We start from the raw sequence: 55,655 nt of genomic DNA on the forward strand, positions 1-55,655 counted from the left end.
CGCCGCGTCCTCGCATGTCATCGAATTCCGCGATCGGCACGGCAATTTGATGGCCGGGTGCCTGGTCGACCGGATGGCGAGCGGATTCTCGGCCGTCTACTCGTTCTACGAGCCCGAGACGCCCAAGCGCTCGCTGGGGTCGCATGTCGTGCTGTCGTTGATCGACACCGCGCGCGCCGACGGTCTTCCCCATGTCTATCTGGGCTATTGGATCGGCGAGAGCGATAAAATGGCCTACAAGGTGCGGTTTCAGCCGCTTGAGGCGCTGACCCGCGAAGGCTGGCGTGCGCTCGATACGCAAGGCCGGATCGTCCAAAAGCCGGCCGAACCCGTCTGAAAACGGGCGTTCCGACGTCCGGAATTACCCATCTTCGCTTGATATTCGGCGTATCCAAGGCCATAACGGGGTATCGGCCGTCGGCGAAAAGCGGCGGCCTACGCGATCGGAAAAACAACGCCGGCGCGGAAAACGAAACAGGGAACCCCAAGGAGACTCCTGCAATGCAGCGTCGTAAATTTTTGACCGGGGCCGGTGTCGGCCTCGCCGTAGCGCCGTTGGCCGCCCCCGCGATCGCGCAAGGCGTCGTTCGCTGGCGCATGGCGTCGAGCTTCCCGAAGTCGCTCGACACGATCTACGGTGCGGCGGAAATTCTCGCCAACCGCGTCAAGGAAAGCTCGGGCGGCCGGTTCGAAATCCGCGTTTTCGCGGCGGGCGAAATCGTTCCGGGCCTTCAGGTGCTCGACGCCGTTCAGGCCGGCACGGTCGAATGCGGTCACACCGCGAACTACTATTATATCGGCAAGGATCCGACCTTCGCGTTCGACACCGCTATTCCGTTCGGCCTCAACTCGCGCCAGCAGACCGCGTGGATGTACGCGGGCGGCGGTGCGGCCGCGGTGGCCGAGCTGTTCAAGAACTACAGCTGCGTCGCCTTCCCGACCGGCAACACGGGCGCCCAGATGGGCGGCTGGTTCCGCAAGGAAATCAAGACGCCGGACGACCTCAAGGGCGTCAAGATGCGTATCGGCGGTTTCGCCGGTCAGGTGATGACCAAGCTCGGCCTCGTACCCCAGCAGCTCGCCGCGGGCGATATCTACCCGGCGCTGGAAAAGGGCACGATCGACGCGGCCGAATGGGTCGGTCCGTATGACGACGAGAAGCTCGGCTTCAACAAGGTCGCCCGCTACTACTACTATCCGGGCTGGTGGGAAGGCGGGCCGCAGCTCTCCTCGCTCGTCAACGACAAGGCTTGGGAAAGCCTGTCGGCCGAGAACAAGTCGATCTTCCAAGCGGCCGCCTGGGAAGCGCACGTGGCCATGCAGGCGAAGTACGACGCCCAGAACCCGGCGGCGCTGCGCCGCTTGATCGCGGGCGGCACGCAGCTGCGCGCCTTCAGCCGCGACACGATGCTCGCCTGCTTGAAGGCGGCGAACGAGCTGTACGACGAAACGTCGGAAAAGAACCCGCTGTTCAAGAAGATCTACGAAGGCTGGCGCCGTTTCCGCACGGACCAGTTCCAGTGGTTCCGCGTGAACGAAGCGGCCTACGACCAGTTCGTCTATCAGAACCTGTCGTCGAACCAGCAGCGCCGCGGCTAATCCCCGCGCCTCTCGCTGAACGCTACGAAACCCGCCGGCGCGAGCCGGCGGGTTTTTCGTTGCCGGGTTAAAAGACCATCCGCGTGAGCCAAAGCCCGGCGAACAACGCCAGCACCGAGCCCGCGACCGAGATCCCGCCATAGAGCGCCGCGTTCGCGATATCGCCGCGCTCGATGAGCGTTGCGACGTCGAGCGAGAACGCGGAGAACGTCGTGAACCCGCCGAGGATTCCGGTCGTCAGAAACAGCCGCGCGTCTTGTCCGCCATCGCCCTTGAACGCGAAGTAACCGACGATCAGCCCCATCGTCAGCGATCCGGCCAGATTCACGAACATGGTGCCGTAGGGAAAATCCGCGCCGAACTGGCGCGCCGCCAGGACGTTGACGCCGTGGCGCAGCGCCCCGCCGATGCCCGCCCCCAAAAATACGATCAGATAACCCACGGCGCGCTCCTTTCGTTTGCGCGCAGCTTACACGTCGCGGCGCGCGCACCGCGACGGCGTGCATGGCAGACATCAGCGTTCTGCACACCAGCATACCCCATTTCTCTTGAGGATTGGTCCTGCCCAGCCCATAAGGAACCGATTGGCCTTGGTTTAAGTCTCGCCAATGGCCAACGTGTCCGGGCAGCAATTCCGGCGCGATCAATCGCTACGCAGGGAAACCCCAAGGAGAATGACGGTACATGCAACGTCGTAAGTTTTTGACCGGGGCCGGTGTCGGCCTCGCGGCCGCCCCGCTCGCGGCACCCGCGATCGCGCAAGGCGTGGTGCGCTGGCGTCTGGCGTCGAGCTTCCCGAAGTCGCTCGACACGATCTACGGTTCGGCCGAAATCATCGCCAACCGCGTGAAGGACATCACCGGCGGCAAGTTCGAAATCCGCGTCTTCGCGGCGGGCGAAATCGTCCCGGGTCTGCAAGTGCTCGACGCCGTCCAGGCCGGCACGATCGAAGCGGGCCACACGGTCAACTACTACTATGTCGGCAAGGATCCGACATTCGCGTTCGACGCGGCCGTGCCGTTCGGCCTCAACTCGCGCCAGCAGACCGCGTGGATGTATTCGGGCGGCGGCGCGGAAGCGATGGCGGAACTGTTCCGCCAGTACAACATGATCGCCTTCCCGGCCGGCAACACCGGCACGCAGATGGGCGGCTGGTTCCGCAAGGAAATCAAGACGACGGAAGACCTGAAGGGTCTGAAGTTCCGCATCGGCGGCTTCGCGGGCCAGGTGCTGACCAAGCTCGGCACCGTGCCCCAGCAGCTCGCCGGCGGCGACATCTATCCCGCGCTGGAAAAGGGCACGATCGACGCGGCCGAATGGGTCGGCCCCTATGACGACGAGAAGCTCGGCTTCAACAAGGTCGCCCGCTACTACTACTACCCGGGCTGGTGGGAAGGCGGGCCGCAGGTTTCCGCGATCGTCAACGACAAGGCGTGGGAAGGCCTGTCGTCGGAAAACAAGGCGGCGTTCCAGGCGGCTTCGTGGGAAGCGCATGTGGCCATGCAAGCCAAGTACGACGCCCAGAACCCGGCGGCTTTGCGCCGCTTGATCGCGGGCGGCACGCAATTGCGCCGCTTCACGAACGAGACGATGCTCGCCTGCTTGAAGGCGTCCAACGAGCTCTACGACGAAACGGCCGACAAGAACCCGCTGTTCAAGAAGATCTACGAAAGCTGGCGCCGTTTCCGCACGGACCAGTTCCAGTGGTTCCGCATCAACGAGGCCGCGTACGACACGTTCGTCAACGCGAACCTCGCCTCGACGCAACAGCGCCGCGGCTAAGCCTCGAGGCTTCGGCCCAAAACGAAACCCGCCGGTGCTTTCGCGCCGGCGGGTTTTTCTTTGGCCGCGAAGGAAACGGTTACTTCGCTTCTTCTTCGGGCTCGGGCTCCATGTCGATCTCCGGCGTCTCGTCCTGCGCCGGGTCGGCGGGATTGTTCGCCGCCGGATCCGAATTGGGCCCGCCCTCCTCGACCGTCGGCGGCGGAATTTCGATCGAATCGATGTCGCCGTCGAACGGCGCATCGAGCGACCAGGTCACCATCTCCGGGATCGCGATGACGAGACCGACCATGATGATCTGGATGCAGACGAACGGAACCGCGCCCCAATAGATCTGCATCGTCGTGATCGGCTGCATCAGCTTCTTGGTGACGACGTCGATATACTCCTTCGCCGGCGCCACGCTGCGTAAGTAGAACAGCGCGAAGCCGAACGGCGGATGCATGAAGCTGGTCTGCATGTTCACGCCGAGCAGCACGCCGAACCAGATCAGGTTGATGCCTAGCTTTTCCGCGACCGGCCCGAGCAGCGGCACGACGATGAACGCCAACTCGAAGAAGTCGAGGAAGAAGGCGAGCAGGAAGACCATGATGTTGACGACGATCAGGAAGCCGAGTTGGCCGCCGGGCAGCGACAGCAGCAGATGCTCGACCCACAAATCGCCGTTGACCGCCCGGAAGACGAGGCCGAACACGGTCGATCCGATCAGGATGAACACCACGAAGCACGAAAGCTTGGCGGTCGTGTCCATCGCCTGACGCATCAAGCCCCAGGACAGCTGGCGTTTCATCAGCGCCAGAACCAGCGCGCCGACGGCGCCCATCGCGCCGCCTTCGGTCGGCGTGGCGATGCCCAGGAAGATCGTGCCGAGCACCAGGAAGATCAGCACCAGCGGCGGCACCAAGCTGACGATGCAGCGCACGACCAGCTTCCAGCCGTGCAGCGTACGCGCTTCCAGCGGCAGGGCGGGTGCGGCTTCCGGACGGAAGATCGTCAACAGCGCCACATAGCCCGCATACATCGCCGCGAGGACGATACCCGGGATGAACGCGCCCGCATACATGTCGCCCACCGAGCGGCCGAGCTGGTCGGCCATGATGATGAGAACGAGCGAGGGCGGAATGATCTGCGCGAGCGTGCCCGACGCGGCGATGACGCCCGATGCCAGCCGGCGGTCGTAGCCGTAGCGCAGCATGATCGGCAGCGAGATCAGGCCCATCGCGATCACCGACGCGGCGACCACGCCGGTCGTGGCGGCGAGCAGCGCGCCAACGAAAATAACCGCATAGGCGAGACCGCCGCGCATCGGCCCGAACAACTGCCCGATCGTGTCGAGCAAATCCTCGGCCATGCCCGATCGTTCCAGGATCAAGCCCATGAACGTGAAGAACGGAATCGCCAGCAGCGTGTCGTTGCGCATGATGCCGAACACGCGTTCAGGCAATGCTTGAAGCAAGATCGGCTGCAGCAACCCGAGTTCGATGCCCACAAGGCCGAAGACGAGACCGTTGGCGGCGAGCGCGAAGGCGACCGGATAGCCGAGCAACAGGAAGAACACGAGCGCCGCGAACATCAACGGCGCCATGTTTTCGATCAGAAACGCGACCATCAGGCTTGTCCCTCTTGACCGTGCGCGGATTTACGGTCGGCCGGATCGGGACCGTGCCCGGTCAAGAAGGCGACACGTTTGATGAGTTCGGAGATCGCCTGGATCGTCAGCAGAAAGAATCCGATCGGCACCAGAAAGCGCGCGGGCCAGCGGATCAAGCCGCCTGCGTCGGAGGATTGCTCGCCCGACATCAGGCTCATCGTCGCCGGATGCCAGGACAGGATCAGGATGATCAGCGAGAACGGCAGCAGGAAGGTCAGCGTGCAGAAGATATCGATCCACACTTGCGTGCGTCGCGACAGGTTCGAAGCCAGCACGTCGATGCGGATATGCTCGTTGTTCAGCAGCGTGTAGCCCGACGCGAGCAGGAACACCGCCGAGAACAGATACCATTGCAATTCGAGCCACGCGTTCGAGCTTGTGTGGAGCGCGTAACGCACTGTGGCGTTGACAGAACTGACGAGAACCGCCAGGAGAACAAGCCAATACACCGCCCGCCCGATCGTGAGATTCAGCCAATCGATCGCGCGGCTCAACGCCAACAAACCCGCCATAGCGGTTAACCTCCTAAACGCGCCTCCCTATCGTCCCGGGCCCTCTGCGGAGCCTCAAAGACAACGGTAATGCGGTCTATAGATAGACCTTCGTATTAATTCAAGCGCGCAATGCCCGGGTTTCACGGGCACTGCGCGGAATTTGGGTTACGCTTCAGGCCTTCTTCGCGAGTTGACGGTTCGCCGCCAGAAGCACCGCGACGCCCAAGGCGCCCTTCACGACGATTCCCGCCGCGAAAGGCATCAAGCCCAGCGCGATCGCCTTGTCGAAACCCACGAACGTCGCGAGCCACAAGATGCCCGGCACGAACAGGATGAGACTGCCCAGCGCCATGGCGCCGGCGAGCGAGGGAAGGCTCGAACCCCAGCCGCGCTCGGCCAGCCAGCCGCACAACCCGGCCGACAAAACGAAGCCGACAAGATAGCCGCCGGTCGTGCCCATCATATAGGCAAGGCCGATACCCTTCTCCGGCGTGCCCGCGAACACGGGGAAACCCATCGCACCCTGCGCCAGATAGAACAGCACCGTCGCCATGCCCAAGCGCGCGCCATAGGCGAAGCCGATCACCAGCACGACGAAGGACTGCATCGTCATCGGCACAGGCCACATCGGCACCTGCGCTTTGGCCGACGCCCAAAGCAGCGCCGAGCCGAGCGCCACGAGGGCGGCCTTGCGCAGGAAATCGCGCTCGCGCGCGGGCCAGATCAGATCGACGAGCGGAGCGGTGGTCGCTTCGAGACGCATGGAATGATTCTCCGGTGTGGAACTTCGGGGAATGGCTTAGCGCGGCGTTATTCCGGGTGCAAGGATCAGCCCCAGACGCGCACCGGGCCGGTATCGATATGGATGAAATCGGAGCGCGGATACTGCCCCACCCCGCCCGCCTGCAGCTGGACCGCGACCTGGCGCAGCGCGCGGGTCGAGCGGCTGGCGAGGTCGATATCGACCGCGCGCGCATGCAGATGGAAGGAATTGCGGGCGACGCCGCCATGCTTGCGCGCGGCCGCGTTGGTTTTCGGCGAACGATAGGCGGAGATCACGCGCCACGGCTCCGACACATCCAGGCGCTGCTGCATCTCCCACATGATGTCATAGAGCTTGGGGTCCATATGCGCGACGACGCCCGCGCGATGGTCGCGCAGCACCCGATCCAGGCGCTGCAACGCCTCGGGCACGTAATTGCCGTCGCGCCAATAGACGGCGTCGAAACGCTCGCCCGTATTGACCACCTGAAGGCTCAGCGACCGCTGCCCGGCCGGACGCATCGGCACGGGGCCGGAGGGCGGCCCCAGATTGCGCGCGGGTTTGGGCTTGGCGGCGGTCTTCTTCTTGTTGGTGGCGGCTTCGGCGAGGCCGGGAACGGCACTGACCAGACCGGCCGCCAAACCGCCGATCAACAGGCGGCGGCGAAACGAATTATCGGGTTGGTCGAAATCCACAGGCCCAGCGTCCCCGTACGACAAGATATGCGCAGAATGCACATCTGACTTTACCGAGGCAAGCTCGAAGAAATATGTTGAAACAGCGCGACAAGTCGCTGTTGTAAAACGATTTTATTTGGTTCTGGAATACGCTGTAACGATTACGGCGCCAGGGTCGGCGGGGGAATCGCGCCCTCGCGCGGCAGCGCCAGCGAGGCGACCGGGCGTTTCTCCACGCCCGCGATGAACAGCGCGTCCAGTCCGTAAACGTCGTCGCGCCAGTTCAGCACGCCGTCCTTTACGAAGGCGGTCTTGTAGACCAAATGGACGGGGATCGCCCCGCCCCGCACCGGCACGCTGCGGGTGACTTCTTCGGTATCGGCGGCGTCGATCGCGGCGCGGTCCCAACCCGGCGTGCGGCTCAACACCCATTCGACCAGATCGATCGGCCGTTCCAGGCGCACGCAACCCGACGACAACGCGCGGTCGGCGCGGCCGAAATAATGCCGGTCGGGCGTGTCGTGCAGATAGACGTCGTAGGTGTTGGGCATGGTGAAACGCACCTGCCCCAGCGCGTTCTTGGGTCCCGGATCCTGGCGCATCCAATAACCCATCGCGCGCGGCGTCACTTTGCGCCAATCGACTTTGCGCGGATCGACTTCCTCGCGGTTGTCGCCCCAGCCGCGATAGACGCGGAAGCCCTGATCGATCAGCGCCTGCGGATTGGCGCGCAAGCGCGGCAGCATATCTTCGCGCACCAGCTTCAGCGGCACGGTCCAGGTCGGATTGAAGATGATATCGGTGATGCGGGTGGAGAAGATCGGCGTCGCGCGCTTCTCGCGGCCCACGACAACGCCCATCTCGAGCTTGATCTCACCGTTCTCGACCGCGCGCAAATCGAAGCCGGGCACGTTGACTTCGACGTAAGCGCCCTTCGCTGGGCGCGGCGCCGTCGCGCGCAGGCGATCGAGATTGGCGGCAAGCTGCGCGATACGCTGATCGACGGTTTTGTTGAGCGCGGCGAAAGTGCGCGGACCGACGCGCCCGTCGGCGGCGAGACCGTGGCGGCGCTGGAAGGCGACGACCGCGTCGACGAGTTCGAAGCCGTAATATTCGAGCTCGAATTGATCGTCGGGCTCGGGCGCGATCCCTTCGGTCACCGCCAGACGCTTGCGCAAGGCGGGAACGCGCGTATCGACGGCACCCGGCTCCAGCGTGCCGCCGCGCGGGTCGACATTGCGCCAGCCGCCCTTCGCTTTCAGCGCACGCAGATCGGCGAGCGCTTGCAGCAACGCCGCATATTCCGCGTCCTGCGGCGACAAGGCGGCGAACACCGCTTCGGGCGCATCGTTGCGCGCGAGTTCGCGCAACACCGAAGCCGCGTCGATCGCGCGGGGTGCAATGCGCACATCGGCGGGCAACGCGACCGAAGCGACGCGCCCGCCCGCGAGGTCGCCCGCGAAGCGCGCGGCCGACCGGCTGAGCGTGAGTTCGAATTCGGCGAGGCCTTGCGGATCGTTCGTCCGGCGCAAGCGTTCGAGATCGGCGACTTTATAGTCCGCCGCGATCAGCCCGTAATCGCCCGCCCGCCCCAGCATTTCGGTCAAGCGCAACGCGCGCGACGTGGGGCCTTCGGGGCCGAACCATAGCGGCTCGAAATTGCGGGTCTCGTAGAGGCCTTGCAGCGCGTCGCCCGACGGTTCGGCCGGCAGCGAAATACGCGTCAGCCCATCGCGCAAATAGGGCCGCAGATCGGCGGTTGCCGCCTGAGCGGCAACGGGGGCGGCGGCCGGTGCGACGGCTAGCGCTGCGGCCAGGAATACGAGGGGTGCGAACATTTCACCGTGCAGATTAGCACGGGCGGCGCATGTCGAATCAGGATGGCGCCGAACTGTGGCGCGCGCGACACGATTTATTTCGGATTATTGCCCCCGGCGGACCGGGCGACGCGGAACTTACATGCCCGCGAGCAGGTCGCCCGTCGCCACGGCTTCCGTGCCGCGCAAGTAACGGTCGAAGAACGCGACCGAGCGCGCGATCGACTCGCGGCTGGCGTCGCCGCGGAAGAAATGGCCCTGGTTCTGGAACAGCGCGAATTCGTGCGGCACCGACAGGCGCTTCAGCACTTCGCGGGTCATATGCGCGCGGGCGACCGGCACGGTGCGGTCCTGGCGGCCATGGACGATCAGCGTGGGCGCCAGACGCGTGGTGTGCGGCGTGACGTTGCCCGGCATGCCGCCGCCCATATTGACCACGGCGGCGATACGCGGATCGCGGCTCGACAAGCCCATCGCCTGGAACCCGCCCAGCGAGAAGCCGAACACGCCCATACGCTTGGCGTCGATCGCGCGGTCGCGCGACATCTGATCCAGTGCGGTGCGCACGATATCGTGCTGCTGTTCGAATTCGGAAATCAGCGCCTTGCCGCGCGGGCGGTTGCGGTTCCGCTCGCCCAAATAATGCGGCAGGTAGACCACGTAACCCTGGCTCGCGAACATTTCGGCCGCACCGCGATAGAACGAGCCGTCGCCGATGCCCGACGCCCCGTGCAGCAGCAGCACGGCCGGACGCGGCCCGTCCATCTCCGGACGGTAGATCTCCAGGCGCACCTGGCGGTTCGCGGCGCGATAGCGCGTGTCGCTGCGCTTCACCACCGCTTGCAGCGTGCGCAGATCCGCACCCTCGCCGAAGCTTTGGCTGGCGCGCGGGCCCGACATCCACTCCGGTGCGGCCTGGCGGCCTTCGTCGCGGAAATCGCCAAGCGTCGCCTTGTTGAAGGCTTCGTCGGATTCAGGACCAGTCGCGCCGGCGATGGCGCGGCCGAGCGTGACGGCGCCGGCCGGACGGCGCGGTTCTTCCTTCGCCGCTTCGGGCGCCAGGAACGTGACGGGCAGGCTGGGATCGAGGAGATAGGCCGGATCGAGAGCGGCGTTCGGCGTGGCGGCTTCCGGATCGCGTTCGGCGCCGGCGGGCGAAGCCTCGCGCGCGGCGGCGATCTGCGTCGGGGCCGGGATCGCGGGGGCCGCGTTATCGGTCGCGACCTGCGATGCCACCGCCAAAGCGACGATCAATTCGATCATTACGATGCCGCCCCTGTTTGTTGCGGTTTATTGCAAGTGCGGTGGGGATAACACAGGGTTTGGCCAGATGGGAGTCAGAAATTCGGTAAAATCGTTAAATTAACCAATGGGTTGGTTTTTCCCTTTAGAATCAAAGAGGGCGGAAGCAACGGCCCCCGCCCTCTCTGCTTGGTTTCGCGCCAGAAAGACCGGCTGGCGGTTTTTTCGGCGAAGTGAGGACTCGCGGTATCAGTGCGATTCCTGGGCGTCGAAATGGCGCTTGATTAGCCAGAACTCGAACAAGACGATCAGCGCGAACACGACCAGCGCCACCGGATACATCTCGCTGCCATGGCTGGCCGAGGCGAAAAACAGCGCCACGATCCCCACCAGCGCGGCGATGATCCCAATAATCCACGACTGCAAACCGGACATCGACGACTCCCCTTTTCGATTGGTCGGCGCGGCGAAAAATAGCCGCCCTGCGGTCAGCACGCCAGCAGGTCGTCGGCCTTCCCGGCCAATAGCGACGGAATGGCACGGGTGATCCGGTCGATCGGCCAATCCCACCAGGCCAGCGCCAGCAGCCTTTCGACCGTCGCCTCGTCGAAGCGGCGCTTGGCCACGCGCGCGGGATTGCCCACGACCACCGAATAGGGCGGCACGTCCTTGGCGACGACGGCGCGTGCCCCCACGATCGCCCCCGTCCCGACTTTGACGCCGGGCAGGATCATCGCCTCGTAGCCGATCCACACATCGTGCTCGAGCACGATGTCGCGCTTTGACGGCACGGGCATCTGTTCGACGGACATCGCGTCCGCCCAGCCATTGCCGAATACGGGGAACGGAAAGGTCGATGGGCCGACGCTTGGGTGGTTGGCGTCGGCCATCACGAAGGTGGCGCCATGCGCGATCGCGCAGAACTTGCCGATGACGAGCTCGGCGCCGCAGATGCCGAAATTGTAGCGGACGTTGCGGTCGAAGAAGCGCGTGGGATCGTCGAAATCGGAATAGTAGGAATACGCGCCCACCCGCACATTCGGCGTCGGCTTCGATTCCAAAAGCGGCTTCAGAAACGCCGTGTGCTTGGCGTTCTTGCCGAAGGGAAAGACCAGAGCCGGATCCGGACCGTTCATAAGCGCTTTCCTCCCGTTGGATTTTTTTAGATTTCGACTTGGGTGCCCAACTCCACGACGCGATTCGACGGAATGCGGAAGAAATGCGTGGCCGCGTAGGCGTTGCGCGACAACGCGATGAACAGCTTCTCGCGCCAGCGCGGCATGAGCGGCTTGTTCTTCGGCACGAGATTCTCGCGCCCGAGGAAGAACGACGTGTCCATCAAATCGAATTTGAGGCCGTAAGGCATCGCCAAGCGCAAGGCGCGCGGAATATTCGGGCCTTCCATGAACCCGTAATGCAGCACGACGCGCCAGAAATTCTTGTCCAGCGCCTCGACCTCGATCCGATCCTTGTCGGCGACGGCGGGGATCTGCTCGGTCACGATCGTCAGCAGCACCACGCGCTCGTGCAGCACTTTATTGTGCTTCATGTTGTGGAGCAGCGCGTAAGGCACGCCGTCGGTCGTGCCGGTCAGGAACACCGCCGTGCCCGAAACGCGCGGCGGATTGCCGTCCTTGATGCGCGCGATGAACGGATCGAGCGGCACCGTACCTTCGTGCAGGCGTTCGTTCAGGATGCGCCGGCCGAGCTTCCAGGTCGTGAAAATCATGTAAAGGCCGGTGCCGATCACCAACGGCACCCAGCCGCCATCGACGATCTTGGCGAGATTGGCGAAGAAGAAGGTCAGGTCGATCGTCAGCAGTGCGATCGTGATGCCGCCCGCGAGCCAGCGCGGCCAGTTCCACACATGGCGCGCGACGACATAGGCGATCAGCGTGGCGACGCACATTTCGCCCGAGACCGACACGCCATACGCGGCGGCGAGCGAGCTCGAATCCTGGAAACCGATCACGAGGGCGAGCACGCAGGCGCACAGGATCCAATTCACGCGCGGCACGTAGATCTGGCCGATTTCGGTTTCCGACGTGTGGCGCACCTCCAAACGCGGCAGGAAGCCGAGTTGCACCGCCTGGCGCGCGAGGCTGAACGCCCCGGTGATGACGGCTTGCGAGGCGATCACCGTCGCCGCGACGGCGAGCGCGATGGTCGGATAGAGCAGGATATCCGGCACCATCAGATAGAACGGATTGGACGCCGCCTGGGGCTCGCGGATCAGCAAGGCGCCTTGGCCGAAATAATTCAACACGAGGCACGGCTGTACGAAGCAGATCCAAGCGAGGCGGATCGGACGCTTTCCGAAATGGCCGATATCGGCATAGAGCGCTTCCGCCCCCGTCAGCGCCAGGAACACGGCCCCCATCACCAGGAAGCCGCGCAAACCGTCGGCATAGAGGAAATGGATTCCCCAATAGGGATTCAGCGCGTGCAGCACTTCGGGCGTCTTGACCAGCGAGATGACGCCCAGCACGCCCAGCACCGCGAACCACAGCGTCGTGATCGGGCTGAAAAACGCGCCGACTTTGGCGGTTCCCTTGCGCTGAAAAACGAACAACGCCACCAGCACGACGCAGGCGACCGGCACGACGAAATTCGCGAATTCGGGGGCAGCGACCTTGATGCCCTCGGCCGCCGACAACACGGAAATCGCCGGCGTGATGACCGCGTCGCCGAAGAACAACGCAGCACCGAACAAGCCCGCCGCCAGAATCGGCACGCCGCGATGCGTGCCCTCGGGCGCCTTGCGCATGGCCAGCGCCATCAGCGCGAACATGCCGCCTTCGCCGCGATTGTCGGCGCGCAGGATGTAGGTCACGTATTTGAGCGTGACGACGATCACCTGCGTCCACACGATCAGCGACAGCACGCCGAGGACGTGATCGACCGTCGGGTCCATCGGGTGCGGGCCGGTGAAGGCCTCGCGCATCGTGTAGAGCGGCGAGGTACCGATATCGCCGAACACGACGCCGATCGCGCCGAGTGCGAGCGCGAATAGGCGTTTGTCGCCTTCCGGCGCATCTGAACTGCTGGATGCCATGTGTTTGTACGCGGAGTATCCGTTCGCGGGATGCGCGTTTGCCTGTCGCGAATTGCGCGGACTCTGCCTCAAGCGCCGATTCAAAACCAGCGCCAGATTGTCGCCGCGTGCCGACTCCTTATATAAGGTCGCGAATATGGCACGCCGTTCCGAACCCGCAATCAATCTTCCGCCCGCGACGCTCGCCCTGATCGTCCTGGTTTTCGTCGCCCATGTCGCGCTGTTGCTGATGGGCGACGACGCGCGCTGGATCGCCTACGAACAATTCGGCTTCGTGCCGTTGCGTTATTCCGGCCCCGCCAAACTGGATTGGCCGGCTTTCGTCGCGCCGTTCACCTATCTGTTCATCCACGGCGACTGGATGCATCTGGGTATCAATCTCGTCACCCTGACGGCGTTCGGTGCGGGCGTGGAGCGGCGCATCGGCGCCTTCAATACCGTGTCGCTGTTCTTCATGAGCGGTGCGATCGCGGCGGGCGCGCATTACGCCGTCTACACAAACTCGGCCGAGCCGGTGATCGGCGCTTCGGGCGCCATCTCGGGGCTGATGTCGGCGGCGTTGCTGGCGTTGCGCGAAAGCGGACGCATGGGCCGCAGCCCGATCTTTATCATGGCGGCGCTGTGGATCGCCGCCTTCACCCTGCCCGATCTCTTCTCCAACCAGCTCGTGCAGGGCGCTTCGGTCGCTTGGGTCGCGCATATCGGCGGCTTCGTCGCGGGCCTCGTGCTCTATCGTTTCTTCGCAGGCAGGCCCGTATGACGATCCCCTACGAGATTCTCCGCAAGGCGATGCTGCCGCTCGACGGCACGATCGCCGATGACGTGCCGTCGATCCTGAAGGCCTATGCCGCCATCGTGCCGATGGAACGCTGGTCGAAGCTCGAAATGATCGACTTCACCTCCGGCTCCTGCCTGATGCCGATGGCGTTCGCCGCCGCCGGTGCGCGCAAGCTAACGGTCAACGACGCCGCCCCGCGTTCGCATCTCGCCGCGCGCTTCCTGTTCGGCGCGCGCAAAATCGACGCGAAGCGCGTCGCGTCGCTGCTATCGGCCAAACGGCCGAGGCTGCTGGCGCATGTGCCGACCTTCCATTTCGCCTGCGATTATCTGACCGAGCCAGTCTGCGACGTGTTCGACAGGCTTTATCACGCCGACGCGCCGGCGGCCGAACGCGACGGCTTGCGCTATCTCGCCGTGCGCTGGGCGCTGGGCTTCGCGCCGTCGATGGTCGACGGGTTCGAGATTCTCTACACCCACGACCCCAAGCAATTGCGCGCGATCAAGGACGTCGATTGGAAACCCTATCTCGCGCGCGAAGCGAAACCCGCCAGCGTGTTGGCGGCGCATGTGCGCGAGCTCAACGCCGCGATCGATGTGCTGGGGCCCAAGCGGACCGCGCTGCATATCGGCGACATGAAAGACCTCGCGCGTCGCTTGAAGCCGCGCGTGCCGTGCTTCGCCGCCGTCAATCCGCCCACGCGCGGCTTGGACGAATACACGATCGACGATCAGCTCGTGCACTCGCTGATGGAAAATCGCTGGCTGCCGCTGTCGCGCACCTCGGAATCGCATCGCGATTTCTGGGTGAAGCGCGTCGACGCGGCGTTGCGCGAATTGCCCGCCGGCACGCATTACATGGTGTGGGGCGGCGACGGCTCGATGGCGTTCGAGGAATGCCTGAAAATCTGGGAAATCTATGGCCGCCCGCTGCATCTGAAGCGGCTGGGATCGCGCCCGAATTCGGCCGGCTGGGGTATTTTTGAAATACACTAATTCAGAGTGAAAATTGCTGATATTCCAGCGATTTTCCGATTTACCCCCTTGCCAGACGGCAAATTTAATCCATATCTATCATCATGCTCGCGCACTCCCCCTGCACGAGCGCATGTGATCCGATCACCCCCCCTCGATCGGATTGCCACCAGACCCCGGCGCCCCCGCGCCGGGGTCTTTCAGTTTCGGGGACGGCGCATCGCTGGTTTTAAATGCCGCGAGGGCCTATATGTCCCGCCCCATGACCGCCGCACCCCGCACCAAAGCCGCGCCCGCCAAGGCCGCCCCGAAAATCGGAATCGTCAGCCTCGGCTGCCCGAAGGCGCTGGTGGATTCCGAACGGATCCTTACCAAGCTGCGCAGCCAAGGCTACGAGATCGCGCCCGATTACGCGGGCGCCGACGCGGTGATCGTAAACACCTGCGGCTTCCTCGACAGCGCGCGCCAGGAATCGCTCGATGCGATCGGCGAGGCGATGCGCGAAAACGGCAAGGTCATCGTTACCGGCTGCCTGGGTGCGGATAGCGGCCTGATCAAGGAAACGCACCCGAAGGTGCTGTCGGTTTCCGGGCCCCATCAATACGAGCGCGTGGTCGAAGCCGTGCACGCGGCCGTCCCCCCGGTCCACGATCCCTATCTCGATCTGGTGCCGCCGCAGGGCTTGCGCCTGACGCCGCGCCATTACGCGTATTTGAAAATCTCCGAAGGCTGCAATCATTCCTGCAGCTTCTGCATCATCCCGTCGATGCGCGGCAAACTCGTCTCGCGACCCGCCGGCGAAGTGATGATCGAAGCCGAACGCCTGGCGCTCGCCGGCGTGCGCGAACTCCTCGTCATCAGCCAGGACACGTCGGCCTATGGCGTGGATATCCGCCACGCCGAAAGCCCGTGGCGCCGCCGCCAGGTGCGCGCGCATATGACCGATCTCGCCGCCGCATTGGGCGAACTCGGCGTGTGGGTGCGGCTCCACTACGTCTATCCCTATCCGCATGTCGACGACGTGATCCCGCTGATGGCGGAAGGCAAAATCCTTCCCTATCTCGATATCCCGTTCCAGCACGCGAGCCCCTCGGTGCTGAAGGCGATGAAGCGCCCCGCGCATGGCGAGAAGACCTTGGGCCGCATCGCCCAATGGCGCCGCGACGTACCCGATATGACCGTGCGCTCCACCTTCATCGTCGGCTTCCCTGGCGAAACCGAAGCCGATTTCCAAATGATGCTCGATTGGCTCGACGAAGCGCAACTCGACCGCGTGGGCTGCTTCAAATTCGAGCCGGTCGAGGGTGCAAAAGCGAACGATCTTCCCGGCGCCGTGCCCGAGGAAGTCAAAGAGGAGCGCTGGCATCGCCTGATGGCCGCCCAGCAGAAAATCTCGGCCGCGCGCTTGAAGCGCTTCGTCGGCCGCGAGATGGACGTGCTGGTCGACCATGTCGACGTCAAGAAGGGCGTGGCGGTCGCACGCTCCAAAGCCGACGCGCCCGAGATCGACGGCGTGGTGAAGGTGAAGAACGCCAAGGCGGCGCGCGCGGGCGAGTTCCTGAAGGTCCGCGTCGACAAAGCCGACGCCTACGATCTGCACGCGACGGCGATCTAACGCTTCGCCATCAATTCCGCGAGCAGACGCTGGAACGCGGCGGCGTCGATCGTCGCCTCGCCTGCTTCGCTGCGCAGTTCCAAAAAGCGCGAAGCGCCCGTCGCCGCGAACAAGGCCGCCTGCTCGGGCTCCAGCGTCGTCCAGTGGAAGGCCTCGTCGACCGACGGCCGGAACGGGGCGCGACCGCCCTTGTTGGCTTGGTGGAAGACTTCGAGCCCGTGGATGCCCTTGTCGGTCAGCGTCACCTCGACCTCCAGCCGCCCCCACGGCGTGTCCGCGCCATAGGTGACGATCGCCGCGTCGGGCGCGCGGAAGATGTAGGACATCTCGCTGAGAATCGGCACGAAAGGCATCGCGCCCTTTTATGCCATCGGCCCCCGAGTCCATCCGAGGCGCATGCTCAAACACGCGCTATTTCGGATTCGCCGTGGTGCCCGCTGCCGGACTCGAACCGGCACGCCCGGAAGGGCTCAAGATTTTAAGTCTTGTATGTCTACCAATTCCATCAAGCGGGCACGATTTGGCGGCGCGACTATAACGGCGGTTCGTCCGTGGGCGTACCGCCATGTTTGCGGATCAGCGCCGCCGCTGCTTCGGCCACTGCCTTCAGCCGCGCGCGATCGGCGCCGCGAATGACGATGGCGTTGCGGAACGTGCCGTCCGGGCGCTGACCGGGATAGGAGCCGATATCGACGTCGGCGTTCGCCTTCTGCAAGGCGGCGAGATCGTCGCCGATCTTCCCTTCCGCCACGTCCGACACGACCGAATGCGACAGCAGGATCGGCCCGCCCTTCAGCGACGACGCGATCCCTTCGAACATCGCCTGCAAGATGCGCGGCACGCCCGCCATCACATGCACGTTGCCGATCTTGAAGCCCGGCGCCTTGCTGATCGGATTCGGGATCAATTCGCTGCCGCGCGGCAGCGTCGCCATGCGCAAACGTGCCGGCGTCAATTCCGCGTCGGACGTGTAGTTGCTGCGCAAAATGGCGCGCGCGCGTTCGTCGACCTCCCACGGCACGCCGAACGCCTTGGAAACGCATTCGGCGGTGATGTCGTCATGCGTCGGCCCGATGCCGCCCGAGGTGAAGACGTAGGTGTATTTGGGCCGCACCTCGTTGAGCACCGAAACGATGATCGCTTCGTCGTCGGGGATCACCCGCGTCTCGCGCAGGCGAATGCCCATGGCGGTCAAGCGCTCGGCGATCCAGCCGGAATTGGTGTCCTTGGTGCGGCCCGAGAGGATCTCGTTGCCGATCACCAGAATGCAGGCGGTAGGGGCTTGGTCTGTCATGATCGAATCCTATTAGTATATTTATCCGATGACCGACACTGTTCTCGCCGCCAGATATGCTGCCGCCGATCAAATGTCGAGCGGTCACGGGATTTTGGCCGTCGCGGAAGCCGCCCTCGCCGCCCATCGGGTGTTCGACCGGGTTTGGGCGCGCGCCTTCCCCCAGGTCGATGCGGTCGGCGCCATCGCCTGCAAGGCCGGCTGCGGCTGGTGCTGCCACCAGCATGTCGCGATCTTGCCGGCCGAGGCGGTCGCCATCGCCCGCGCGATCGACGGCACGAAACTCGCCGAGCGCTTCGACGGGCTCGCCCCCGCGATTTTGGGCAAGTCGAACGCGCAGCGCAAAGCCGAGAAGCGCGCCTGCGCTTTCCTGATCGACGGCGCTTGCGCGATCTACGAGGTGCGGCCCAATCGCTGCCGCGCCACGCATTCGCGCGATCTCGATTTCTGCAAGGCGCGCTACGAGCTCGGCCGCTCGCCCGCGACCAAGCCCGCGAAATCCATTCCGCTGGAGCCCGCCTTGATCGGCGATCAGGTGTTGAAGGGCCTGGGCCAGGCGCTGGCGGCGGCGGGGCTGGACGTCACCCCCCTCGAACTCACCCACGCCGTGGCGGCGTTACGCCGCGATCCCCATTTGGCCGAGGATTACGCCAAGGGCCGCAATTTTCCCGCCCACGCCCAGGCCCCGGACGACCCGCAAAAGGATACCGCAGCCCTGGCGTAAATCGGCCGGAGCGCTTATATAGCCCGCAGAATGACCGACGTTATCGCCCCCACGCCGCTCCTCGATTCCGACGGGCGGCCCGTCAAATTCCACGGCCCCGAAGGTTTCGCGGGCATGCGCGCGGCGGGCAAACTCGCCGCCGAAACGCTCGACTATATCGGCCCGCTGGTGAAGATCGGCGTGACGACGGGCGAGATCGACCGCCTGTGCCACGAATTCATCGTGAAGCACGGCGCCCGCGCCGCGCCGCTCGGCTACAAGGGCTATCCCAAATCGGTCTGCACGTCGGTCAATCATGTCGTGTGCCACGGCATTCCCGGCGACAAGCAGCTGGAAGACGGCGACATCATCAATATCGACGTGACCGTCATTCTCGACGGCTGGTACGGCGACACGAGCCGCATGTTCCTGCTGGGCGATGTGGGCGTGCGCGCCAAGAAGCTGGTCGATACGACCTACGAAGCGATGATGGCGGGGATCGAGGTCGTGCGGCCCGGCGCCACGCTGGGCGATATCGGGGCGGCCATCCAGCGCGTGGCCGAAGGCCAGCGCTTCTCGGTCGTGCGCGATTTCTGCGGCCACGGTTTGGGCCGCGTGTTCCACGATTCGCCGTCGGTCCTGCATTACGGCAAGGCGGGCACGGGCATGCGCCTGCAGCCGGGTATGTTCTTCACCATCGAACCGATGATCAACGCGGGCGATTGGCGCGTGAAGGTGCTGTCGGACGGCTGGACGGCCGTGACCAAGGATCGGTCGCTGTCGGCGCAGTTCGAGCATTCGATCGCCGTGACCGAAACGGGCTACGAGATTTTCACGTTGAGCCCGGCCGGCCTGCACCGCCCGCCTTATTCGTTCGCGGGTTAAGCCTTCTTCCGACGGTTGTACGGCGCGAATACGCGTGTATCATTCCACGCGTGATGTCCGATGACTCCCCTTCCGACGAAACCGGCGGCGTGGCCGAAGGCCCCGCCCCGCATTATCACGGCCATCGCCAGCGTCTGCGCGAACGCTTCCGCAAGGCGGGCGGCGGCGCGCTCCAAGATTACGAACTGATCGAGCTGCTGCTGTTCGCCGCGATCCCGCGCCGCGACGTGAAGCCGCTCGCCAAGACGTTGATTCAGCGTTTCGGCTCCTATGCCGAGTTGCTGTCCGCGAGCCGCGAGGAACTCGCCGCGGTCGACGGCTTGGGCGACGTGGCGATCGACACGCTGCTCGCCGTGCGCGAAGCGGCCGTCCGCTTGGCGCGCGCCGACGCGACGGACAAGCCGGTGCTCAGTGGCTGGGAAAAGCTGATGGATTATCTGATGGCGGATATGGGCCGCGCCAAGCAGGAGCATTTCCGCCTGCTGTTCCTCGACAAGAAGAACCGCCTGATCCACGACGAGATCCACCAGAAAGGCACGGTCGACCATGCCCCGGTCTATCCGCGCGAGGTCGCCAAACGCTGCCTGGAAATCGGCGCCTCGGCCGTTATCCTGGTCCATAACCACCCCTCGGGCGACAGCAAGCCGAGTCGCGCGGATATCGACATCACGCGCGAAATCGACAAGGCGTTGAAAATCATCGGCGTGACCGTCCACGACCATGTCGTGATCGGCCGGCGCGGCCATACCAGCTTCAAGTCGATGGGGTTGTTCTGATAGTCTGCGGGCTATGAGATCCCATCACGACATGGGCGGCATCGAGCCGTTCGCCTCGCAACCGATCGACCGCGCGGAACACGAATTGTCGGAATTCGACAAACGCGTGGACGCGCTGGTCAATCTTCTGTCGCACCCGTCGCGCGCGTTGATGCGCGTCGACGAAATGCGCAATTCGATCGAGGCGATGCCGCCCGAGGAATACGACCGCGCACTCTATTACGAAAAATGGATCCACGCGGTCGCCGAAATCATGGTCGCCAAGGACGTGATCGGCGAGGAGGAACTCGTCCTCAAACTCGCGGACCTCAAGGAAGAGGACGGTGAGGAAGCATGAGTTTCGCCCCCGGAACGCGCGTGACCGTGCGCAACGACTGGCCCGAGGCGAAGGGCGTGAAGGTCCATATCCGCACGCCGCATTTCGTGCGCGGCAAAACGGGGCGGATCGAAACGCTGATCGGCGAATTCGGCGATCCCGAATTCCTGGCCGTCGGCCGCAAGGACGCGCCGAAGCGCGCGCTCTATATGGTCGTGTTCGACCGCGCCGATCTGTTTCCCGGCACGGACGCGCGTAACGAAACCCTGACCGCCGATCTTTACGAGAATTGGCTGGAGCCTGCGCCATGAGCGGCGATCATCACGACCATCTTCACACGCATGACGATCACGCGCCCGTCGGCGCGACCGAGCCACGGCCGGAATACGCGCGGCTCGAACGCGCCGTGCGCGAATTGCTGATCGCCAAGGGCGTCATCACCGCCGAAGACGTGCGCAAGCAGATCGAGCTGATGGATAGCCGCACGCCGGCGATGGGGGCGAAGATCGTCGCGCGCGCCTGGGTCGATCCGGCGTTCAAGGCGCGGCTGATGAAGGATGCGAAAGCCGCCGCCGACGAGATGGGCGTGGATACGTCCAACTCCGCGACCGTCGTGGCGCTGGAAAACACGCCCGCGCGCCATCACGTGGTCGTGTGCACGTTGTGCTCCTGCTATCCCAAGGCGATTCTCGGTGTACCCCCCGCTTGGTACAAGTCGAGCGCCTACCGTGCGCGCACCGTCAAGGAACCGCGCAAGGTCTTGGCGGAATTCGGGACTTTCCTGCCCGAAAGCGTCGAAATCCGCGTCGTCGATTCCACGGCCGATATGCGCTATCTGGTCGTGCCGATGCGACCCGCCGGGACCGAGGGGTGGAGCGAAGACCGCCTCGCCGCCCTGGTCGGCCGCGACAGCATGATCGGCACCGCACTCGCCGACACACCGAAGAATTAACGAAGGACGATCGATGATCCCGCGCTATAGCCGCCCCCAGATGACCGCGATCTGGGAGCCCGAGAGCAAATTCCGCATCTGGTTCGAAATCGAAGCCCATGCCTGCGACGCGCAGGCCGCCCTTGGCGTGATCCCCAAGAAGGCCGCCCAGACGATCTGGAAGAAGGGCAAGTGGGAGATCGCGCGCATCGACGCGATCGAGCGCGAGACCAAGCACGACGTCATCGCCTTCCTGACCAACCTCGCCGAATATGTCGGCCCCGACGCGCGCTTCGTGCACCAGGGCATGACCAGCTCCGACGTGCTCGACACGACCTTGTCGGTGCAGCTGGCGCGCGCAAGCGATCTGCTGCTCGACGGCGTCGATCGCGTTCTCGCGGCCCTCAAGAAGCGCGCGAACGAAACGAAGTATCTGCCGACGATCGGCCGCAGCCACGGCATCCATGCCGAGCCGACGACCTTCGGCTTGAAGCTCGCGGGCTTCTACGCCGAGTTCGCGCGCAACCGCAAACGCCTGGAAGCCGCGCGCGCGGAAATCGCGACCTGCGCGATTTCGGGGGCCGTGGGCACCTTCGCCAATATCGATCCGCGCGTCGAAGCGCATGTCGCCAAGAAAATGGGCTTGGTTCCGGAAACGATCTCGACGCAGGTCATTCCGCGCGACCGGCACGCGATGTATTTCGCCACGCTGGGCGTCATCGCCTCGTCGATCGAGCGTTTCGCGATCGAAGTCCGGCATCTCCAGCGCACCGAAATGCGCGAGGCGGAGGAATTCTTCAGCCCGGGCCAAAAGGGCTCGTCGGCGATGCCGCATAAGCGCAACCCGGTGCTGTCGGAGAATTTGACCGGCCTCGCGCGCATCGTGCGCGCCGCCGTGACGCCGGCGCTGGAGAATGTGGCGCTGTGGCACGAGCGCGATATCTCGCACTCCGCCGTCGAGCGCGTGTTCGGGCCCGACGCGACGATCACGCTGGATTTCGCGCTCCATCGCCTTGCCGGCATGATCGAGAAGATGGTGATCTACAAGGATCGCGTGAAAGCCAACTTGGACGCGCTGGGCGGCCTCGTCCATTCGCAGCGCGTGCTGCTGGCGTTGACGCAAGCCGGCGTCAGCCGCGAAGACGCCTATCGCATCGTGCAGTCGAACGCGATGGCGGCGTGGTCGTCCGGCGGCTCGTTCCAGGACCGGCTGAAAGCCGATCCGATCGTCGCCAAGAAGGTGAGCCCCAAGCAAATCGACGCGATGTTCGATATGGGCTACCACACCAAACATGTCGACACGCTGTTCGCGCGTGTGTTCGGCAAGCCGAAGGCGAAGAAGCGGCGCTAACTAACCCCGCGCCATATGCTGGCGACCGGCGGCGGCGAGCGAATCCAAAAACGCGCGCGCCGCCGGGGCGAGGCCCGCTTTGCGCGCGACCGCGCACAGCTTGCGCCGCGCGGGCGGCTCCAGCGGGATCGCGGCCAGGCGCCGCTCGCCCGACGGCACGACGAGTTCGGGCACGATCGACACCCCCACCCCTTCGCGCACCATCGCCAGCAACGCGGCGGGATCGCGCACCGAGAACGCGATCTTCGGCGTGATTCCGTCGGTCTGGAAAATGCCGCGCACGTCGTCTTCGCAGCCGGCGTTCGACATCACGAAGGGTTCGTCCGCGATATCGGCCGGGCGGATCGAACGGCGCGCGGCCAAGCGATGCTTGCGCGGCATGATGGCGAGGAAATCGTCCTCCGCCACCGGCACCGAATCGTAATCCTTGGGCACTTCGGCGGTCAGGCCGATATCGATGGCCCCGCCGGTCACCCAATCGCGGACTTCGTTGTCGGTCCCTTCGATCAGCACGACTTCGATGCCGGGATAGCGCGCACCGAAATTCTTGACGATCGGCGGCAGCAGCCGCGCGGCGGCCGACGCGACCGAGCCCACGCGCACGCGGCCCGATTGCAGGCCGATCAGCACCTGGGCGCGATGGCGCACGCGTTCGATCGCTTCCAGCGCTTGGCGCGCATCCGATTGGATGGCGGCCCCCGCCGCCGTCGGCGCCACGCGGCCGCGATTGCGCAGCAGCAGCACCACGCCCAAGGATTCCTCGAGTGCGGCGACCGCCTGGCTGACGCCCGACTGGGTTAGCCCGAGTTTATGCGCTGCGGCGGTGAACCCGCCTTCTTCCAGCACGGCAAGAAACGCGCGCAGCTGGCCGACATTGATGCTCGACGAACTCATGCGTAACTTCCCTGAAGGCACGGCGTTGCTGGTGCGGCCCGTCTTGTGGCGGGTGTATCGATCCAATAAAGCGCTATTAGCTTACGTCATGGCCGTCATGATTTCAATTTGATTTACTAATGGGCATCCGGCGCTCTAGCGTTCGCCCCCTATGATCGACCAAGCCAAGCCCGCCTCCGCCCTGACCGGCTATGCCTGGGGACTGTTCGCCATATCGATCTGGGTCGCCTGGATGGTGGCGACGCGCGCGGGCGCCAAAAGCGAACTCGACGCCTACGACCTGACGGCGCTGCGCTTCGCGCCCGCCGCCCTGATCATGCTGCCGGTCGCGTGGCGCCACGGCATCAACCCCGCCCGGATCGGCTGGGGTGTATGGGCGATTCTGGTGTGCGGCGCGGGCGTCATCTATTCGGTCGCGTCGGCGACCGGCTTCCGCTATGCGCCGATCAGCCACGGCTCGGTCCTGCTGCCGGGCACGATGCCGCTGTTCACGGCGATTCTATCGGTCTTGATCCTGGGCGAGCGGATCGCGGGGCCGCGCAAGCTCGGCTTCGCGCTGGTTCCGGTCGGCGTCGTCACGCTGGTTTTCGCGGGCGCGCATGACGGCGCCACGGGGCAGGAATGGATCGGCCAATCGATCTTCGTCGCCGTGGCGACGTTGTGGGCGGCCTATACGGTCACGATCCGCAAAACCGGCATCGCCCCGCATATCGCCATCGCCTATGTCTGCGTCTGGTCGGCGATTCTGTTCCTGCCGCCTTACGCCGTCCACGTGCTGACCGCGCAATCGCCCGGCTTGCTGCGCGCAAGTTGGGGCGAATGGGCGGTACAGGCGCTGTTCCAGGGCGTGTTGTCGAGCGTCGTTTCGCTCTACGCCTATAACCGCGCGATCGCGATCCTGGGATCGTCGCGCGCGGCGGCCCTCGCCTCGCTGGTGCCCGTCCTCGCCTCGCTCAGCGCCATTCCGATACTCGGCGAGTGGCCGACAAGCACCGATTGGCTGGGCTTGGCGGCCATCACGGCGGGCGTCTATCTGGCGACCGGCGCGCCGTTGCCGGCGTTCCTTACGCGGCGCGGATCCGGCTGAGGAACGCGTTCACTTCCTGGCTCAAGCGTTCGGCGTTGCGGCCCAGCTCGTCGGCCACTTCGACGACCTGATTGGACATGCGTCCGGTCGCGGCGGCCGAATCCGACACGGTCTTGATCGTGTCGGTCACGCCCGTCGTACCGGAAGCGGCCTGCTGCACCGAGCGTGCGATTTCCTGCGTCGCCGAACGCTGCTGCTCGACCGCGGCGGCCACACCTTGCGCCACCTTGTCGAGATCGGCGATCACGCGATCGACGTCGCGGATCGCGCCGACCGAGGCTTGCGTCGCTTCCTGCACGCCGGTGATCGACTTGCCGATTTCCTCGGTCGCCTTCGCGGTTTGCCCTGCGAGGCTTTTGACCTCGCCCGCCACGACCGTGAAGCCCTTGCCCGCATCGCCCGCACGCGCGGCTTCGATCGTGGCGTTGAGCGCCAGCAGATTGGTCTGGCCCGCGATCTGACGGATCAAATCGACGACGCTGCCGATATGATCGGTCGATTGCGCGAGGCCGGAGATGAGCTGGTCCGAGCGCTGCGATTGCTGGGCCGCGCGCGCGACGATGCGCGCCGTTTCCTCCATCCGCGCGCCGATCTCGCGGATCGAAGCGGAAAGCTCCTCCGCCGCCGACGCCACCGTCTGCACGTTATCCGACGCGGATTGCGCGGAGTTGGCGACCGCCTCGGCCTGGGTCGATGTATGCGACGCGGCTTGCGACAATTGCCCGGCCGTGGCGCGCATCGATTCGGCCGCGTGCGCGACGCCATCGACGACCTTCTTCACGCTGGCGTCGAACTCGGCCGCCAGAGCTTCGAGCTTCTTGTCCGCGGCCTTCTTGTTCTCTTCGAGATAAATCGAGATCGCGTAATCCATGTCGAGCATGGTCGCTTTCAGCAACGCCGATTGCACCGCCGCGATCTTCGCGTTCGCTTGGGCGGGATTCCAGCGGCTGTTATAGGCGCGCACCACCGCATCCATCAGCCGCGCGGCGATGAAGGCGTAACCGCCGATATACCAGCGCGGATCGAGGCCGATGCGGCTGTGGCGCTGGCCGATACGCCGGACCGCCGCGATGTAATCGGCCGAGAACTCGCCCGAGACGATATTGCGCCAATGCTCGATCTGCGCCGCGCGGCCGCGCGCCATCGCAACGTCGCCGCCTTGGAACATCGCCGACATTTCCGGGAATTTGCGCAGATGCTCGTAGAACGCGTCCATCACGCCGGGCACGACCGCGTCGACCATCGGCTTGGCTTCCCGCAACACGGCGCGCGACGCGGGATCGAGCGCGATGAATTCCAGACGGCGTGAAAGTTCGTTATCGGTACCGGACATGTTTTCTCCCCCGAAAATGTAAAATCCGTTCGCCAACCCTTCCGGGCGCGCACGGGAAATTCGGGGCCCGGCCGTTTAATCCGACATAAAATACCGATGCGGCAGAAGCGCGCAGTTGAGGGATTTACAATTCAATCGGACCGGAACGCGGCAAATTCGGTTCCAGATCCGGGAAATCCAGACGCGAAACGAGCGTGATATCGGCCCGGCCGTGAAAAGCGACGCGATCAACCCTTCTCGGGATTGAACTCCAGGCCCCATTCCCGGAAGAAATCGCGCTTCTCGTCCCATTTGGGATCGACCTTCACGTGCAGGAACAGATGCACTTGGCGGTCGAGCAACTTGGCGAGTTCGAAGCGGGCACCCTGCCCGATCGTTTTGAGCATCGCGCCCTTGGCGCCGATCACGATCTTGCGCTGGCCTTCGCGCGCGACATGGATCGTCTGTTCGATGCGCGCGGAGCCGTCCTCGCGCTCCTCGAATTTGGTCGTCTCGACCGCCGACGAATAGGGCAGTTCCTTATGCAGCTTGCGGAACACCTGTTCGCGCGTCACCTCCGCCGCCAGCAAGCGCGCCGGAAGATCGGAGATTTCGTCTTCGGGGTAATGGAACGGGCCTTCGGGCAGCTTCGCGAGCAGCTTCGATTTCAGCACGTCGCAGCCATTGCCGGTTTGCGCCGAGACCATGAACACGTCGCGGATATGGCCCGTCTCGGAATAGCGCTTGGCCAATGCGAGCAATTCGTGCGGCGCGATCAGATCGATCTTGTTGATCGCGAGATCCGCCTTCAGGCCGCGCTTGGCGAGACCGTCGAGAACGATCTTCTCCTCCTCGTCGCCGTCGCCGCGCTTCAACGCGCGCGGCGCATCGACCACCAGCAGCACGGCGTCGGCTTCCTCGACGCCGCGCCACGCGGCATCGACCATCGCGCGGTCCAAGCGGCGCTTGGGCGCGAACACGCCGGGCAGATCGACGAAGATCGCCTGCGTTTCGTTCTCGACCAGAATGCCGGTCACGCGCGTGCGCGTCGTCTGCACCTTGGGTGAGACGATCGCGACCTTGGCGCCGACCAGGCGATTGACCAGCGTGGACTTGCCCGCATTGGGCACGCCCAGCAACGCGACGAAACCGCAGCGGCTCATATCTTCGATCCTTCCAGGCGCGCCAGCAGCTTCGCGGCGGCGTCGCGTTCGGCTTCGCGTTTGTTGGGCCCCGAACCCGTTTCGGGCGCGTGGCTTTCGACCGTGACGCGCACGGTGAAATGCGGCGCGTGCGCCACACCGGTCTGCGTCAGCACTTCGTAGATCGGCAGCTTCAAGCCGCGCCCTTGCGACCATTCCTGCAACGCGGTCTTGGGTTCGCGCGGCGGGGCACCCGCTTTCGCAAGCAAGGGCGCAAACAGTTTCGCGACCAATGCTTGCGCGGGCGCCATGCCGCCATCGCGATAGACGGCCCCCACGCAGGCCTCGAACGCGTCGGCCAGCACGCCGGCCGCTTCGCGCCCGCCGCCCTGCTCCTCCGAGTTCGACAATTCGAGGGCGGCGCCGATATCCAATTCCTTGGCAAGGGCGGCCAGCGTTTCGCGGCGCACGAGCTGCGCATGGCGCTTGGCGAGATCGCCTTCGTTTTCGTCGCCGTAGCGCTTTTCCAAAAGATCAGCGACGACGAGGCCCACAACGCGATCGCCGAGGAACTCGAGCCGTTCGAAACCCACGCCGCTGCGCTTCTTGTCGCCGCGCCTTCCGAGCGAGGAATGCGCCAAGGCGGCGGTCAGCAAATCGGGATCGGCGAAGCGATGGCCCAAAGATTCTTCGAGGGCCTTGCGTGCCGTCAACGGATCGCGCCCAGCAGACGGGAATAGCGGATCGCCGTCAGCGCTTCCCACGGACGCGCCAGCGACCAATTGCCGTCGGTCGAGAAGAACAGGAATTGCGCGCGGCCGACGATATTCTCGAACGGCACGAAGCCGACGGCCTCGGGATCGCGGCTGTCCTGCGAATTGTCGCGATGATCGCCCATCGCGAAGAAATGATCGGGCGGCACGGTGAACACGGGCGTGTTGTTGTACGGCCCCTCGTTCGTCATCTTCAAAATGCGATGCTCGCGCCCGCCGGGCAGCGTTTCCATGAACTGGGCGTAGCGCACGGCGAAGCCGCGCTCGTCGTCGACGAAATCCGGCAGGCGGCGCAAATTCGCGGCTTCGTCGTTGATGTAGAGCACGCCGCCGGTCACGCGCACTTTGTCGCCCGGCAGGCCGATCACGCGCTTGATGTAGTCGGTCTTGCCGTCGCGCGGCAGTTTGAACACGACCACGTCGCCGCGATCGGGCGCCGAGCCCGCGATACGACCGTCGAACAGCCGGATGCCGTAGGGCAACGAGGCGAAGGAATAGCCGTAGGTGAATTTCGAGACGAACAGGTAATCGCCGATCAACAGCGTGGGCACCATCGACGCCGACGGGATGTTGAACGGCTCGTACAACACGGTGCGGATACCAAGCGCGATCAGCACCGCGTAGACGATCGTTTTCACGAACTCGACGAGGCCGGAGGCGGTTTGGCCGCGGGGGACGGGCGGTGTCTGCATGATGCCGGAAAACCGTGTTTTGACGGGCGGGATAAGGCCGCCGCGCGGTGTTGAAGTCAAGTGGCCGGAACGGCCGAGATTATCACGATGGCGCTGGCGATCGGCGGATCGTCGGTCAAACTCACGTCGATCTGGGCTTTCATGCCCTTGGGCACCATTTCGGCGAGACGGATCGCCGCCCCGCCGGTCAGGCGCATCGTGGGCTTGCCGCCGGGCAGATTCACCACTTCCATGTCGCGCCAATAGACCGCTTTGCGGAAGCCGGTGCCCAGCGCCTTCGAGCACGCTTCCTTCGCCGCGAAACGCCGCGCGTAGGATTCCGCGCGCGCCGCGCGCCGGTCGGATTTGGCGCGCTCGCCCACCGTGAAGATGCGATGGGTGAAGCGCTCGCCGAAACGTTCCAGCGTCGCCGCGACGCGGCGGATATCGACGAGATCGGACCCGAGCCCCAAGATCATCCGCGCGCGCGCTCGGCCGAGTTGATAACCGGGGTCGCGCGCAGCGCCGCGATGACGTTGGTGAGATGCTTCACGTCGCGCACTTCGACGTCGATGATCATCTCCCAGAACTCGGTCGTCCGGTTGGTGATCTTCAAATTGGTGATGTTGCCGCCGTTTTTGGCGATCACGGTCGACAGCGTGCCGAGACTGCCCTGCTCGTTGCGCACGACCATCGCGATGCGGCCGACGAAGGCCCCGCCCGGCGTCTCGCCGTCGATTTCCCAGCCGACATCGAGCCAGCGCGCGGGCTGATCGGCGAATTGCTCCAGCGTGTCGCAATCGATCGTGTGGATCGTCACGCCGCGCCCGGTGGTGACGATGCCCACGATGCGATCGCCCGGTAGCGGATGGCAGCAACCCGCGTAGTGGATCGCCATGCCGGGGATCAAGCCCCGGATCGGCACGCGATTGCGCGGCACGTCCGACGTCGCGGCCTTGCCCTTGCGGATCGGCACGACATTCGCGGGCTTGGGCTGGGGCCGCGTTTCGGGGAACAGGATATTCAGAACTTCGCGATCGGAGATCTGCCCCGCGCCGACTTCCGCGATCAGATCCTCGACGTCGTCGGCCTTCAGCGGCTTGACGGCACCTTCCAGCGACTTGTCGGCGTAGTCGTAGCCTTCGGCCTTGAACGCCTTCTGCAACATCGAGCGGCCGAGTTCGACGAATTGCTGGCGCTGCTGGGAACGGATGAAACGGCGGATGCGCGCGCGCGCTTTTCCCGTAACGACAAAACGTTCCCAGGTCGGCGACGGCACCTGCGCCTTCGAGGTGACGATCTCCACCTGATCGCCGTTCGACAGCGCCGTGCGCAGCGGCATCATGCGGCCGTTGATCTTGGCGCCCACGCAATGATCGCCGACGGCCGAGTGCACGGCATAGGCGAAGTCGACCGGTGTCGCCCCGCGCGGCAATGCGATCAGATCGCCCTTGGGCGTGAAGCAGAAGACCTGGTCCTGGTACATCTCGAGCTTCGTATGCTCGAGGAATTCCTCGGGATTGGTCGTGTGTTCGAGAATGTCGAGAAGTTCGCGCAGCCAGCGATACTGACCGCCATCCTTGGCCGCGGCACCGGTTTCGGCGATCGGGCGGCCGTCCTTGTAGGACCAATGCGCCGCGACGCCGAATTCGGCGACGTCGTGCATGTCGCGCGTGCGGATCTGGATTTCGACGCGCTGACCTTCGGGCCCGAAAATGCCGGTATGCAGCGAGCGATAGCCGTTGGGCTTGGCGACGGAGATGTAATCCTTGAAGCGCCCGGGCACGACGCGCCAATGCGAATGCACGACGCCAAGTGCGCGGTAGCAATCGGTCACGTCGTCGACCAGCACGCGGAAGGCCATGATGTCCGACAATTGCTCGAACGCCACGTTCTTGCGCTGGGTCTTGCGCCAGATCGAATACGGCGTCTTCTCGCGGCCGGAGACTTGGGCGTTCAACCCTTCGAATTTCAGCACGCCGGCGATGTGCTCGGCCACGCGGCTGACCACGTCGCCGCCGCGCGCGCGCAAATGTTGAAGCCGCGTGACGATCGACTCGCGCGCGTCGGGATTGATCTGCGAGAAGGCGAGGTCTTCCAGCTCCTCCTGCACGCGGCGCATGCCGATGCGCTCGGCGAGCGGCGCGTAGATATCCATCGTCTCGCGCGCGATACGCTGGCGCTTCTCGGGCTTCGGAATGAAGCCGATCGTGCGCATGTTGTGCAGACGATCGGCGAGCTTCACCAGCAGCACGCGGATATCGGCCGACATCGCCAGCAGCAGCTTGCGGAAATTCTCCGCCTGCTTGGCGCGATCGGATTGCGCCTGTTGCTCCAGCCGCGAAAGCTTGGTGACACCGTCGACGAGGCGCGCGATCTCCGGCCCGAACACGCGCTCGATCTCGTCGATCGAGGTCAGCGTATCTTCGACCGTGTCGTGCAGCAGCGCCGTCACGATCGACGCGGTGTCGAGCTTGAATTGCGTGAGGATGCCCGCGACTTCCAGCGGGTGCGAGAAATACGGATCGCCCGAGGCGCGCATCTGCGCGCCGTGCACCTTCATCGAGAAGACATAGGCGCGGTTGATCAGGTCTTCGTCGGCGTCGGGATCGTAGGCTTTGACGCGCTCGACCAATTCGAAAGCGCGCATCATCGGCGGACGCGCTTTGCGCGGCGCCTCCACCGACGGCGCGGCGGCTACGGCGTCGTCCGCCGTACCCCGCGCGTCGGTACCGCCTTCGATCGGCGGTGCTTGGGTCTCTGTGGTGCCGTCGGGGCCCAAATCCCCGCCCGCCGGTTACTCTTCGACCGCCGCGTCATCCGCCGCGGCAACGTCGGTCTTCACCGTGTCGGCGTCTTCGATATCCATCTCGTCTTCGATGCCGTCCATCGCCGCGTCTTCCGGCACGCCGGCGACATCGCGATCGGCCGCGAGCAGCTCCATCGCGTCGTCTTCCGGCTCTTCGCTTTCGACCTGGCGCTGCAGGCCCTGGATCAGCGACTGGCGCAGATTGTCGAGGGCGAGCGAGTCATCGGCGATCTCGCGCAAGGCGACGACCGGGTTCTTGTCGTTGTCCTTCTCGACCGTCAGCGGCGAGCCCGCCGAAATTTCGCGCGCGCGCTGGGCCGCGAGCATGACGAGCTCGAAGCGGTTGGGAACTTTGACGACGCAATCTTCAACGGTTACGCGGGCCATTCGGCACTCCGGCTCAACGGATAGAAATCCTTGGAAAGGGCTAGGGAATATAGAGGCTTCCGCGCCGCAGCACAATCCCTGAGAAGCCGGAAATTTGCCGCCGGTTCAAGCCCTTGGCGGAATGGGCCGGCAGACCGTGTCGGCCGGCAGCCTGGCAATCAGGCTGGAAATCGGACGGTCCAGGACCGGATGGCGCCAATCCGGGGTGATTTCCGCCAGCGGATAAAGGACGAAAGCGCGGTCCGCCATGCGCGGATGGGGCAGGATCGGCGGCCCATCTTGGACCTTGCCGTCGTAATCGATCAGATCGAGATCGAGGGTGCGCGCGGCGTTGAGCACGCCCCGCACCCGGCCGAATTCCCGCTCCACCCCATGCAGATGCGCCAGCAGCGCTTCCGGCCCGAGTTCCGTTTCGAGCCGCACGACCGCGTTGGCATACCAAGGCTGCGTCGAAGGCTGCGGCCAAGGCGGGCTTTCGTAGATGCGCGAACGCGCCGCGACGCGCAACGGCGCGCGATCGAGTTCGCCGAACGCCGCCGCGATCGCATCGGCGGGCGATGCGAATTTGCCGGGCAAATTGGCGCCGATGGCCACGAGAATCATTCGCGATCCTGCAGCTTGTCCGCGACGTGGCGCCGGGCTAGATAGACCCCATTCCGGCTTCGAACATTTTCGCGTCGGCACATTTGAAGGAGACTCGTTATGGCGTTTTATCCGCAAGAGCGTTTGGCGTTGTTCATCGACGGGCCGAATCTCTACAACGCGGCGAAAGCGCTGGGCTTCGATATCGACTACAAGCGGCTCCTGCAATTGTTCCAGGGCAAGGGCCGTCTGATCCGCGCTTTCTACTACACCGCCCTGGCCGAAGATCAGGATTATTCGCCGATCCGCCCGCTGGTCGATTGGCTGGACTACAACGGCTTCACCATGGTGACGAAGCCGATGAAGGAATTCACCGACAATATGGGCCGCCGGCGCTTCCGGGGTTCCATGGATATCGAGCTGGCGGTCGATATGATGGACCTCGCGCCCAGCCTCGACCATGTCGTGCTGTTCTCGGGCGACGGCGATTTCCGCCGCCTGGTCGAATCGGTCCAGCGCCGGGGCGTGCGCGTCTCGGTCGTCTCGACGATCCGCTCCCAGCCGCCGATGATCTCCGACGAATTGCGCCGTCAGGCCGACACGTTCATCGAGTTGCAAGAGCTCGGCGCCCATATCGCGCGCCAGGGCGGCAGCGGCGGCCAGGGCGGCCGCGAAGGCGGCGGCAACCACCAGCCGCAGACCGGGGCGGGCTATGGCGGCGGCGCGCCGGTGCAGCAACAGCAGCCCATCGCCACGCCGGCCGATCCCAACCGCGAGTGAGCTTCGCCGAACCTTCGCGCGACTGCCCGTTCTGCCCGCGCCTTGTCGGCTTGCGGAACGAACTTCGCGCGAAGTTTCCGACATGGTCGAACGCGCCGGTCCCCAGCTTCGGGCCGATCGACGCCAAGCTGTTGATCGTCGGTCTCGCCCCCGGCTTGAAGGGAGCGAACCGCACGGGCCGCCCCTTCACCGGCGATTACGCGGGCGATCTGCTTTACGCGACGCTGAAGAAATTCGGCCTCGCGAAGGGCGAATTCGTCGCCGATCGCGAAGACCGCGCCTGGGTCCCCGATACGCTGGCGCTGACGGGCGTGCGCATCGCCAACGCGGTGCGCTGCCTGCCGCCGGAAAACAAACCGACACCGAAGGAAGCCGCGACGTGCCGCCCCTTCCTCGTCGCCGAACTCGCCGACATGAAGAATTTGCGCGCCATCGTGGCGCTGGGTCGCGTTGCCCATGATGCCGCCCTTGCGGCGCTGGGCCGCAAAGCGTCGGCCGCCAAATTCGCGCATGGCGCGCAGCACGATCTGGGCGGCGGCCGCGTGCTGGCCGACAGCTATCATTGCTCGCGCTACAACACCAATACCGGCCGCCTGACGCCCGCGATGTTCGAAGCGGTCTTCGCCGCGTTGCTACCGAAACTGGGCTGATCCGATGACGGCGCGCGGGCGTAGACAAATCATGCCCCGCCTCGTCCTCGCCCTCGCCCTCGCGCAATTCCTCGCGCCGTTCTTCCCGCGTCTGACCGGGATCGGCGGCGAAATCGGTGCGCGCGCCACCGAAGCCGGTCTGCCCGCGCCCGAAACGCCCGCGGGCTACGCCTTCGGAATTTGGTTCCCGATTTTCGTGCTCGGCCTCGTCTACGCCGTACGCTTTTGGCGCGATCCGGCGAACGAGAGCTATCGGCATGTGGCGCCATATGCGAGTGCGATGTTCGCGTTCGGCACGGCGTGGATGTTGTGGACGCAGATCATGGGCGCGGGGCTCATGCAATTGCCGCTGATCTTCGGCATGTTCGCGAGCACGCTGCTGGGCTGGCGTCATGTCGATGCGCACGGCGACAAGGCGTTGCCCGTACTGTTCGGCCTGCAAGCGGGCTGGCTGAGTGCGGCCGTGTGCCTCAACACCACAAGCTGGCTGCGCAATTTCGTCGGCGCCACGCCCTTCGGCCTGTCGCCGGAGATCTACGCGCTGGCGACGCTGCTGCCCGCCGCCGCGATCGCGCTTGTCGCGATCTTCGGCGGCCGCGCGAATATCTGGTACGTCGTCGCGATGGTCTGGGCGCTGGCCGGAATCGCCGTTTCGAATATCAACGGCGAACGCTTCGTACTGATCGCGGCGCTGGCGCTGATCGCGCCGGTGCTGCTCGCGTTCAGCGTCCGGACAACGCGCGTTCCGGCTGCACGTTGACCGCGGCGCGGACCTTACCGCCCCAGCGGTTCCACGCGAGTTCGTGAAAATAATAGGCCACGGTGTTCACCATCGGCTCGACCAGCGCGACGGCCGAGGCCAGCACGAAGCTGCCGGTGATCAGGTAACCCACCGTGAAGGCGACGGTGAAGTGGACGACGGCGAAGGTGACGGTCTTCAACATGGGCTTTCTCCTTGGAAAGAAGAATGCCGGTCGAGCCTCCAGCGATCCAACCGATTGTTTCGGTCGTTACGATCGACCTAAACGATCTCGAGGATATGCAAGTTTAGCGTCCGGGCGCCGCCGCGCAAAGGATAGAAACGGTCGACGGGCCCCGCGTCCCTGAAGCCCAGCTTGCGCAAGACCTTGTAGGACGCTTCGTTGCCCGGAAACGTCTCCGCGACCATCCTTCGCACGCCCAGGCTGCGCGCATGCGCCACGCACAGCTTGCCCGCGCGCGTCGCAATACCCTGGTTACGGAACGCCTTGCCGATCCAATAGCCGAAGCCGGGCACGCCGTCCTTCGGACCGCCGAAGCCCATCGAGCCCAAGAACCGGCCTTGCGCATCGAGCACGGCGAAGACATGCCCGCCGGGACCGGTGCGCAACACGATCCATTCGCGCGCCTGCTGCGCCGACAAGGGATAGGGCAGATGCGAGGTCATCGCGATCCCCGCCTCGTCGCCCGCCAGCAGCGCTTCGAAATGGCGGCCGTCTTCGGGGACCAGCGGGCGCAGCGTCAAATCGCCGTCCTGCAACACGGCCGTGTTGGGCGCGTAGAGTCCGGCGGGCATATACGCGCGCATCGCGGATGGCTCCTACCGATTGCGCCGCGACAGCAGGCGGGCCTGATCGCGTTTCCAATCGCGCGTGGCGATCGCCTCGCGCTTGTCGGCTTTCTTGCGGCCCTTGGCGAGGCCCAATTCGACCTTCGCGATGCCGCGCCCGTTGAAATAGAGCTGCAAGGGGACGAGCGTCATGCCGTCGCGCGAGATCGCCCCGGCGAGCTTTTGCATTTCCTTTTTCGCGACGAGCAGTTTACGCGCGCGCTTGGGCTCGTGATTGAATTGGTTCCCGGATTTGTATTCCGGGATATGCGCTTCGAGCAGCCACAGCTCGCCGTCGCGCGTCGCGGCGTGCGCATCCATCAGCGACGCCCCGCCCACGCGCAACGATTTCACTTCCGTGCCCACGAGCACGAGGCCCGCCTCGAGCGTCGACTCGATCGTGTAATCGTGGCGCGCGCGCCGATTGGTGGCCGCGACCTTGCGGGTTTGCTCGGGCGCGGGCATGCCGAATTAAAGGAGGCCGGCGCCTTTCAGCGCGGCGCGGACCTTTTCCTTCGTCGAATCCATGATGGGGCCGAGCGGCAGGCGCACCTCGTCGGTGCAAATGCCCAGCAGCGAGCCCGCATATTTCACCGGGCCCGGCGAGGTTTCGGCGAACAGCGCCTTGTGGAGCGGCATCAACTTGTCCTGCAGCTTCAGCGCGGTCTTGGTGTCGCCCTTCAGCGAGGCGACCTGCATCTTCGACACGAGCTTGGGCGCGATATTGCCGGTGACGGAGATACAGCCCACACCGCCGGTCGCGTTGAAGGCCAACGCGGTGCCGTCGTCGCCGTCGAGCTGGACGAAATCCGGGCCGCAGGCCAAACGCTGCAAGCCGGGGCGCGTGAGGTCGCCCGTCGCGTCCTTGACGCCGACGATGTTCTTGATGCGCGCGAGGCGGCCCATCGTTTCGACCGACATGTCGACCGCGCAGCGGCCGGGGATGTTGTAGATGAAGATCGGAATCTTCACCGACTTGGCGATCGCCGCGTAGTGGCGGTAAAGGCCTTCCTGCGACGGCTTGTTGTAGTAAGGCGTCACGACGAGCGCCGCGTCGCAGCCGACTTGCTCGGCATGCTTGGTTAGGCTGATCGCCTCGTCGGTCGAGTTCGAGCCCGTCCCCGCCATCACGGGCACGCGGCCCTTGGCGGCGGCGACGCACATCTCGATCACCGCTTGATGCTCTTCATGGCTCAGCGTGGGCGATTCGCCCGTCGTGCCGCAGGGTACGAGGCCATGCGTGCCTTGCCGGATCTGCCACTCCACCAGTTTTTTAAAGGCGCGCTCGTCCACCTGTCCGTTACGAAACGGCGTGATGAGGGCGACGAACGAACCCTTGAACATGGGGGCATTTCTCCTGCAGGCCGGAATTTTTGGCGGGTCGAAGGACCCGCGACGGCCGGGCAAGTTAGCCCCGCCCCCGTCCGCGTGCAACAACGGCCTCGGCTTGCTTGGGAAACCGCCCGGCGCTTTACTCAAGCCATGGCTATTTCGTCCCGATTCGCGGTGTCCACCGCCGCTATCGCCTTAATCCTGACCGCCGGCTGCGTGACCACGGGCGTCACCCCCGGTGGCGCCTCGCAAGCCGCCGAAACGCCGGCCCCAAATTCGGAAAGTGTCGCGATACAAAGCGCCGTCCCGGCCGACACCGCCAGCGCGTCGGGCGACGATACGCTGGTGCAAGTCGCCGCCGTTCCGGCCGCGAAGGACGCGCCGGCCGATCTCCCCGGCGCCCTCGCCCCCGGTGCGGCCAGCGTGCGCACGATCCCCAATCTCGCGGCACCGGTGCTGAACGCGCAGGAACGCGAACTCTACACCCAGATTTTCGCCGCCGTCGAAGCCGGCCGCTGGGAAGCGGCGCGCACGCTGCTGGCGCGCGGCAACAACCCGGTCGCGCAGAAGCTGTTCCGGTGGCTTGAACTGCAATCGCCGCGTTCGGGCGCCACGTTCGAAGACATCGTGCAATTCGCCGAGCGCAATCCCGATTGGCCGAACCAGGAAACCCTGGCGCGTCGGGCGGAGGAAGCGCTGCTCGACCGGCGCGTCGACGACAGCGTCGTGCTCGCCTGGTACGGCACGCGCAATCCGCTGACGCCCGACGGCGCGCAACGTTTCGCCGAAGCGCTGCTCAACCAAGGCCAGCGCGAACGCGGCGTGAAAGCGTTCCGCGACTATTGGACCACGGGCGTCTTCACCGACCAGCAGCAGCAGCGCTGGCTGCAGCGCTTCGGCCAGCATCTCAACGCCGACGCGCATTGGGCCCGTCTCGACCGTCTGGTGTGGGAAGGCCGCACCGACGAGGCGCGCCGCATGCTGCGGTTGGTCGACGCCAATCGGCGCTTGATCGCCGAAACGCGCATGCGCTTGCGCGCGGGCGGCAACACCAATCGCATCCTGGACCGCGTGCCCGTCCAGCTGCGCAACGATCCGGGCTTGATGTACGAAACGATGCGCAACCGCCGCCGCAACAACGACGAGGCGGGGGCGCGCGCCGTTCTGACCGCGCTGCCCGCCGATCTGGGAAGGCCGGAGATCTGGTTCCCCGAGCGCGCGGTACTGGCGCGACGGTCGATCGTGGCGGGGCGCGCGCGCGAGGCGTTCGACGCGGTGCGCGATCACAAGCTGCGCGTCGAGCACGGCGCGAATTACGTCGAGGCCGAGTTCATGGCCGGCTGGATCGCACTTCGCCAACTGAACGAACCGGCGACCGCGAAACCCTATTTCGAGCGCTTGGCGAACGCCGCGCGCACACCGGTGTCGCGCTCGCGCGGCGCCTATTGGATGGGCCGCACGCTGGAAGCGCAAAAGCAGCAAGACGCGGCCAAGGAATGGTATGGCCGCGCGGCGCAGTTCCACACCGCCTATTACGGCCAGCTCGCCATGGCGCGGCTCGACGCGCTGGGCACGCGCGTGGCGTGGCCCGCGCCCATTATCCCCACGGCCGCCGAGCGGCGCGCCTTCGACGCGTCGGAATTGTCGCGCGCCGTGCGCATCCTGCGCGAAACGAAGGAAGACGACCGCATCCGCCCGCTGCTGATCCGCATGGCGAGCGTGGCCAAGACGCCAAGCGAACACGCCCTCGTCTCCGAACTCGCGATCCAATTGGGCCGCAGCGATTGGGCGGTGCTGGCGGGCAAGCGTTCGGCGCAAGCCGCGGGCGTGCAGCTTTCCGATCTCGGCTGGCCCGTCGTGCCGCTCACCGGCGAAAAGCCGGAGCGCGCGCTGACCTACGCGATCATCCGCCAGGAAAGCCAGTTCGAAAGCCGCGTGACGAGCCGCGCGGGTGCCCGCGGTTTGATGCAGTTGATGCCCGCCACCGCGCGCGCGGTCGCGAAAGCGGAAGGCACGCTGGGCACGCATACCGACGCGCGCCTGTTCGACCCCGCCTATAATATTCGTCTGGGCCGCGCCTTCCTGCACCAGATGGTGGAGGAATTCGGCGGGTCCTACGTGCTCGCCGCCGCCGCCTATAACGCCGGGCCGGGGCGCGCGCGCGAATGGATCCGCAATTCCGGCGATCCGCGCGAAGCGAATGTGGACGCGATCGACTGGATCGAAATGATCCCGTTCGAGGAGACGCGCAACTACGTCCAGCGCATCATGGAAAACGTCCAAGTCTATCGGCGCAATCTGCAAGGCCCGCAGATCGCCGCCGCCGCGCACGAGCGCGATTTGAAGCGCGCGCGGAACTAAAAAGAAAATCCGGGGGAAACATGAACTGGAAGATCGTCGACGCCGGTGCGGCCGGCTGGCAGGACGCCGCCGAGTTGCACACGCTAAGCTGGAAGACCGCCTATCGCGGCATCGTGTCGGATTCGTATCTCGAAAACGATTGCGCCAACGACCGCCAGCAAGTGTGGTCGGCGCGCGCGAAGGACTGGAACCCCGCGAAGATCGTGCTGCTGATCGCGCGCCAGGATGACGGCTTGGCGCTCGGCATGTCCTGCGCGGCCATTCTGCCGGACGACCCCCATGGCGTGCTGCTCGACAATCTGCATGTCCGCCCGAACTTGAAGCGCGGTGGCATCGGCCGCGCGCTGATCGCCGCGACGGGGCGCTGGGTCGCCGAACACGTGCCCGGCACGCCGATGTATCTGACCGTCTATAAGGACAATACGAACGCGGTCGCGTTTTATCGCCGCATGGGCGGCGAGGAAGCGGATGCGGGCATCTACGCGTTCAAGGACGGCACATCGGCGCCGATCCTGCGATTCACGTGGCGCGATCCGGCGACGATCGCGGGATGAAACCCGCCCTACTCGTTTTCGATATGGACGGCGTGCTGGTGGATTCCGAGCCGATCGCCAACCGGATCATGCACAAGCATCTGGTCGCGGCGGGCGTGAAGATCGATTACGAAACGTCGATGCGCCGCTATATCGGCCGCAAGATGGGCTACACGGTCGCGGACGTGCGCGACAATTTCGGCATCGCTTTGCCGCCGGAATTCGAGCATGTGTGCCGCGAGGAAACGCTGGCCGCCTACGAGACCGAATTGAAAGCGGTTGCGGGCGTGGCCGCTGCGATCGCCGCCCTTCCCTTCGCGCGCTGCGTGGCGTCGTCGAGCGACCCGACGCGCATCGCCAAGAGTCTTGCGATCGCGGGCCTCGCCGATCTGTTCGAGGGGCGCTGCTTCAGCTCGACGATGGTCAAGAACGGAAAGCCCGCCCCGGACCTGTTCCTGTTCGCCGCCAAGACGTTGGGCGCCGAGCCCGCCGACTGTCTGGTGATCGAGGATACGCTGGTGGGGCTCGAAGCCGCGCGGGCGGCGGGGATGAAATCGCTCGCCTATGCCGGGGCGAACCACACGCCGGAAGATCAACTGGCCGCCTTGGCGACGCAGATCTTCCGGCACATGGACGAACTGCCCGCGCGCGTCGCGGGCGTTTAGCCTATTCCTTCGCGAGCAGGTGGATGAGCGAGGACGTATCCCAGCGCCCGCCGCCGCGCGCCTGCACGGTCGCGTAGAACTGATCGACCAGGGCGGTCACCGGCAAACGCGCCTTGTTGCGCTTGGCTTCGTCGAGACAGATCGACAGATCTTTGCGCATCCAATCGACCGCGAAACCGAAATCGAATTTGCCCTGCACCATCGTCTTGGCGCGGTTGGACATCTGCCACGAACCGGCGGCCCCGGCGGTGATGACCGACAGCACCTTCTCGGTATCGAGGCCGGCCTTCACGGCGAAGTTCATGCCTTCCGACAGCGCCTGGACGAGCCCGGCGATGCAGATCTGGTTGACCATCTTGGTGAGCTGGCCCGAACCGACCGGGCCCATCAGCGACAGCGCCTTGGCGTAGATCTTGAGCACGGGCTCGGCCTTCGCGAACACGTCGTCGTCGCCGCCGACCATGATGCCGAGCTGGCCGTTCTCCGCCCCCGCTTGGCCGCCCGAAACGGGCGCGTCGAGGAAACCGATGCCCTTCTTCTTGGCTTGCGCGTAAATCTCGCGCGCCACTTCGGCCGAGGCGGTGGTGTGGTCGACCAGGATCGTGCCCGATTTCATGCCGGCGAGCGCGCCGTTATCGCCGTAGATCACCGAACGCAGATCGTCGTCGTTGCCCACGCAAACGAGAACGATGTCGGCACCCTTCGCGGCTTCCGCCGGCGTGGCGCCCGTACCGCCGCCATGCTTGGCGGCCCAATCCTGCGCCTTCTTGGCGCTGCGGTTGTAGACGACGACGTCATGGCCGGCCTTCTTCAAATGGCCCGCCATCGGAAATCCCATCACGCCCATGCCCAGAAATGCGAGCTTCGCCATAGCCGTTTCTTCTCCCTGATATTTCAAAAATCCGGGCGGACTATAGCCGGGCGGCGGCGCGCGTCAAAGGCCCACAGCTTAAAGACAAAGTACGGTCCACAGATCGGTGATGATCGCGGGCCCGTGCGCCACCCACAGCCCGACCGCCCCCAGGAAGAAAATCCCGAGAGCGGCGAAGCCGAGAGCTTTGGCGGGCTGCATCGCGATCACGCGCGCGCCGGGGCCGCTAGGCGCGCCATCGGCGCGTCCTTGATCGGCCAATGCAACGCCGCAGCGACGAAGCCGAGCGCGACGCAGATGCCCCACACGATGTCGTAATTGCCGTACATGTCGAAGAATTTACCACCCAGCCACGCGCCGAGGAAGCTGCCGACTTGGTGCGACATAAACACGATGCCGTAGAGCATCGACATCCAGGTCGTGCCGAAAATCTGCGCCACGAGGCCCGAGGTCAGCGGCACGGTCGACAGCCAGAACAGACCCAGCGCGGCGCCGAAGATCAGCACGGTGATCTCACTGACCGGCGTGATCAGGAACAGCACGAACACCGCCGAGCGCGCGAGATAGATGCCCGCGAGCAGGTATTTCTTGCGGCCCTTATTGCCCATCACGCCGGCCGTATAGGTGCCGACGATGTTGAACAGGCCCACGAGGGCGAGCGCCCAAGCGGCCGACCACGCTTCCTGCCCCTTGTCGGCGACGTAAGCGGGCAGATGCACCGCGACGAACACGACCTGGAAGCCGCACACGAAAAATCCGATCGTCAGCAGCCAGAAACCCGAATGGCCCATCGCTTCCTTGAGCGCCTCGCCGGCGGTTTGAGCACCACGCGACGCGGGCGGTGCCGCGAATCCCGCCACGCCGCGTGCGAGCGGCAGAATGGCGATCGCCGTGAACGCCAACACGAACAGCGCCATGCGCCAATCGTAAGCCGACAGGAAGTAGCTTGCGTACGGCACGAAGGCGAATTGCCCAAACGAGCCGCCGGCCGAGACGATGCCCAGCGCCCAGGAGCGCTTTTCCGGCGGCGCGGCACGCCCCACCGCGCCCAGAATGATCGAGAACCCCGCCCCCGCCATCGCGAAGCCCTGCAACACGTTGCCGAGCATGATGAGGTTGCCGTCTTGCGCGCCCGCCAGCGCGAAGAACCCGGCGACGTAAAGCGCCCCGCCGACCAGCACCATGCGGCCCGTGCCGTATTTGTCGGCCAGCATGCCCGCGAACGGCCCCGCGAAGCCCCACAGCAGATTGGAAACGGCAAGACCGAACGCGTAGACCTCGCGCCCGACTTGCAATTCCATCGTCATCGGCGCGAGGAACAAGCCCATCGATTGCCGCAAGCCCATCAACAGCGTCAGGATCAACGCGCCGCAAATCAAGACGGTGTTGAAGGAGAATTTCCGCACGTCGAGCATCGTCATTTTCCTTTGCGGGGGGCCGAATTTCGTGGAGATGGCGTAAGCATCTTGGCGAGGGCGGCGAGGTTTTCGCCCGCCTCGCGGAAGGGCGACACATCGCGCGCCGCGCGCGCCCGGATATACGCGCCCTGCATCGTCGAGACGATCAGCCCCGCGAGATCGCGGCGCTTGGCTTTCGGAATGGGCGCAAGCGCTTCTTCGACCGCATCGACCAGCGATGCGAACACGTCCTGGCAGGGCTCGCGCAACGCTTCGCTTTCGGGATCGAGATCGAGCGTCACGGCGCCGGCCGGGCAGCTCATCCGGTAATCGGTTTTGAGCGATGCTTCCTCGCCCATCTTGAAGAAGGCGCGCACGGCTTCCTCGGGCGTGCGGCAGCCCTCGGCGCGTGCGCGATAGCGTCCGACCGCCGCCTCGCGATAGGCGGCCAGCGCCTCGCGCGCGATCTGGGTCTTGCCGTCGGGGAAGAAATGATAGAGCGAGCCTTTGGGCGCGCCGCTTTCCGCCACGATCTGGTTGATCCCGGCGGCCGCAAGCCCGCCTTGGCGCAGCAACTTGGTGGCGGCGCGCAACATATCCGCGCGCGGGGAAATCTCGTCGGGAATCCGGGGCCGGGCCATGACCCGGCAGTTATTATATAGACTGGTCTACTCCAACAAGCGCATGGGTTGCATGGCTGCCCCGGGGCCGACGCGCGTTTCGCGCATGTGTCGGGACAATCGCGCGCAAAAGCCGGGCCGCCGCAAAAGAAACGGGGCGGAAGGTTGCCCTTCCGCCCCGCGCCTTCGTGAAGCCTGGAGAGGCTTGGACTTCTTAGAAGTCCATGCCGCCCATGCCGCCACCGCCGCCCGGAGCCGGCATCGGCTCTTCCTTCTTCGGACGCTCGGCGACCATCGCTTCGGTCGTGATGAGGAGACCCGCGACCGACGACGCGTCCTGGAGGGCCAAGCGCACGACCTTGGTCGGGTCGATGATGCCTTCCTTGATCATGTCGACGTATTCGCCCGACTGGGCGTTGAAGCCGATCTTCTCGTTCTTGCCTTCGAGCAGCTTGCCGACGATCAGCGAGCCGTCCGCACCGGCATTCAGCGCGATCTGGCGCGCCGGCGCCTGCAGCGCCTTACGAATGATGTCGATGCCGACCTGCTGGTCGTGGTTGGCGCCCTTGAGGCCTTCGAGGGCGCGCGTCGCGTAGAGCAGGGCCGAACCGCCGCCCGTCACGATGCCTTCCTCGACCGCTGCCTTGGTGGCGTGCATCGCGTCGTCGACGCGATCCTTGCGCTCCTTGACCTCGACTTCCGTGGCGCCGCCGACGCGGATGACGGCAACGCCGCCCGCCAGCTTCGCCAGACGCTCCTGCAGCTTCTCGCGGTCGTAGTCCGAGGTGGTTTCCTCGACCTGCGCCTTGATCTGGTTGCAGCGGGCTTCGATGTCCTTCTTCTTGCCCGAGCCGTCGACGATCGTGGAGTTGTCCTTGTCGATCGACACCTTCTTGGCGCGGCCGAGCATGTCCAACGACACGGTTTCGAGCTTGATGCCCAGATCGGCCGAGATGACCTGGCCGGCCGTGAGGATCGCGATGTCCTCGAGCATCGCCTTGCGGCGATCGCCGAAGCCCGGCGCCTTGACGGCCGCGACCTTCAGGCCGCCGCGCAGCTTGTTGACGACCAGGGTCGCCAGCGCTTCGCCTTCGACTTCCTCGGCGATGATCAGCAGCGGCTTGCCCGTCTGGACGACCGCTTCGAGCACCGGCAGCAGCGGCTGCAGCGACGAGAGCTTGGCTTCGTGGATCAGGATGTACGGGTTCTCGAGTTCGACCGTCATCTTGTCGGCGTTGGTCACGAAGTACGGCGACAGGTAGCCGCGATCGAACTGCATGCCTTCGACGACGTCGAGTTCGGTCTCGAGGCTCTTGGCCTCTTCCACCGTGATGACGCCTTCGTTACCGACCTTCTGCATCGCCTTGGCGATCATCGCGCCGATGTCTTTTTCGCCGTTGGCCGAAATCGTGCCGACCTGGGCGACTTCGTCCGACGTCGAGATCTTCTTCGAACGCTTCTTCAGGTCCTCGACCACGCGCTCGACGGCGATGTCGATGCCGCGCTTCAGGTCCATCGGGTTCATGCCGGCCGCAACCGACTTCGCACCTTCGCGCACGATCGCCTGGGCGAGAACGGTCGCCGTCGTCGTGCCGTCGCCGGCCGCGTCGTTGGTCTTCGAGGCCACTTCGCGCACCATCTGGGCGCCCATGTTCTCGAACTTGTCGGCCAGTTCGATTTCCTTCGCGACCGTCACACCGTCCTTGGTGATGCGGGGCGCGCCGAAGGCCTTGTCGATGACGACGTTGCGGCCCTTCGGGCCCAGCGTCACCTTGACCGCGTCGGCCAGGATATCGACGCCGCGCAGCATACGCGCGCGGGCGTCGCCGCCGAATTTAACGTCTTTGGCTGCCATTGGATCTGTCCTTTACGTTGAATGGAGGTATCGAGTGCGCGGCGCGCTTACTCGATCACGCCCAGGATGTCGGATTCCTTCATGATCAGGAGATCCTTGCCGTCGACCTTCACTTCCGTGCCCGACCACTTGCCGAACAGGATCTTGTCGCCGGCCTTCACGCCCATCGGCAGCAACGTGCCGGCTTCGGTGCGCGCACCGGGGCCCGCCGCGATGACCTTGCCCTGCTGGGGCTTTTCCTTGGCGGTGTCGGGGATGATGATCCCCCCCTTGGTCTTGGTCTCTTGGTCGAGAGCTTCGACCAGAACGCGATCGTTCAAAGGCTTGAACTTCATATGGTCTCTCCTGCGCGTAGCGCGATTGACGCCCACGGAGGATTAACGCTTGTTAGCAGTCCCCTCTCGTGAGTGCCAAGGTTGTAGGGGAGACGACCCCGCCCTGTCAAAGCGAAATTAACGCCCTGAAAAATATAACTTAATCGATTCGCTTGCCGAGCGTGACCAGTTCCCGCCCCTGCCGGGGTTGCGCTTTGGGGAACAGAATCGTGCAGCGGTCGAAGGGGGCGACGACTTTGTCGGGCCCGTCCATGGCGATGACGGTACCGGCCGCCACCTCCTCGAACCCTTCATAGGGGGCGAGGAATTTGAGATCGGCGTGCTTGGCGACATGCACGCTTTCGATCGTGTAGACGCCCGTTTCGGCCGCCGGCACGGCGGGCTTCAGGCGGCGCGCCACTTCCGGCTCGAGCAGCCCCGTCGCTTCGAGGAACGAAATCAGCGTGTGCTTGGCGACGGTGACGGTCGCTTTCAAAAAATGCGCGCCGCACTCGACGACCAGCGCCGTCGGCTGGGCATGCGCTTCGCCGAACGCGCCGTACTCGACCATCACCTTGCCGTCGAACGCGCCGTTTTGCAGCAGCATCGACGGCGGATGGCCAAGCTTCTCCGCGAACGCGCGCACGCGCGGCAGATTGCGGCCGACGAAGAACGGCCGATTGGCGAAACTGGTCGAATGAATGTCGAGCAGGTAATCGGCTTGGCGCACGAAGGGACGAAGCTCGGCCGCGCGGATCGCCTCGTGCGTGCCTTCGCCGTCGATCCAATCGTCGCGCCACACGCGGTTCATATCGCGATCGACGAAACGTGAGTCGAGCGGCGCTTCGGCTTTGAAACTTTGATAGGCCTTCACATTGGCGAAGGCGACGATCCAGGTGCCACGGATCGGGCGCAAGCCGAGATCGAGCGCCCAGTGCAGCGCCTCGGCGCCGCAGAACTCGTTCCCGTGCGTCAACGCGACGGTCATCACCGTGGGCCCCGGCTCGGGCGCGCTGAAGACATGGACGTAATCGACGCCGGTCTCGGATCGCTTCCAGCGCGTCAGATCGCGCGGCCGCAATTCGATCGGCGGCAATTGCCGGCCGGTCATGTCGTGGCCTTCATCCGGTGTTCGAAACGCTGCCGATCGGCGGGATCGAGCGCCACGACGACATGCAGATGATCGTCTTCCTGGCGTTCTTCGAACACTTGCCCGTGTTCGTGCAGCCAGGCGAGCGACGCGCCGTCGCCATACGGCAGATCGTATTCGACCGTCTGGCGCGACGCGGCCAAACGCTTGTCGATATGTTGGAGCAGATCGTCGGCACCCTCGCCCGTCAAGGCCGAGACGCAGACCGCGTCGTCCTCGCGGGACGCCCGCGCGATCCACACTTCGCGCGATTCGGGATCGAGGCGGTCGAGCTTGTTGTAGACCTCGACGAAACGATCCTCGCCTTCGCCGGCCCGGCCAAGCTCGGTCAGCACCGTGCGCACGTCCTTGGCTTGGGACTCGCTTTCGGGATGCGACACGTCGCGCACATGCAGCACGATATCGGCGGCGAGCACTTCTTCGAGCGTCGCGCGGAACGCCGCGACCAGATCGTGCGGCAGGTCCGACACGAAACCCACCGTGTCCGACAGAATGATTTTGCGCCCCGACGGCAGGCCCAAGGCGCGCATCGTGGGATCGAGTGTCGCGAACAGCATATCCGCCGCCAGCACGCGCGCATGGACCAGGCGGTTGAACAATGTCGACTTGCCGGCGTTGGTGTAGCCGACCAACGCGACGACCGGATAGGGCACGCGGGCACGCGCCTTGCGATGAAGCGCGCGCGTGCGCTTCACCTCCTCCAGTTCCTTCTTCAAGCGGATGATCTTGTCGCCGATCTGGCGGCGATCGCTTTCGAGCTGGCTTTCGCCGGGACCGGCCAAGAAGCCGAAACCGCCGCGCTGGCGTTCAAGATGGCTCCAGGTCCGCACCAGGCGCGAACGCTGATAGGTGAGCTGGGCGAGTTCGACCTGCAAGCGGCCTTCGGCGGTGCGCGCGCGCGTGCCGAAGATTTCCAAGATCAAACCCGTGCGGTCGATGACCTTGCACTTGAGCTCTTTCTCGAGATTGCGCTGCTGCACGGGGCCGAGCTGGCAATCGACGATCGCGACGGCGATGCCCTGCGCCTTGATGATTTCGGCGAGGCGTTCGACCACACCCTCGCCCATCAAGGTGGACGGGCGGAACGCGGCCAAGCGCACGACCTCGGCATGCGCGATCTTCAGATCGATCGCGCGCGCCAGGCCGCAGGCTTCTTCCAGCTTGTCTTCGGGGGTGCGGTTTTCCGCCGCCGCGTCGGCCCCGCGCTTTTTGAGCGCGGGGTGCACGACGAGGGCAAGCCCCTCCACCTTGCGCGCCGCGAAATCTTCGGGCGCGCCGTCCTCGACCGTTTCGTCGGGAGCGTCGGGTTTCTTCTTGGAACCGCGGCTCAGCCTTCGGCCCCTTCCTTATCGCCTTCGAACAGCGCGATCGGGCCCGTGGGCATCACGGTGGAGATCGCATGCTTGTAGACGAGCTGGCTGTGGCCGTCGCGGCGCAGCAGCACGGAGAAATTATCGAACCAGGTCACGATGCCCTGCAGCTTCACGCCGTTCACCAGGAAGATCGTCACGGGGGTCTTGTTCTTGCGGATATGGTTGAGAAACACATCCTGCACGTTCTGGGACTTATCGGCAGACATATCGTCATTGCCTTTCTTGGTTGGGCTCCCGCTTGCCGGATTGTCAGCCGGGGGTTTGCGAAGGGCCATTGCTGCGACATGAGGATGCGAAGGCCGCACCCCCCCTCAAAAAGAACATCTAGCCGTTAATCTAGGCTGAACGAGGACGACTTACAGCCCGAGTTCCCGCCAGACCGCCCGCAAGGCCCGAAGATCGGGGACCCGCAAGGCAGGAGGATACCGCGTTAACAGCGCATCATCCCCCATCCCATTCCCTACAAGAATGGGCACTCCGGATATAGCATGCGCGGCCTGCATATCAAGACCGGTATCACCCACGTACCACACCTGGGGACCCAGAGGGATTTCCAGGCCGTCCATGGCCATGTCGAAGGGCGCGCGGTCGGGCTTGTCGCGCTTGGCGTCGCTCGCCCCGACCAGCCGGTGGAACTTGGCCGTCCAGCCGAGATGGTCGGCCTCGCGGCGCAGCAGTTTGCCCTGCTTGTTGGAGACGACGCCCAGCGTCACGTCCATCGCGTCGAGCAATTCCTCCGCCCCGTCGCAAACTTTCATCGCGTCGAGATGCCCGTCCTCGAACGCCTTGTAGAAGATCGTGCGCGCGCGCTGCCATTCGGCGCCGAAAATCTCCGGGAAGCTTTCGCGCAACGACCGGCGCACGCGCGCATGCGTTTCCTCGATCGTCCATTCGGGCAGGCCGAATTCGCGGAACGCCGCGTTCAGCGCGAGACGGATCGCGCCGAAATTGTCGACCAGCGTGTTGTCCCAGTCGAACAGAACCGCTTGCGGCTTCGCCAGCTTCACGCGCCCGCGCCTAAGACCGAGCTGCCGCGACCTGCGCGTCCATATGCGCCATCAACGCCGCGCGCAGCTTGGTGGCGACCGCCCCCGGCTTGCCATTGGCGACGGTCTTGTCGTCGACCTGCGTGACCGGCATCACGAAGGACGAGGCCGAGGTCACGAACACTTCGCGCGCCCGGCGAAGCTCGTCCATCGTGAAGCTGCGTTCCTCGAATTTCAAACCTTCGGCGGCGGCGAGCTTGATGAGCTCGAGCCGCGTGACGCCATTGAGGATCTCGTTCGACGGGGCGCGCGTGACCAAAGCCCCCGCTTCGGTGACGATCCACGCGTTCGACGACGAACCTTCGGTGACCACGCCCTTAGCGTCGTAAAGAATCGTCTCGTAGGCGCCGTTTTCGCGCGCCGCCTGCTTGGCGAAGCAATTGGGCAGCAGGCCGACGGTCTTGATGTCGCAACGCCCCCAGCGGATATCGGGCATCGTGATCGCCTTCACGCCATCCTCGAGCCAGGCGGCGGGATGCGCTTTCGCGTTGCGCGCGGTCATCACGACCGCCGGGCGGATCTTCTTGGTCGGGAACGCATGGTCGCGCGGGGAAACGCCGCGCGTGACTTGTAGATAGACGATGCCGTTGGTCACCAGATTGCGGCGGATCGTCTCGCGCATGGCGAGCGAAAACGCCGCGCGGCTCATCGGCATATCGATGCGCATTTCGCGCAATGACCGCTCCAGCCGGTCGAGATGGCCCTTCTCCTCCATCGGCACGCCGTCGCGCACGGTGCAGACTTCGTAAATGCCGTCGGCGAATTGATAGCCGCGGTCCTCGACATGCACCGAAGCTTCGCGATGCGGGACATAACGGCCGTTGACGTAGGCGACACGGGACATTTGCGGACTCTCGAAAGGTTAGGCGTCGAGCTGGCCGGCGCGTTCGCGGTCGGCGCCGTGCACGCCCAGCGCCTTCAGCTTGCGATGGAGTGCGGAACGCTCCATGCCCACGAAGGCGGCGGTGCGCGAGATATTGCCGCCGAAGCGCGTGACCTGCGCGATGAGGTATTGGCGCTCGAACAATTCGCGCGCTTCGCGCAGCGGCAATCCCATGATCTCGGCGCCGTTCTCCCCGCGCAAGGCGGTCGGCACGGCGGCCCCCAGATCGGGCGGCAGGTTTTCCGCGCGCACGGGCTGGCCCGCCTCGCCCGGCGACATGATCAGCAGCCATTCGACGACGTTGCGCAGCTGGCGCACATTGCCGGGCCAATCGTGGGTTTGCATCGTCGCGATCGCGTCGTCGGCGATCGGGCGCGGCGAAACGCCGGTCGCTTGCGCCGCGCGCTCCATGAAATAGGCGGCGAGTGCGGGAATATCCTCGCGCCGCTCCTTCAAGGGCGGCATGCGGATCGGCACGACGTTGAGGCGATAGAACAGATCCTCGCGGAAGCGGCCTTCCTGGATTTCGCGCTGCAAATCGCGGTTGGTCGATGCGATCACGCGCACATCGACCTGCACGCGCACGCGCCCGCCCACGCGTTCGAAGCTTTGTTCCTGCAACACGCGCACGATCTTGCCCTGGGTTTCCAGCGGCATGTCGGCGACTTCGTCGAGATAGAGCGTGCCGTTATGCGCCTTCTCGAACACGCCGATCTTCGGCAAAGGCGCGTCGGGATCGTCGATGGGCGAGCCCGGCTCGATGCCGAACATCTCGATCTCCATCGCGTTGGGCCGAAGCGAAGCGCAGTTCAGCACCACGAACGGCCCGCTCTCGCGCTTGGACAGCGAATGGATGAGACGCGCGCCCACTTCCTTGCCCGAGCCCGCGGGGCCCACGAGCAAGACGCGGCTGCCGGTGGGGGCGACGCGGCCGAGTTGCTGGCGAACCTGCACGATGCCCGCCGAATTGCCGACGATTTCCGGCGGGCCGCCGGCGCGCAGCTTCAATTCCTCGTTCTCGCGCCGCAGCCGCGCCGCTTCGATCGCGCGCTGAACGACCAGCAGCAGGCGATCGGCCTTGAACGGCTTCTCGATGAAGTCGTAGGCGCCGCGACGGATGGCGCTGACCGCCATCTCGACGTTGCCGTGGCCGGAGATGATGACGACCGGCACGTCGGGATGTTCGCGGCGAATGACGTCGAGCACTTCGAGCCCGTCCATCGGCGAGCCTTGCAGCCACACGTCGAGCACGACGAGGCTGGGCCGGCGCGCGCGGATCGCTTCGAGCGCGGAGGTCGAATCCCCCGCTCCGCGCGTTTGATGGCCGTCGTCTTCCAGGATGCCGCCGATCAGCATCCGGATATCGGCCTCGTCGTCGACGATCAAAATGTCGTGGGACATGAATCGGGTTTACCGGAATCCGGAATCGGGCGGAAGCGCCATCTTATTCCCTCGTGCTGTCCAACGGAAATTGCAGCGTCACCACCGCGCCGCCGCCCTCGCGATCCGCAAGAATGACGGCACCGCCATGATCTTCCATGATCTTCTTGACGATCGCGAGGCCGAGACCGGTCCCTTTCGCGCGCGTCGTAACGTAGGGCTCGGTCAATCGGTCGCGGTTTTCCTTGGGCAAACCCTTGCCGTTGTCGCCGACCGCGACGAAAGGCCGCCCCGCCTCGTCGCGCGCCAAACGCACTTCGACGCGCCCGCGCGGCAGGTCGCTTCCTTCGCGCCCGTCAATCGCGTCGACGGCGTTCTGCAACAAATTGGTCAGCGCCTGGCCGATCTGGCGCGGATCGAGACGCAAACGCAACGGCGCCTTGGGCAAATCGATGATCCAATCGATATTCGTGCGCCCCGTCTGCTGAAGGAAGGCGGTCTGACGGACGAGATCGACCGCGTCCTCCTCCGCCATTTTGGGGGCGGGCATGCGCGCGAAGGCGGAAAACTCGTCGACCATGCGGCCGATATCGCCGACCTGGCGCACGATCGTGTCGGTGCACAAGCGGAACGTGTCGGGATCCGACTTGATCTCGGGCAGATATTTGCGCTTCAGCCGTTCGGCCGAAAGCTGAATGGGCGTGAGCGGATTCTTGATCTCGTGCGCGATGCGCCGCGCCACGTCCGACCACGCGGCTTTGCGCTGCGCCGCTTCCAGATCGGTCACGTCGTCGAACGTGGCGACGAGGCCGAGCGTGCCGTCGCCCAACCGCGCTTGCGCGACGCGCACGGAGAAGGTGCGCCGCTGACCTTCGCGCGCGATATGGATCTCGCCGCTCGCCGGTTTGTCGGCATTGGCGCGCGCCTGTTCGATCAAAGGCGCGAATTCCGGCACGATTTCGCCCAGTCTTTGCCCGAGCCGCGCATCGAGATCGACGCCGATCAGATGCGACGCGGAAAGATTGGGATACGCGACATGGCCATCCTCGTCGAGGCCGACGACGCCCGCCGACACGCCGCCGAGCACCGCTTCGGTGAAGCGGCGGCGGTTTTCGATCTGGCGGTTTGCTTCGACCAATTCGCGCCGCTGGCTTTCGATTTCGCCGGTCATGCCGTTGAAGGCGCGCGACAGCGTGGCGAGTTCGTCGTCGTCGTCCGATTCAGCGACGCGCGCCGAAAGCTCGCCCGCGCGCACGCGTTCGGCCGCGGCGATCAAAGCGCCCACCGGCCGCGCGAGACGGTTGGCGAGCGCGAGCCCGATCCAGATCGCGGCGAGCAGCAGCAGCAGCGCCACGACGACGAACATCACCGCGAAGGTGACCTGGAAGCCGGAACGCTTTCCCTCGATCGATTCATAGGTTTGCACCGCAAGGCGCGTGCGATCCACGTGCTGCACGACGCGCGGTTCGACATAGCGCCCGACCAGAAGATAGATCTGGTCCGTGCCGTCGATGCGCGTCATCGCGCGCACGCGATCGGACAACGCCCCGCCTTCCTCCGCGCGTTCGGGCGTGAAGATCACGACCTCGCCCCCGCGCGCGCGGTCGAGCGCCCAGAACGGCACGACCTCGAATTGCAACGACAAGGTCAGGCCCGATTTCGCCAGCACCTGCCCGCGCGCGTCGAACACGATCGCTTCGGTCAGCGCGCGCAGCTGCGTTTGCGTATCGACGGCCTGCTGGATGTAATTCCTGTCCATGAAGGCGATCGGGCCTTCGCGCCCCAGATCGGCGGCCATCGCCTGGATATCGCCGCGGATGTTGTTGCGATGCTCCTCGAGATACGCCTCCGCCGCCGCCAGCGATTCGCGCAGCGCATTGCGCACGGGATCGGAGAACCAGGCCTGGACGCCGAGATTGAAGAACAGCGCCGACGCGACCGCCATGATGACCGCGGGCGCCCCCGCCAGCACGGCGAACAAGGCGACGAGCCGCACATGCAGCCTGGCGCCCGCCAAGCCTTGGCGGCGCTGGACCCAGAGCTTCACGAGCTCGCGCGCGACGACGGCGCCGAGCATCAACAGCAAAACGAGATTGACCGTCAGCAGCGCCACGAGGCGGGCGGGATCGGGCCCCTCCTCGGCGGTCGCGAACAGATAGGTGACGATGCCCGCGATGACCGCGAGGATTGTCAGCAGGAAGGCGAGCTTGCGGCCCAAACGCGCGCGCGAAGCCCAGGCGCGCAGCCGTGCCGCGAATGCCGGTCTGCTTTCCGGTGCCTGATCGCTCGAAATATCCGTCATGTTCCCCTGGCGCGAAGCGCCGCCGGGGTCACTTTAGGCCGCGTACGACCTGGATGTCCAACTCGCGGATTTTCTTGCGCAAAGTGTTGCGGTTGAGGCCCAACAACTGCGCGGCTTTGATCTGGTTGCCGCGCGTCGCCGACAGCGTGAGCGACAGCAGCGGGCGTTCCATCTCCCGCAGGATGCGATCATAGACGCCGGCGGGCGGCAAACCGTCCTTATGCGCGTCGAAATAGGCGCGCAAGTGGCGTTCGACCGAAGCGCCCAGCGATTCGTCCGTCGGGGCGGCTTCCGTCACCGGGGCGGGATTGGCGTCGGAGAGTTCGGCTTCGATGATGTCGACGCCGATCACTTCCTGCGTATAGAGCGCCAGCAGTCGCCGGATCAAATTCTCGAGTTCGCGCACGTTGCCCGGCCAGCGATGCTGGCGCAGCCGATCCATCGCGGGCGCGTCGAGATTCTTCATCGGCAACCCTTCGGTCGCCGTGGTTTGCAGGAAGTGCCGCACCAGCAGCGGCACGTCGTCGGAACGCTCGCGCAACGGCGGCAAACGGATCGGCACGACGTTGAGGCGATAGAACAGATCTTCGCGGAACAGGCCTTGGCGCACGAGCTGGCGCAGATCGCGGTGCGTGGCGGCGACGATCCGCACATCGGCGCGGATGCGCGTGCGCCCGCCGACGGTCGTGTACTCGCCTTCCTGCAACACGCGCAGCAAACGCGTCTGCGCTTCGATCGGCATGTCGCCGATTTCGTCGAGGAACAGCGTGCCGCCCTGGCTTTGCTCGAAGCGGCCCGCGTAACGCGCCGTGGCGCCGGTGAAGGCGCCCTTCTCGTGGCCGAACAATTCGCTTTCGATCAACTCGCGCGGGATCGCGGCCATGTTGAGCGCCACGAACGGCCCGTTGCGGCGCTTGCCGTAATCGTGGAGCGCGCGCGCGACCAGTTCCTTGCCCGTACCGGACTCGCCCGTGATCATCACGGTCAGATCCGTGCCCATCAGGCGCGCGAGCACGCGATAGATTTCCTGCATCGCCGGCGAGCGGCCGATCAGCGGCAGTTTCTCGTCCGGCGCTTCGTCGTCGCCCAGCCCGTCGAGCGACACCGGCGCCTTGGGCGCGGTCAGCGCGCGTTCGACGACGGAGACGAGCTCCTTCAGATCGAACGGCTTGGGCAGGTATTCGAACGCGCCGCGCTCGGTCGCCTTGATGGCGGTCAGCAGCGTGTTCTGCGCGCTCATCACGATAACGCGCAACTCGGGGCGCACCTTGCGGATACGCGGCACGAGGTCGAGGCCGTTTTCGTCGGGCATCACCACGTCGGTGATGACCAGATCGCCGTCGCCGTCGGCGACCCATTTCCAAAGCTGCGAGGCGTGCCCCGTCGTCCGGACTTCGTAGCCCAAACGGCCCAGCGCCTGATTGAGAACGGTCCTGATCGCCTTGTCGTCGTCCGCGACCAGAATGGTGGCCTGTGCCATTTATCGTCCCGCCTTCGCTCGTCTACTCGACCGCCGCGCCGCTGGCGATCGGCAGCCGGACCCGGAAAATCGTCCGGCGGGGTTGGCCGTCGAATTCGATGACGCCACCATGATCGCCGACGATTTTGGCGACCAAAGCAAGTCCCAGGCCAGTGCCCTGTTTCTTCGTCGTAATAAAGGGTTCGAAGAGATGCGTCCGGACGTCTTCCGGGATGCCTTCGCCGTTATCCTGGACCGAGACGACCAGCGGCAGCGAAACGCGTTGGTTCGTTCCCGGGACCGCAAAGCGCACGCCCTGCTGGAACGCCGTCGACAGCACGATCTCGCCGCCCTGGCGGGGCACCGCCTCGGCCGCGTTCTTCACCAGATTCAGGAAAATCTGGATCAGCTGGTTGCGGTTGCCCAGCACCGGCGGCAGCGACGGATCGTAATTCTCGACGAAGCGGACATGCCGGCCGAACCCGGCCTGGGCCAGCATGCGCACATGGCCCAGCACGCGATGGATGTTCACCGGGCCCGCCTCGAACGGCAGGCCTTCGGAGAAAATCTCCATCCGGTCGACCAGCGCGCGAATGCGATCGGACTCGTCGCAGATCAGACGCGTGAGTTCGCGGTCCTGCGGCTGCGCGGTTTGTTCGAGAAGCTGTGCCGCACCGCGAATGCCGGACAACGGGTTCTTCACCTCGTGCGCCAGCATCTGCGCCATCGCACCGAC

Annotated in this window: 59 protein-coding genes and 1 tRNA gene (2 of these 60 running past the window's edge); 20 read left to right on the plus strand and 40 right to left on the minus strand. The window is 65.1% G+C overall.

From position 1 onward, the window contains the following. Positions 1-337, plus strand: partial view of an arginyltransferase gene (locus tag J0H39_12240; GenBank protein MBN9497517.1) — the final stretch only. It extends 419 nt beyond the left edge of the window; the window shows 337 of its 756 coding nt (coding positions 420-756); the start codon falls outside the window, past its left edge; it ends in the stop codon at positions 335-337. Positions 338-501: 164 nt separating this feature from the next. Beyond that, a complete protein-coding gene (locus tag J0H39_12245) occupies positions 502-1,599 on the plus strand; it encodes a TRAP transporter substrate-binding protein (protein MBN9497518.1) in 1,098 nt (365 codons plus the stop codon). A gap of 67 nt (positions 1,600-1,666) precedes the next feature. Here J0H39_12245 and crcB read toward each other — a convergent pair whose 3' ends face one another. Continuing rightward, positions 1,667-2,041, minus strand: coding sequence for a fluoride efflux transporter CrcB (crcB, locus tag J0H39_12250; GenBank protein ID MBN9497519.1), 375 nt, complete (start codon positions 2,039-2,041; stop codon positions 1,667-1,669). A gap of 242 nt (positions 2,042-2,283) precedes the next feature. Between crcB and J0H39_12255 the strand changes: the two genes are divergently transcribed. Continuing rightward, positions 2,284-3,381 carry a TRAP transporter substrate-binding protein gene (locus tag J0H39_12255; GenBank protein MBN9497520.1) on the plus strand — a complete coding sequence of 366 codons (1,098 nt, stop codon included), beginning with the start codon at positions 2,284-2,286 and terminating at the stop codon, positions 3,379-3,381. 79 nt (positions 3,382-3,460) lie between these two features. Here the strand turns inward: J0H39_12255 and J0H39_12260 are convergent, their stop codons facing one another. From J0H39_12260 to J0H39_12300, 9 genes are all read right to left on the minus strand, one after another. Continuing rightward, positions 3,461-4,990: a TRAP transporter large permease subunit gene (locus J0H39_12260; protein MBN9497521.1), complete on the minus strand. Its 1,530-nt coding sequence runs from the start codon at positions 4,988-4,990 to the stop codon at positions 3,461-3,463. Continuing rightward, complete coding sequence (locus J0H39_12265) at positions 4,990-5,544, minus strand: TRAP transporter small permease subunit (GenBank protein MBN9497522.1); 555 nt, start codon at positions 5,542-5,544, stop codon at positions 4,990-4,992. Before J0H39_12265 ends, J0H39_12260 begins: the two co-directional genes overlap by 1 nt. Positions 5,545-5,698: 154 nt before the next feature. Further along, positions 5,699-6,289: a biotin transporter BioY gene (locus J0H39_12270; protein ID MBN9497523.1), complete on the minus strand. Its 591-nt coding sequence runs from the start codon at positions 6,287-6,289 to the stop codon at positions 5,699-5,701. A gap of 65 nt (positions 6,290-6,354) precedes the next feature. Beyond that, positions 6,355-6,984, minus strand: a complete 630-nt coding sequence (locus J0H39_12275; protein ID MBN9497524.1) for a DUF882 domain-containing protein — start codon at positions 6,982-6,984, stop codon at positions 6,355-6,357. 143 nt (positions 6,985-7,127) lie between these two features. Then, positions 7,128-8,804: a L,D-transpeptidase family protein gene (locus tag J0H39_12280; GenBank protein MBN9497525.1), complete on the minus strand. Its 1,677-nt coding sequence runs from the start codon at positions 8,802-8,804 to the stop codon at positions 7,128-7,130. A gap of 117 nt (positions 8,805-8,921) precedes the next feature. Then, entirely contained in the window at positions 8,922-10,046 is a 1,125-nt protein-coding gene (locus J0H39_12285) for a dienelactone hydrolase family protein (GenBank protein ID MBN9497526.1), read from the minus strand. Between the two features lie 228 nt (positions 10,047-10,274). Further along, on the minus strand, positions 10,275-10,460 hold the full coding sequence (locus tag J0H39_12290) for a hypothetical protein (GenBank protein ID MBN9497527.1): 186 nt from the start codon (positions 10,458-10,460) through the stop codon (positions 10,275-10,277). A gap of 53 nt (positions 10,461-10,513) precedes the next feature. Continuing rightward, positions 10,514-11,161 (minus strand): CatB-related O-acetyltransferase, encoded by a 648-nt coding sequence (locus tag J0H39_12295; GenBank protein MBN9497528.1) that lies wholly within the window; start codon positions 11,159-11,161, stop codon positions 10,514-10,516. Between the two features lie 26 nt (positions 11,162-11,187). Then, a complete protein-coding gene (locus tag J0H39_12300; protein MBN9497529.1) occupies positions 11,188-13,080 on the minus strand; it encodes a potassium transporter Kup in 1,893 nt (630 codons plus the stop codon). Positions 13,081-13,216: 136 nt separating this feature from the next. On the opposite strand from J0H39_12300, the gene J0H39_12305 reads away from it, so the two are divergent. The 3 genes from J0H39_12305 (at position 13,217) to rimO (ending at position 16,447) form a co-directional block, all read left to right on the plus strand. Further along, positions 13,217-13,840 carry a rhomboid family intramembrane serine protease gene (locus J0H39_12305; protein MBN9497530.1) on the plus strand — a complete coding sequence of 208 codons (624 nt, stop codon included), beginning with the start codon at positions 13,217-13,219 and terminating at the stop codon, positions 13,838-13,840. Next, positions 13,837-14,853 (plus strand): hypothetical protein, encoded by a 1,017-nt coding sequence (locus J0H39_12310; GenBank protein MBN9497531.1) that lies wholly within the window; start codon positions 13,837-13,839, stop codon positions 14,851-14,853. Before J0H39_12305 ends, J0H39_12310 begins: the two co-directional genes overlap by 4 nt. Before the next feature lie 241 nt (positions 14,854-15,094). Then, positions 15,095-16,447: a 30S ribosomal protein S12 methylthiotransferase RimO gene (rimO, locus tag J0H39_12315; GenBank protein ID MBN9497532.1), complete on the plus strand. Its 1,353-nt coding sequence runs from the start codon at positions 15,095-15,097 to the stop codon at positions 16,445-16,447. Here rimO and J0H39_12320 read toward each other — a convergent pair. The 3 genes from J0H39_12320 to J0H39_12330 all read right to left on the minus strand — a co-directional run bounded on the left by J0H39_12320 (position 16,444) and on the right by J0H39_12330 (position 17,741). Continuing rightward, on the minus strand, positions 16,444-16,791 hold the full coding sequence (locus J0H39_12320) for a hypothetical protein (GenBank protein ID MBN9497533.1): 348 nt from the start codon (positions 16,789-16,791) through the stop codon (positions 16,444-16,446). The two genes, rimO and J0H39_12320, sit on opposite strands and share 4 nt — an antisense overlap. 84 nt (positions 16,792-16,875) lie before the next feature. Beyond that, a tRNA-Leu gene (locus J0H39_12325) sits at positions 16,876-16,962 on the minus strand. Between the two features lie 17 nt (positions 16,963-16,979). Next, positions 16,980-17,741, minus strand: a complete 762-nt coding sequence (locus J0H39_12330; protein ID MBN9497534.1) for a competence/damage-inducible protein A — start codon at positions 17,739-17,741, stop codon at positions 16,980-16,982. Between the two features lie 28 nt (positions 17,742-17,769). Between J0H39_12330 and J0H39_12335 the strand changes: the two genes are divergently transcribed. The 7 genes from J0H39_12335 to J0H39_12365 are packed head-to-tail and all read left to right on the plus strand — an operon-like array spanning position 17,770 to position 22,703. After that, a complete protein-coding gene (locus J0H39_12335) occupies positions 17,770-18,465 on the plus strand; it encodes a YkgJ family cysteine cluster protein (protein ID MBN9497535.1) in 696 nt (231 codons plus the stop codon). Between the two features lie 30 nt (positions 18,466-18,495). Further along, on the plus strand, positions 18,496-19,329 hold the full coding sequence (gene map, locus J0H39_12340; GenBank protein ID MBN9497536.1) for a type I methionyl aminopeptidase: 834 nt from the start codon (positions 18,496-18,498) through the stop codon (positions 19,327-19,329). A gap of 53 nt (positions 19,330-19,382) precedes the next feature. Further along, complete coding sequence (gene radC, locus J0H39_12345; GenBank protein MBN9497537.1) at positions 19,383-20,105, plus strand: DNA repair protein RadC; 723 nt, start codon at positions 19,383-19,385, stop codon at positions 20,103-20,105. A 13-nt stretch (positions 20,106-20,118) separates the two neighbouring features. Then, entirely contained in the window at positions 20,119-20,442 is a 324-nt protein-coding gene (locus J0H39_12350) for a nitrile hydratase subunit beta (protein MBN9497538.1), read from the plus strand. After that, complete coding sequence (locus J0H39_12355; protein ID MBN9497539.1) at positions 20,439-20,732, plus strand: nitrile hydratase subunit beta; 294 nt, start codon at positions 20,439-20,441, stop codon at positions 20,730-20,732. The genes J0H39_12350 and J0H39_12355 overlap by 4 nt, the downstream gene beginning before the upstream one ends. Continuing rightward, positions 20,729-21,373, plus strand: coding sequence for a nitrile hydratase subunit alpha (gene nthA, locus J0H39_12360; GenBank protein MBN9497540.1), 645 nt, complete (start codon positions 20,729-20,731; stop codon positions 21,371-21,373). The genes J0H39_12355 and nthA overlap by 4 nt, the downstream gene beginning before the upstream one ends. Positions 21,374-21,386: 13 nt before the next feature. Continuing rightward, the gene (locus tag J0H39_12365) at positions 21,387-22,703 is read left to right on the plus strand and encodes an adenylosuccinate lyase (protein MBN9497541.1); all 1,317 of its coding nucleotides are present in this window, start codon (positions 21,387-21,389) and stop codon (positions 22,701-22,703) included. On the opposite strand, the gene J0H39_12370 is transcribed toward J0H39_12365, so the two are convergent. Next, on the minus strand, positions 22,704-23,597 hold the full coding sequence (locus J0H39_12370; protein MBN9497542.1) for a LysR family transcriptional regulator: 894 nt from the start codon (positions 23,595-23,597) through the stop codon (positions 22,704-22,706). Positions 23,598-23,748: 151 nt separating this feature from the next. Here J0H39_12370 and J0H39_12375 point away from each other — a divergent pair, with 151 nt between their 5' ends. Then, the gene (locus tag J0H39_12375) at positions 23,749-24,684 is read left to right on the plus strand and encodes a DMT family transporter (GenBank protein MBN9497543.1); all 936 of its coding nucleotides are present in this window, start codon (positions 23,749-23,751) and stop codon (positions 24,682-24,684) included. Here the strand turns inward: J0H39_12375 and J0H39_12380 are convergent. The 8 genes from J0H39_12380 to folK form a co-directional block, all read right to left on the minus strand. Then, complete coding sequence (locus J0H39_12380; GenBank protein MBN9497544.1) at positions 24,662-26,017, minus strand: globin-coupled sensor protein; 1,356 nt, start codon at positions 26,015-26,017, stop codon at positions 24,662-24,664. The two genes, J0H39_12375 and J0H39_12380, sit on opposite strands and share 23 nt — an antisense overlap. A gap of 227 nt (positions 26,018-26,244) precedes the next feature. Further along, positions 26,245-27,159 carry a GTPase Era gene (era, locus tag J0H39_12385; protein ID MBN9497545.1) on the minus strand — a complete coding sequence of 305 codons (915 nt, stop codon included), beginning with the start codon at positions 27,157-27,159 and terminating at the stop codon, positions 26,245-26,247. Next, positions 27,156-27,851, minus strand: a complete 696-nt coding sequence (gene rnc, locus J0H39_12390; protein MBN9497546.1) for a ribonuclease III — start codon at positions 27,849-27,851, stop codon at positions 27,156-27,158. Before rnc ends, era begins: the two co-directional genes overlap by 4 nt. Beyond that, positions 27,848-28,603, minus strand: a complete 756-nt coding sequence (lepB, locus tag J0H39_12395) for a signal peptidase I (GenBank protein MBN9497547.1) — start codon at positions 28,601-28,603, stop codon at positions 27,848-27,850. The genes rnc and lepB overlap by 4 nt, the downstream gene beginning before the upstream one ends. Before the next feature lie 56 nt (positions 28,604-28,659). Beyond that, complete coding sequence (locus J0H39_12400) at positions 28,660-29,061, minus strand: holo-ACP synthase (GenBank protein MBN9497548.1); 402 nt, start codon at positions 29,059-29,061, stop codon at positions 28,660-28,662. Further along, a complete protein-coding gene (locus J0H39_12405; GenBank protein MBN9497549.1) occupies positions 29,058-31,235 on the minus strand; it encodes a bifunctional (p)ppGpp synthetase/guanosine-3',5'-bis(diphosphate) 3'-pyrophosphohydrolase in 2,178 nt (725 codons plus the stop codon). Before J0H39_12405 ends, J0H39_12400 begins: the two co-directional genes overlap by 4 nt. Positions 31,236-31,379: 144 nt before the next feature. Continuing rightward, positions 31,380-31,778: a DNA-directed RNA polymerase subunit omega gene (locus J0H39_12410; GenBank protein MBN9497550.1), complete on the minus strand. Its 399-nt coding sequence runs from the start codon at positions 31,776-31,778 to the stop codon at positions 31,380-31,382. A 105-nt stretch (positions 31,779-31,883) separates the two neighbouring features. After that, positions 31,884-32,381 carry a 2-amino-4-hydroxy-6-hydroxymethyldihydropteridine diphosphokinase gene (folK, locus tag J0H39_12415; protein ID MBN9497551.1) on the minus strand — a complete coding sequence of 166 codons (498 nt, stop codon included), beginning with the start codon at positions 32,379-32,381 and terminating at the stop codon, positions 31,884-31,886. A 99-nt stretch (positions 32,382-32,480) separates the two neighbouring features. Between folK and J0H39_12420 the strand changes: the two genes are divergently transcribed. From J0H39_12420 to J0H39_12430, 3 genes are read left to right on the plus strand one after another with little or no spacing between them, the layout of a single operon-like run. Then, on the plus strand, positions 32,481-33,140 hold the full coding sequence (locus J0H39_12420; protein MBN9497552.1) for an NYN domain-containing protein: 660 nt from the start codon (positions 32,481-32,483) through the stop codon (positions 33,138-33,140). Then, on the plus strand, positions 33,137-33,790 hold the full coding sequence (locus J0H39_12425; GenBank protein MBN9497553.1) for a uracil-DNA glycosylase: 654 nt from the start codon (positions 33,137-33,139) through the stop codon (positions 33,788-33,790). Before J0H39_12420 ends, J0H39_12425 begins: the two co-directional genes overlap by 4 nt. Positions 33,791-33,821: 31 nt before the next feature. Then, positions 33,822-34,550, plus strand: a complete 729-nt coding sequence (locus tag J0H39_12430) for a hypothetical protein (GenBank protein ID MBN9497554.1) — start codon at positions 33,822-33,824, stop codon at positions 34,548-34,550. On the opposite strand, the gene J0H39_12435 is transcribed toward J0H39_12430, so the two are convergent. The 4 genes from J0H39_12435 to J0H39_12450 all read right to left on the minus strand — a co-directional run bounded on the left by J0H39_12435 (position 34,513) and on the right by J0H39_12450 (position 36,722). Beyond that, a complete protein-coding gene (locus tag J0H39_12435; protein MBN9497555.1) occupies positions 34,513-34,734 on the minus strand; it encodes a DUF2061 domain-containing protein in 222 nt (73 codons plus the stop codon). The two genes, J0H39_12430 and J0H39_12435, sit on opposite strands and share 38 nt — an antisense overlap. Positions 34,735-34,811: 77 nt before the next feature. Continuing rightward, on the minus strand, positions 34,812-35,357 hold the full coding sequence (locus J0H39_12440; protein ID MBN9497556.1) for a GNAT family N-acetyltransferase: 546 nt from the start codon (positions 35,355-35,357) through the stop codon (positions 34,812-34,814). 12 nt (positions 35,358-35,369) lie between these two features. Continuing rightward, a complete protein-coding gene (gene smpB / locus J0H39_12445; GenBank protein MBN9497557.1) occupies positions 35,370-35,843 on the minus strand; it encodes an SsrA-binding protein SmpB in 474 nt (157 codons plus the stop codon). A 6-nt stretch (positions 35,844-35,849) separates the two neighbouring features. Next, a complete protein-coding gene (locus tag J0H39_12450; protein MBN9497558.1) occupies positions 35,850-36,722 on the minus strand; it encodes a 4-hydroxy-tetrahydrodipicolinate synthase in 873 nt (290 codons plus the stop codon). A 162-nt stretch (positions 36,723-36,884) separates the two neighbouring features. Here J0H39_12450 and J0H39_12455 point away from each other — a divergent pair, with 162 nt between their 5' ends. Genes J0H39_12455 through J0H39_12465 form a run of 3 tightly spaced genes read left to right on the plus strand, consistent with a single transcriptional unit; the run spans position 36,885 to position 40,269 of the window. Beyond that, positions 36,885-39,071, plus strand: coding sequence for a lytic transglycosylase domain-containing protein (locus tag J0H39_12455; GenBank protein MBN9497559.1), 2,187 nt, complete (start codon positions 36,885-36,887; stop codon positions 39,069-39,071). A 20-nt stretch (positions 39,072-39,091) separates the two neighbouring features. After that, complete coding sequence (locus J0H39_12460) at positions 39,092-39,625, plus strand: GNAT family N-acetyltransferase (protein ID MBN9497560.1); 534 nt, start codon at positions 39,092-39,094, stop codon at positions 39,623-39,625. Next, positions 39,622-40,269, plus strand: a complete 648-nt coding sequence (locus J0H39_12465; GenBank protein MBN9497561.1) for an HAD-IA family hydrolase — start codon at positions 39,622-39,624, stop codon at positions 40,267-40,269. Before J0H39_12460 ends, J0H39_12465 begins: the two co-directional genes overlap by 4 nt. A gap of 1 nt (position 40,270) precedes the next feature. Here the strand turns inward: J0H39_12465 and J0H39_12470 are convergent, their stop codons facing one another. The 14 genes from J0H39_12470 to J0H39_12535 all read right to left on the minus strand — a co-directional run. After that, complete coding sequence (locus tag J0H39_12470; protein ID MBN9497562.1) at positions 40,271-41,140, minus strand: NAD(P)-dependent oxidoreductase; 870 nt, start codon at positions 41,138-41,140, stop codon at positions 40,271-40,273. 206 nt (positions 41,141-41,346) lie between these two features. Further along, positions 41,347-42,561, minus strand: a complete 1,215-nt coding sequence (locus J0H39_12475; GenBank protein MBN9497563.1) for an MFS transporter — start codon at positions 42,559-42,561, stop codon at positions 41,347-41,349. Further along, positions 42,558-43,178 (minus strand): TetR/AcrR family transcriptional regulator, encoded by a 621-nt coding sequence (locus J0H39_12480; protein ID MBN9497564.1) that lies wholly within the window; start codon positions 43,176-43,178, stop codon positions 42,558-42,560. The genes J0H39_12475 and J0H39_12480 overlap by 4 nt, the downstream gene beginning before the upstream one ends. 193 nt (positions 43,179-43,371) lie before the next feature. After that, positions 43,372-45,012: a chaperonin GroEL gene (gene groL, locus J0H39_12485; protein ID MBN9497565.1), complete on the minus strand. Its 1,641-nt coding sequence runs from the start codon at positions 45,010-45,012 to the stop codon at positions 43,372-43,374. A gap of 47 nt (positions 45,013-45,059) precedes the next feature. Beyond that, on the minus strand, positions 45,060-45,347 hold the full coding sequence (gene groES, locus J0H39_12490; protein ID MBN9497566.1) for a co-chaperone GroES: 288 nt from the start codon (positions 45,345-45,347) through the stop codon (positions 45,060-45,062). A 139-nt stretch (positions 45,348-45,486) separates the two neighbouring features. Continuing rightward, positions 45,487-46,437 (minus strand): succinylglutamate desuccinylase/aspartoacylase family protein, encoded by a 951-nt coding sequence (locus tag J0H39_12495; protein MBN9497567.1) that lies wholly within the window; start codon positions 46,435-46,437, stop codon positions 45,487-45,489. Further along, positions 46,434-47,723: a GTPase HflX gene (gene hflX, locus J0H39_12500; GenBank protein ID MBN9497568.1), complete on the minus strand. Its 1,290-nt coding sequence runs from the start codon at positions 47,721-47,723 to the stop codon at positions 46,434-46,436. The genes J0H39_12495 and hflX overlap by 4 nt, the downstream gene beginning before the upstream one ends. An 80-nt stretch (positions 47,724-47,803) precedes the next feature. Further along, positions 47,804-48,055, minus strand: coding sequence for an RNA chaperone Hfq (gene hfq / locus J0H39_12505; GenBank protein MBN9497569.1), 252 nt, complete (start codon positions 48,053-48,055; stop codon positions 47,804-47,806). Positions 48,056-48,205: 150 nt separating this feature from the next. Beyond that, on the minus strand, positions 48,206-48,856 hold the full coding sequence (locus J0H39_12510; GenBank protein ID MBN9497570.1) for an HAD family hydrolase: 651 nt from the start codon (positions 48,854-48,856) through the stop codon (positions 48,206-48,208). 10 nt (positions 48,857-48,866) lie between these two features. Further along, a complete protein-coding gene (locus J0H39_12515) occupies positions 48,867-49,739 on the minus strand; it encodes a D-amino-acid transaminase (protein MBN9497571.1) in 873 nt (290 codons plus the stop codon). Positions 49,740-49,757: 18 nt separating this feature from the next. Next, entirely contained in the window at positions 49,758-51,179 is a 1,422-nt protein-coding gene (locus tag J0H39_12520; protein MBN9497572.1) for a sigma-54-dependent Fis family transcriptional regulator, read from the minus strand. A 43-nt stretch (positions 51,180-51,222) separates the two neighbouring features. After that, positions 51,223-53,460: a PAS domain-containing sensor histidine kinase gene (locus J0H39_12525; GenBank protein MBN9497573.1), complete on the minus strand. Its 2,238-nt coding sequence runs from the start codon at positions 53,458-53,460 to the stop codon at positions 51,223-51,225. A gap of 28 nt (positions 53,461-53,488) precedes the next feature. Further along, entirely contained in the window at positions 53,489-54,940 is a 1,452-nt protein-coding gene (ntrC, locus tag J0H39_12530; GenBank protein ID MBN9497574.1) for a nitrogen regulation protein NR(I), read from the minus strand. Positions 54,941-54,962: 22 nt separating this feature from the next. Further along, positions 54,963-55,655 carry the 3' portion of a PAS domain-containing protein gene (locus J0H39_12535; GenBank protein ID MBN9497575.1) on the minus strand. 429 nt of this gene lie beyond the right edge of the window, so 693 of the gene's 1,122 nt are visible here — the last part of the coding sequence; its start codon lies beyond the right edge, outside the window; the stop codon is at positions 54,963-54,965.

The sequence above is a fragment of the Alphaproteobacteria bacterium genome, assembly GCA_017308135.1.
GTDB lineage: Bacteria > Pseudomonadota > Alphaproteobacteria > CACIAM-22H2 > CACIAM-22H2 > Tagaea.

Excerpts from the sequence above, each read along its gene's own strand:
- rimO (MBN9497532.1), top strand. The coding sequence starts at position 15,095 with ATGACCGCCGCACCCCGCACCAAAGCCGCGCCCGCCAAGGCCGCCCCG.
- J0H39_12420 (MBN9497552.1), top strand. The coding sequence starts at position 32,481 with ATGGCGTTTTATCCGCAAGAGCGTTTGGCGTTGTTCATCGACGGGCCG.
- J0H39_12245 (MBN9497518.1), top strand. The coding sequence starts at position 502 with ATGCAGCGTCGTAAATTTTTGACCGGGGCCGGTGTCGGCCTCGCCGTA.
- groL (MBN9497565.1), bottom strand. The coding sequence starts at position 45,012 with ATGGCAGCCAAAGACGTTAAATTCGGCGGCGACGCCCGCGCGCGTATG.
- J0H39_12355 (MBN9497539.1), top strand. The coding sequence starts at position 20,439 with ATGAGTTTCGCCCCCGGAACGCGCGTGACCGTGCGCAACGACTGGCCC.
- ntrC (MBN9497574.1), bottom strand. The coding sequence starts at position 54,940 with ATGGCACAGGCCACCATTCTGGTCGCGGACGACGACAAGGCGATCAGG.
- J0H39_12460 (MBN9497560.1), top strand. The coding sequence starts at position 39,092 with ATGAACTGGAAGATCGTCGACGCCGGTGCGGCCGGCTGGCAGGACGCC.
- J0H39_12435 (MBN9497555.1), bottom strand. The coding sequence starts at position 34,734 with ATGTTGAAGACCGTCACCTTCGCCGTCGTCCACTTCACCGTCGCCTTC.
- J0H39_12400 (MBN9497548.1), bottom strand. The coding sequence starts at position 29,061 with ATGATCTTGGGGCTCGGGTCCGATCTCGTCGATATCCGCCGCGTCGCG.
- J0H39_12255 (MBN9497520.1), top strand. The coding sequence starts at position 2,284 with ATGCAACGTCGTAAGTTTTTGACCGGGGCCGGTGTCGGCCTCGCGGCC.
- hfq (MBN9497569.1), bottom strand. The coding sequence starts at position 48,055 with ATGTCTGCCGATAAGTCCCAGAACGTGCAGGATGTGTTTCTCAACCAT.
- J0H39_12410 (MBN9497550.1), bottom strand. The coding sequence starts at position 31,778 with ATGGCCCGCGTAACCGTTGAAGATTGCGTCGTCAAAGTTCCCAACCGC.
- smpB (MBN9497557.1), bottom strand. The coding sequence starts at position 35,843 with ATGCCCGCGCCCGAGCAAACCCGCAAGGTCGCGGCCACCAATCGGCGC.
- groES (MBN9497566.1), bottom strand. The coding sequence starts at position 45,347 with ATGAAGTTCAAGCCTTTGAACGATCGCGTTCTGGTCGAAGCTCTCGAC.
- J0H39_12335 (MBN9497535.1), top strand. The coding sequence starts at position 17,770 with ATGACCGACACTGTTCTCGCCGCCAGATATGCTGCCGCCGATCAAATG.
- J0H39_12465 (MBN9497561.1), top strand. The coding sequence starts at position 39,622 with ATGAAACCCGCCCTACTCGTTTTCGATATGGACGGCGTGCTGGTGGAT.
- J0H39_12525 (MBN9497573.1), bottom strand. The coding sequence starts at position 53,460 with ATGACGGATATTTCGAGCGATCAGGCACCGGAAAGCAGACCGGCATTC.
- J0H39_12515 (MBN9497571.1), bottom strand. The coding sequence starts at position 49,739 with ATGTCCCGTGTCGCCTACGTCAACGGCCGTTATGTCCCGCATCGCGAA.
- J0H39_12430 (MBN9497554.1), top strand. The coding sequence starts at position 33,822 with ATGCCCCGCCTCGTCCTCGCCCTCGCCCTCGCGCAATTCCTCGCGCCG.
- J0H39_12305 (MBN9497530.1), top strand. The coding sequence starts at position 13,217 with ATGGCACGCCGTTCCGAACCCGCAATCAATCTTCCGCCCGCGACGCTC.
- J0H39_12270 (MBN9497523.1), bottom strand. The coding sequence starts at position 6,289 with ATGCGTCTCGAAGCGACCACCGCTCCGCTCGTCGATCTGATCTGGCCC.
- J0H39_12370 (MBN9497542.1), bottom strand. The coding sequence starts at position 23,597 with ATGAGTTCGTCGAGCATCAATGTCGGCCAGCTGCGCGCGTTTCTTGCC.
- folK (MBN9497551.1), bottom strand. The coding sequence starts at position 32,381 with ATGATTCTCGTGGCCATCGGCGCCAATTTGCCCGGCAAATTCGCATCG.
- J0H39_12310 (MBN9497531.1), top strand. The coding sequence starts at position 13,837 with ATGACGATCCCCTACGAGATTCTCCGCAAGGCGATGCTGCCGCTCGAC.
- J0H39_12330 (MBN9497534.1), bottom strand. The coding sequence starts at position 17,741 with ATGACAGACCAAGCCCCTACCGCCTGCATTCTGGTGATCGGCAACGAG.
- J0H39_12290 (MBN9497527.1), bottom strand. The coding sequence starts at position 10,460 with ATGTCCGGTTTGCAGTCGTGGATTATTGGGATCATCGCCGCGCTGGTG.
- J0H39_12375 (MBN9497543.1), top strand. The coding sequence starts at position 23,749 with ATGATCGACCAAGCCAAGCCCGCCTCCGCCCTGACCGGCTATGCCTGG.
- J0H39_12350 (MBN9497538.1), top strand. The coding sequence starts at position 20,119 with ATGAGATCCCATCACGACATGGGCGGCATCGAGCCGTTCGCCTCGCAA.
- J0H39_12365 (MBN9497541.1), top strand. The coding sequence starts at position 21,387 with ATGATCCCGCGCTATAGCCGCCCCCAGATGACCGCGATCTGGGAGCCC.
- J0H39_12440 (MBN9497556.1), bottom strand. The coding sequence starts at position 35,357 with ATGCGCGCGTATATGCCCGCCGGACTCTACGCGCCCAACACGGCCGTG.
- J0H39_12405 (MBN9497549.1), bottom strand. The coding sequence starts at position 31,235 with ATGATGCGCGCTTTCGAATTGGTCGAGCGCGTCAAAGCCTACGATCCC.
- J0H39_12295 (MBN9497528.1), bottom strand. The coding sequence starts at position 11,161 with ATGAACGGTCCGGATCCGGCTCTGGTCTTTCCCTTCGGCAAGAACGCC.
- J0H39_12470 (MBN9497562.1), bottom strand. The coding sequence starts at position 41,140 with ATGGCGAAGCTCGCATTTCTGGGCATGGGCGTGATGGGATTTCCGATG.
- J0H39_12380 (MBN9497544.1), bottom strand. The coding sequence starts at position 26,017 with ATGTCCGGTACCGATAACGAACTTTCACGCCGTCTGGAATTCATCGCG.
- J0H39_12495 (MBN9497567.1), bottom strand. The coding sequence starts at position 46,437 with ATGACCGGCCGGCAATTGCCGCCGATCGAATTGCGGCCGCGCGATCTG.
- J0H39_12280 (MBN9497525.1), bottom strand. The coding sequence starts at position 8,804 with ATGTTCGCACCCCTCGTATTCCTGGCCGCAGCGCTAGCCGTCGCACCG.
- J0H39_12260 (MBN9497521.1), bottom strand. The coding sequence starts at position 4,990 with ATGGTCGCGTTTCTGATCGAAAACATGGCGCCGTTGATGTTCGCGGCG.
- J0H39_12450 (MBN9497558.1), bottom strand. The coding sequence starts at position 36,722 with ATGTTCAAGGGTTCGTTCGTCGCCCTCATCACGCCGTTTCGTAACGGA.
- J0H39_12475 (MBN9497563.1), bottom strand. The coding sequence starts at position 42,561 with ATGACGATGCTCGACGTGCGGAAATTCTCCTTCAACACCGTCTTGATT.
- J0H39_12480 (MBN9497564.1), bottom strand. The coding sequence starts at position 43,178 with ATGGCCCGGCCCCGGATTCCCGACGAGATTTCCCCGCGCGCGGATATG.
- lepB (MBN9497547.1), bottom strand. The coding sequence starts at position 28,603 with ATGCAGACACCGCCCGTCCCCCGCGGCCAAACCGCCTCCGGCCTCGTC.
- radC (MBN9497537.1), top strand. The coding sequence starts at position 19,383 with ATGTCCGATGACTCCCCTTCCGACGAAACCGGCGGCGTGGCCGAAGGC.
- J0H39_12285 (MBN9497526.1), bottom strand. The coding sequence starts at position 10,046 with ATGATCGAATTGATCGTCGCTTTGGCGGTGGCATCGCAGGTCGCGACC.
- J0H39_12520 (MBN9497572.1), bottom strand. The coding sequence starts at position 51,179 with ATGTCCCACGACATTTTGATCGTCGACGACGAGGCCGATATCCGGATG.
- map (MBN9497536.1), top strand. The coding sequence starts at position 18,496 with ATGACCGACGTTATCGCCCCCACGCCGCTCCTCGATTCCGACGGGCGG.
- J0H39_12300 (MBN9497529.1), bottom strand. The coding sequence starts at position 13,080 with ATGGCATCCAGCAGTTCAGATGCGCCGGAAGGCGACAAACGCCTATTC.
- era (MBN9497545.1), bottom strand. The coding sequence starts at position 27,159 with ATGAGCCGCTGCGGTTTCGTCGCGTTGCTGGGCGTGCCCAATGCGGGC.
- J0H39_12265 (MBN9497522.1), bottom strand. The coding sequence starts at position 5,544 with ATGGCGGGTTTGTTGGCGTTGAGCCGCGCGATCGATTGGCTGAATCTC.
- nthA (MBN9497540.1), top strand. The coding sequence starts at position 20,729 with ATGAGCGGCGATCATCACGACCATCTTCACACGCATGACGATCACGCG.